Raw genomic sequence first — 57,671 nt, 5'->3', positions numbered from 1 at the left:
TCAATCCGGCAGTCCGGCCGCGAGACCAAATCAACAGCTGTGGCGGCGAGGATCACAACTGAGCACAACATTGACTTGGGTCAATACCTTCAACATCACCAAGCCTATCTAGGCCGATAGATCATCTTCGGTGATGGTAAGGATGCAGCTTGTCCATCGGTTGACGCGGCTATTTCGAAGAACGCTGGGTGTAACGCTATTTGCATTATCACTCGCTGAACTGCATTGCGCTGTCGCCGCGGAAGAAGTCGTAAAGCTCACGCCAGCGCAAGCCCAAAACCTCGGTGTTCGCGTGACGCATCCGGTCTCGAGCCGGACCGATCAGACACTGCCCTACCCGGCCCAGATCGTGATCCCGACCCCGCAATTGTGGGTAGTCAGCGCGCCGGTCGCTGGCATGGTCACCAATCTGGCAGTGGCGCGTGGCGATCGGATCGATGCGGGCCAGACGCTCGTCACCTTGCAAAGCCCAAGCTTCGTCACCTTGCAGCGCGACTATCTGCAGGCCGTCGCGCAGGAGGTTCTGGCCAATCAGCAGCTCAAGCGGAACGCCGATCTGTTCGAGGGCAAGGCAGTTCCGCAGCGCGTCCTCGAAGCCAGCCAGACCGAAGCCCGTCAGGCCGGCATCATGGTCGCCGAGCGCCGCCAGATGCTCCGCCTGAGCGGGCTGTCGGATGACGCCATTGCCCGGTTGACGAACGAGGCGGCGATCAGTGCAACCTTGACCGTCAGCGCACCCCAATCGGCAACGGTCGTCGACGTCGCGGTGCAACCCGGGCAGCGACTCGAGCAGGCCGCGCCCTTGGTCAAGCTCGCACGGCTGTCGCCGCTCTGGGTCGAGATCGCAATTCCGGCTTCGAGCATCCGCGCGATCAAGGCCGGAGCAAAGGTCGAGGTCGAGGGTTACGACGAGCCGGGTCGGGTCATCCTGGTGTCCGAGACGACCGACGCGGCAACGCAGACCATTCTAGTGCGTGCGGAAATCACGAACAACGGCGAGCTCCATGCCGGGCAGACGACGGCTGCGCGCATCAGCTTTCTGTCGGCGGGCGAAAGCGCTTGGGAGATCCCCTACAGCGGCCTGATCCGCCGCGGCGAGCAGAGTTCGATTTTCATGGCCATTGATGGCGGATTCCGTTTGTTTCCGGTCACGCTTCTCGCCGAGGACCAGGATCACGTCGTGGTCTCCGGGCCTCTCAACGAAAAGGATGAGATCGCGATCGGGGGAATCTCGGCGCTTCGGGGCATTCTCTCGCGCCTCGGGGCCGGTCAATAATGCTTCGGCGTCTCGTCGCATTCGCGTTATCACAGCGTCTATTCGTCGCTTTAGGCGTATTGCTGCTGATCGGCGCTGGCGCGGCTCTCCTTCCGAGCCTGCCGATCGACGCCTTTCCCGACGTCTCTCCGGTCCAGGTGAAGATCATCATGAAGGCGCCGGGCCTGACCCCAGAGGAGGTCGAGCAGCGCATAACGGTTCCGGTCGAACTGGAGCTGCTCGGGCTGCCCAACAAGAAGATCCTTCGCTCGACAACCAAATATGCGCTCGCCGACATCACCGTCGACTTCGAGGACGGCACCGACATCTACTGGGCCCGCAATCAGGTCTCCGAACGCCTTTCCAACATCGCGCGCGATTTTCCCGACGGGGTCAGCGGCGGTCTTGCCCCGATTACCAGCCCGCTCGGCGAAATGTTCATGTTCACCATCGATAGCCCCGAACTCTCGCTCGCCGAGCGGCGTACTCTGCTCGATTGGGTGATCCGCCCGGCGCTGCGCACCGTACCCGGCGTTGCCGACGTGAACGCGCTCGGCGGCTACGTGCGCGCCTTCGAGATCGTACCGCTCAATGACGCGCTTTCCGCGCGCGGCATCTCCTCCGAGATGTTTCGCCGCGCCATCGAGGCAAACAGCCGCAATGACGGCGCCGGACGCGTGAACCAGGGCGAGGACAGCGCGCTGGTGCGCATCGAGGGCAGCATCCGGACCATCGATGATATCCGCGCAATTGTCGTCGACACTCGCGACGGTGTCCCGATTCGGGTCAAAGACGTCGCCCGCGTCCAGATCGGCGCATTAACTCGCTACGGCGCCGTCACGACCGACGGTCGCGGCGAAACGGTCCAGGGCCTTGTGCTTGGCCTGCGCGGCGCCAATGCCGGGCAGCTCGTCGGCGACGTCCGCGCGCGCCTTGAGGAGCTGAAGCCGTCGCTGCCGGCGAGCGTCTCGATCAACGTGTTCTATGATCGCAGCCGGCTGGTCGGACGTGCCGTCGGGACCGTGGTGCGCGCGCTCGGCGAAGCTACCGTGCTCGTCGTGATCCTCTTGCTGCTGTTCCTCGGCAACTGGCGCGCCTCCCTGGTGATCGCGCTCAGTCTGCCGCTCGCGATCGTCATTGCGCTCCTCGTCATGCGCGCGGTCGGAATGTCCGCCAACCTGATGAGCCTCGGTGGGCTCGCCATCGCCATCGGCATGCTGATCGACGCGCTCGTGGTCGTGGTCGAGAACATCGTCGGCAATCTCGGCCGGCACGAGCCGGGTAAGGGAGCACCACTGGTCCACGTCGTCTTTCGCTCTGTCTGCGAGGTGCTGCAGCCCGTCGCCTCCGGCGTGTTGATCATCATCATCGTCTTCGTTCCGAAGCTGACCTTGCAGGGGCTGGAAGGCAAGCTCTTCATCCCCGTGGCGCTGGCCATCATCTTTGCGCTTGCGGGATCGCTGCTGCTGGCGCTGACCGTCATTCCGGTCGCAACCTCCTTCCTGCTCAAATCGGCGGATCACGGCGATCCCTGGCTGATCCGCGTCGCGCTGCGCGTCTATGCGCCGGCGCTGGACTGGTCCTTACGGAACGAACGCAAGGTCATCGCCGCCGCGCTGATCGCGCTGATCGCGGCGGGCTATGCCTATACGCAGCTTGGCAAGACCTTCATGCCGACCATGGATGAAGGCGATGTCATCGTGAGCGTGGAGACCCTGCCCTCCGTCAACCTTGACGAATCCCTTGCCATCAATGCGAGGCTGCAGGCAGCGTTGATGAAGGTGCCCGACGTCGCCGGCATCGTCGCGCGAACCGGCTCGGACGAACTCGGCCTCGATCCCATGGGACCCAACCAGACCGATACCTTCCTGGTGCTCAAGCCGGTCGAGGAGAGGAAAACTCGCGACCGCGAGGAGCTCCTGCAACGGCTCCGCGAGGTGCTGACCGAGTTTCCCGGCCTGTCGCTGAGCTTCACCCAGCCGATCGACATGCGCGTGCAGGAGATGATCAGCGGCGTGCGCGGCGACGTCGCGGTCAAGATCTTCGGCACCGACATCGGCCAGCTCAACGAAATTGCGGCGAAGCTCTCCGCCATTCTCTCCAGCATCGACGGCGCCGAGGACGTCTACACGACCTTGAACGAGGGCGCCCAATATTACACGGTCGCGGTGAACCGGATGGAAGCCGGCCGTCTCGGCCTGACCGTCGATGCCATCGCCAACGCGCTGCGTACCCAGATCGAAGGCCGCACCATCGGCACGGCGCTCGAGGACGGCCGCCGCACGCCGATCCTGGTCCGCGGCAGCGAGATGACGCGCGAGGCGCCGACGCTGCTTGCGAGCCTGCCGCTGACACTGCCGTCCGGGCAGCACGTCGCGCTGTCGCAGGTCGCCCGCATCCAGCGGGTCGACGGCCCCGTCAAGATCGACCGTGAGGACGGCAACCGCATGAGCGTCGTCCGCACCAACGTCCGCGGCCGCGACATGGTCGGCTTCGTGCAGGCGGCGCAAGCGAAGGTCGCAGCCGAGCTCCCCTTGCCGAAGGGCTATCGCCTCACCTGGGGCGGCCAGTTCGAGAACCAGCAGCGCGCCGCCGCGCGCCTGTCGGTCGTCGTCCCCGTCGCGATCGGCCTCATCTTCGTGCTGCTCTTCACCACCTTCGGCTCCGTGCGCCAGGCGCTCCTGGTGCTCGTCAACATTCCCTTCGCCCTGATTGGCGGCGTCTTTGCGCTGGTCTCGACGGGTGAATATCTGTCGGTGCCGGCGTCGGTCGGCTTCATTGCGCTGCTCGGCATCGCGGTCCTCAACGGTGTCGTGCTGGTCTCCTATTTCAACCAGCTCCGCGCCCACGGCCTCGCCGAGGACCGCATCGTCGTCGATGGCGCGAGGCGACGGCTGCGGCCGGTCCTGATGACCGCCAGCATCACCGCACTCGGGCTGATCCCGCTGTTGTTCGCCACAGGGCCGGGCTCAGAGATCCAGCGTCCGCTCGCCATCGTGGTGATCGGAGGCTTGCTGTCGTCGACGCTCCTGACCCTGATCCTGCTGCCGATCCTGTATCGCCGGTTCGGCGGCGCCGCAAAGGCCGTGAAATGACGAGCGAGTCGGTCTGTCTCACCCTGATTGCGGCGCATCAGTTTCGCGACGAGCTGTTCGACTTCCTCAGCGAGCAGGCCGACCTCGTCCCCGGCTTCACGGCGTCCGACGTCGCCGGGCACGGCGCTGGGGTTCATCTGCACACGGCCGCCGAGCGCGTGAAGGGACATGCAGACCAGGTGCTGGTTCGGGTCGTGCTGCCAAGGGCCGCGGCCGATCGCCTGCTCGAGCGGTTGCGAACATCATTTGCCGGAACGAACCTCGTCTACTGGATCACCCCGGTAACGGACTTCGGGACGCTCGGCTGAGCGCCAACTTCAAGGAATCCCGAGGCCGGTCCGGACTGCATTGAGATCGCAGGTCTCTTGCACTGTGAATCCAGCGTCGCGCAGATGCTGAACCCAGCCGACGCAGCAGCCGCAGTCCGGATCCTTATGCATCGATGTTGTCGTCCAATATCTAACTCAAGCTGCCTCGGGCACGTCTGACGAGGCGCGGTTCGATATTGCGCCGGCCTCCTCACCGTCGCGGGGAATGCTGCGCTCCTTGGCCAGTCCGAAAATCGCAGGGATCACGATGAGCGTCAGCAGCGTCGATGAAATCATCCCGCCGATCATCGGCACTGCAATGCGCTGCATGATCTCCGATCCGGTACCTGTGCTCCACATGATGGGCAGCAGTCCCGCCATGATGGCGACCACCGTCATCATCTTGGGCCGCACGCGCTCGACCGCGCCCACCATGATGGCATCGTGGAGATCGCGGCGCGTGAGAGGCTTCCCTTCGGCATCGCGCCTCGCCCTCGTCTCGGCCAATGCGTGATCGAGATAGATCAGCATCACGACGCCCGTCTCGGCAGCGACGCCAGCGAGCGCGATAAATCCGACGGCGACGGCGACAGACAGGTTGAAGCCGAGCCACCACATCATCCAGATGCCGCCGACCAACGCGAACGGCAGCGACAGCATCACGATCAAGGTCTCGGTCATCGTCCTGAAGTTCAGGTAGAGCAGCAGGAAGATGATCGTGAGCGTCACGGGCACGACGATCTTAAGACGGGCGGCGGCCCGCTGCAAATATTCATACTGGCCGCTCCAGACGACGTAAGTGCCGGCGGGAAACTGGATGCTCTCCGCCACGGCGCGTTGCGCATCAGTGACGTAGCTTCCGATGTCGCGATCCCGGATGTCGACGTAGACGTAGGTCGCAAGCTGGCCGTTCTCTGTCCGGATGGACGTCGGCCCCCGCGCCGGCTCGACCTTGGCGACCTCGCCAAGGGGCACGGCGCCTCCCGCCGGCATCGGCACCAGGATGTCGCTGGCGATGGCCTTGGGATTGTCTCTGAGGTCGCGCGGATAGCGCATGTTCACCGTGAACCGCTGCCGGCCTTCCACTGTCGTCGTGACCGTCTGACCGCCGAGGGCGGCCGCGATGGTATCCTGAACGTCCTGCATCAGGATGCCGTAACGGGCGAGCGCCTCGCGGTCCGGCACGATCTCGAGATAGTACCCGCCGATGCCGCGCTCCGCGTAGGCCGACGAGGTGCCGGGGACGGTCTTGATGACGCGCTCGACCTGCTTCGCGAGCCGGTCGATCTCCGCGAGATCGGTGCCCATGACCTTGACCCCGACCGGCGTGCGGATGCCGGTGGACAGCATGTCAATGCGCGCCTTGATCGGCATGGTCCAGGCGTTGGAGACGCCCGGAAACTGCAGCGCCCGGTCCATCTCGGCGATGAGACTGTCGACGGTGACGCCCGGGCGCCACTGCTCCCCAGGCTTCAGGTTAACGACCGTTTCAAACATCTCCGTCGGAGCGGGGTCGGTCGCAGTCGCGGCTCGTCCCGCCTTGCCGTAGACGGAAGCAACCTCCGGGAACGACTTGATGATGCGGTCCTGCGTCTGCATCAGCTCAGTCGCCTTGGTGACCGAGATGCCGGGCAGCGTCGTCGGCATGTAGAGCAACGTCCCCTCGTTCAAGGTCGGCATGAATTCGCTGCCGAGCTGACGCGCAGGCCAAACTGTCACCGCAAGCACGACGAGCGACGCCAGAATCACCAGCGTCTTGGCGCGGAGCACGCCCTTGATCACAGGACGGTAGATCCAGATCAGGAAACGGTTGACGACGTTCCTGCTCTCCGGGACGATCCTGCCGCGGACGAAGATCACCATCAGCGCCGGCACCAGGGTTACGGACAGAAGCGCCGCTGCGGCCATCGAAAAGGTCTTCGTGAACGCCAGCGGGCTAAATAGTCGCCCCTCCTGCGATTCCAGCGTGAAGATCGGCATGAACGACACGGTGATGATCAGCAGGCTGAAGAACAGCGCTGGCCCGACCTCGGATGCGGCGTCGATCAGGATCCGCACGCGCGATTGATCCGGCCCGGCGCGTTCGAGGTGTTTGTGCGCGTTCTCGATCATGACGATTGCAGCGTCCACCATGGCACCGATCGCGATCGCGATGCCGCCGAGGCTCATGATGTTCGATCCCAGCCCGAGCAGCTTCATGGCGCCGAACGCCATCAGCACGCCGACCGGCAACATCAGGATCGCGACGAGCGCGCTGCGGACGTGCAGCAGGAACACGATGCAGACGAGTGCGACGACGACGCTCTCCTCGAACAATGTATGCTTGAGCGTGTCGATTGCCGCGTAGATCAAGTTCGAGCGGTCGTAGACCGGCACGATCTCGACCGACTTCGGCAGGCTGCTCGCGATCTCCTTGAACCGCTTCTTGACGTTTTCGATGACGTCGAGGGCGTTGACCCCGAACCGCTGCAGCACGATGCCGCTTGCGACCTCGCCTTCGCCATTCAATTCAGCGATCCCCCTCCGCTCGTCCGGCCCGAGCTCGACGCTGGCGACGTCCCGCAGCAACACCGGCGTGCCGTTGCTCGTCTTCAGGACGATGTTGCCGAGATCGTTGATGCCCTTGATGTAGCCCTTGCCGCGGATGACGTATTCGAACTCGGAGAGCTCGACGGTACGCCCGCCGACGTCGGCATTGCTGGCGCGGATCGCGTCCCGGATCTTCTGCATGCTGATGCCGCGGTCGCGCATCCGCTGCGGGTCGAGGACCACGTTGTACTGCTTGACGAAGCCGCCGATGCTGGCGACCTCGGCGACGCCTTCGGCCTTGGCCAGCGCGAACTTCAGGTTCCAGTCCTGGATCGTGCGGGTGTCCGCCAGGTTCAACTCCCTGGACATGACGGCGTACTGATAGACCCAGCCGACGCCAGTCGCGTCGGGCCCGATGGTCGGGGTGACGCCGGAGGGAAGCCTGGACGACGCGCCATTAAGAAACTCCAGGACGCGCGAGCGCGCCCAGTAAATGTCGGTGCCGTCCTCGAAGATCACGTAGACGAACGACACGCCAAAGAAGGAGAAGCCGCGCACGACCTTCGATTTCGGCACGGTCAGCATCGCCATCGTCAGCGGATAGGTGACCTGATCCTCGATCACCTGCGGCGCCTGACCGGAATACTCGGTGTAGACGATGACCTGCGTATCCGAGAGGTCGGGGATCGCATCCAGCGGAAGGTGAACCAGCGCATAGAGGCCGGCAGCAACGGCAAAGCCGGTGCCGAACAGCACGAGCAGCAGATTGCGCGCCGACCAGGCGATGACGCGGGCGATCATTTCTGATCTCCCATCGCATGGCCGGGGCCGCCGTCGGTGGATCGAGGCGCCGCCTCGGCGAAGCCCTTGAGCGCCGCTTTGAGGTTGCTTTCCGCATCGATCAGGAAGTTGGCGGAGGTGACCACCGCCTCGCCATCGGCAAGTCCATCGCGCACCTCGATGTAGCCGCCGCCACGACGGCCGAGCTTCACCTCTCTCGGCTCGAAGCGCCCCTCCCCCTTGTCGACGAGGACGGCCTGCCGGCTGCCGGTGTCGAGCACCGAACTATCGGGCACCGCGAGGACGGGTGCGGCATCGGCCGTGTCGATGTCGGCGTCGACATACATGTCCGGCAGCAGCACCGCGTCCAGATTGGCGAGTTCGATCCGGACGCGAACCGTCCTTGTATCGCGGTTCACCTGCGGATAAACGATCGTGATCTTCCCGGTGAAGGTCCGGCCGGGAAAGCTCCGCGCGCGCACCGCCACGGACTGCCCGACCGCGATGTTGCCGAGGTCGCGCTCGGCCACGTCAACCAGCGCCCAAACGACCGAGGTGTCGGCGATGCGGAACAGCACATCGCCGGGATTGGCCCGCATGCCTTCGATCGCGTTGCGCTCAAGAACGATCCCGTCGCGCGGCGCCGACCAGCGTATGGTGACGGGCGCGCTGTGCGTCTTTTCCATCTCCGCGATAACAGGCTCGGGAACGTCGAGATTGACCAGCCGCTGCCGCGAACCGCGGCCATACGTCTCGACGCCGCCGACCGTTTTGGAGGTGATCGTCGCGAGATATTCCGCCGCCGCGGAAGCGACCGCCGAGCTGTAGATTTCCATCAGCGGCTGGCCGGCCGTCACGCGCGCGCCGGTGGTCACGTCCGCGACCTTCTGCACAAAGCTTTCGGCGCGCATCGCAATCACCGACACGCGGCGCTCGTCCAGTTGAATCGTACCGGGCGCCTTCACCCGGACCCGGATCGATCGCCGCTCGGCGCGCTCGGACTTCACGCCCGTGCGCTGGATCTTGCCGGGCGACAGCTTCACCACACCGTCGTCGGTGTCGCCGCCTTCATAGACGGGGACATAGTTCATCCCCATCGAATCCTTCTTTGGCACAGGCGAAGTGTCGGGCAGACCCATGGGATTGCGGTAGTAGAGGATCTTGCGCGCTGACCCCACCTGCTGCTGTGGCTTCGTCTCCGCCGGCACCGCTTGATCATCGTCGTAGACCGGCAGGTAGTCGTGCCCGCGGTCGTCCTGCTTCGGACCTGCGGACCAGAGCGGCGCGCCGCTTGGATCGCGGTAGTAGAGCGGAGTTCGGTCCGCCGCCGCAGCAGCCGAGACTAGCTCGATATCAGCAGGCCGGCGCGCACCGTTTGAAGACCAGTAGCCGCCCAGGACCAGGCCACCGCCCAGCGCAAGAGCCGTCAGGAGACGCAGTGTTTTCATGGCGGGTATCGCGCGCCCGCGAGCGCGCGTCCGTGGGAATGGAAGGGAATATCGGGCGCCGTCGGGCGGCGCCCGAACACTCACTTGATCGCCGTGACGATCACCTTGCCGGTGACGGTCTCCGGTTCGCCCTGCACTTTCACGGACAGCGTCATCTGGTAGCGGCCGGCCATCGGCAGGTCCGTCCTGAAGGCATATACGCCCGGCTCCTTGGAGGGCAGCGGCGCGACCGCCGATTCCATCTCGGCCATCCCATCCGGGGCCATGTCGACGCGGGTCTTGAAAATGACTGCGTCCGCGACCGGCTTGCCGGTTTGCTTGTTGGTCAAGCGAACGGAGAGCGTGACGTCGTCGCCCTTCTTCATCTGCGGATTGACCGCCTCGAAGGCGTAGTCGCCGGCGCCCGCCACAGCGGCCGACGCGGCTAGCGAAAGGGTCGCGGCAAGAGCCGCGGTGCTGAATTTGGAAAGCATTGTCCAGTCCTCATGAATTGATCTCGGCGGTGGCGCATGGGGCGCACACGTCAGTCGTCGTCGCGAGCAGCCGTGCTGCGCGCGTCTCAGGCTTGCGAGATCAGATTCGAGGAGGTCGGAAGGGAGGACTGCCGCCGCGGAACGAGACGACCTGATCCTCAGGGATGGCGATCTTGCTCGCCGCAGCGGCGACAAACGCGAAAGCAAGGGGCCTGACGTCGCCGAGCGCGATGGTCCCGCCGACGCAGCAGAAGCCCATCCCGCATTTGTAACCGCCAGTGTGGGAGCCGGTCCCCTTCATGTCGTCCGGACAGCAATCATCCATCGACATATCGGCATCGCCGCTCATGTGCATCGTCGTCTGCATGTCATCCGACGACATTGCCAAGCCCACAGCCGACGCGCCAACCGGCAGCATCGCCAAGGATATGGCGATTGCCAGTGCCAGGATGGTACGGACGAGCCGCATCGATATCGACTTACCTTTCGGGCCGGAGCAACGGCCTCAGTAGCATATTCCGGCGCCGAGAACAGTCCTTGATCCCACTCAAGCATTCGTGACCGACGCCCCTGGCACACAGCCGCCTTGGGCTCGCGAAGATCGACCGTCATAAGCGCAGGCCGGTTCATACGCTCGAGCCATTCACCGCCACGACCGCGATGTCCAGGACATGGGAATGGAATTCCGGAGAACGGGAATGGTCGCGGCGAACGAGGCGGCACTGAATCACTGTTGCTGATTGGCCCAATCCAGGATGGCAACCGCCTCGGGGCCAACTTTCGTCTGCCAAGCAGCGATAGGACCGCTTCCGGCTTTCTTGAGGGCGGCAACGACAGCGGGCGGCGCGGGCTCGTCGATGCTTACCCCGTTGGCGCGCATCCGCTGGTAGTTCTCGACGGTGCGATTGGCTAATAGTTCGATCTGGCTTTTTTCCGTCTCGGCGGCAGCCACTTCAACCTTGTTTTGCGTCTCCTTGGATAGCGCGTCGAAGCTGTCCCGGCGTACGAACGCTATCGAGATCGGCATGGCGTAATTTATTGGCGTAAAGTGGTGCAGGTCGTCCCAAAGCTTCCGGCCAGCTCCGCCATCGCCGGAAGTCAGGATCGCATTCAATTTGTGCTCCTTGACCTTAGCAATAGCCTCGTTGAACGGAAGATATTCCGCCGTCGCCCCTGCCGAGCGCAACACATCGGCCGAATTGTTGTCATAGGCTCTCACCGCGAGCGTCCGCAAGTCTTCCGGGGTTTTGATCGGCTGGTCGGACCAAATTCCGGTCGCTGGCCAAACGGTTATGTAAAGAAGTTTCAGGCCCCGCGCTGCGAGCGCGCGCTCATAAAGCGGGCGGGCTCTCGCAGCCACCACTTTCGCTACATCGACCGACTGGACGACAAATGGCAGCGAAGACAGGCCGAAGATTGGGTCGGACGACTCCAGCGATCCAGCGAACGCATCGCCTCCATCGATACGATGTTCCTGCGCTGCTCGGAGCATTTCACCCGAGCTGATTTTCAACTGATTGTCGAAGGCGTTCGACGTCGTGACAGAGCCCTGTGTGCTCGACGACAGGAGTCTTCCAAATGTTGCCAGCCCAATCCCAGAGATGTTGCGCTCTGGATATTCTGTAGCCATCTTCCACTGGGCCTGTGCAAAAGCCGGCACAGATGGCCCGCCCACAGCCAAAGCAATCGCACAGACTGTCGCAAGGACGATACGGTCAATCCACGCCAGGCGCGCGTCGCGCCTCGTCCAACCACGCATGTTTGATGCTCCTACTGAAGGGACGAACCGAATCAAAGATTGAGACAAGATCCATACACTACGCCGTCGCCGCAGACGAAAGGCGCCAGCATCTGGGCGAGCATCCGCCGACCAGTCTAAATAATGGGTTCACGACCTAACAACGAGCTATCCGAGTAGTCCCTTCAGGCCCGCGTAGATGGAGCCGACAGCCGTCGCGGCAACGCCGGCCAGCGGGCCGACAGTCTGCATCAGATCCTGAATCAAGCGGGCGCGGCGGCGAAGCTGTTCCTCACCGACATGCTGCCCGAGCAGGCGCGCCACCTTGAAGGCAAATGCGTTCGGCTTGCCTCCCTGGCTCAGCACGCGCGGTAGGACCCGGAAGATCACGACGCCCAGAATGTTCCCGGAAATGAAGGCGAGCAGGATGCTCGCTCCGTATTCGAACACTTCGCGCCATTCGACCCACACCGTCGGCAGGATCGGAACGTGATCGTGGATGCCGGTGACCGTCAGCATTGCCTGGATGCTGACGCTCGCAAGCAAGAACGCCAGCACGAACGCCCCCAGCGCGGAGACCCTGTGCAGGGGATAGGCCAGGAGCCCGAACAGGAGCGGGATGACGATCGAGGCGATCCGGAGCGGGATCGGAGAGAGATTGAAGGTGATGGTCACGAGAATATGCGCCACTGTCAGCAGCAGCGACGGAATGAGCACGTAGAGAACGGCATGCGTCCCAAAATAGCGCAGCGGATTCTTGTATCGCTCGAGCCGGACGTTGACCCGGTCGAGATCACGCCTAAGCTTGTCAAGATCGGCAACGATCTCGTCGATCTCGAGCAGTGTCGGCCGCACGACGCGCAGATCGCGCGAGCAGTGCTTGCACGCGATGGCTTCGTCCTTGATCGTCTCGGCGCAGAATGGGCACTCCATCGCTAGTGCGGCTTTCTGCGCCGCATGATGGCCTCGACCTCGTCCCTGGCCCGCCTCAACTCCTCGCGCAAGTCCTCCCGCTTGCGCAGAAGATCGTCCCGCTCAGCGATCAACGTTGAGGGAACGGCGATGTCTCTCGCACACGACGCGCAAACCAGCGCATCCCCCGCGTTCTCGGATTGGCAGTAAGGGCACCTCATTTCACAGACACTTCATTTGGGCGCGACCTTCAGGGTGAAGATGGTTGTGCCCGGCCGGCCGTCACTGTCCTTGATGTCGACGCGGACGGTGTATTCGCCCGGCGGCAGTTCGGCATCCTGCATGTTGATGCCGTCGGCCTGGACGAACGGCTTGACCCGCGGCGTCAAATCAACATTCGGCGTCCGGAGGAAGATCACCTTGACCGACCCCGGATCTATCTTGGCGCCGCCGAACGACTCGAACTTCAATTGCAGATGCAGAGGTGAGCTGACAGAATCGCCGGGCGAGACGAACTCCACCTTCGGCCCGCGCATGATCCCGCGCCGGTCCGCCGCGACCGCGCCCTTCGGCGGTGGCAGCCGGGCTTCCTCGTCCGTGATCAATTGCGTGGCCCGTGACGGTCCCGAGAACAGCAGACCGGCGACAACGAGGCCCGGCAAGATAGTCCGCTTCATTTTCCGTACACCCTCTCCTCACCCGATCTTCAACGCACGCCACCGTCACCGATAATCGTGTACGGTGCCCAGAACAGCGGATGCGCATAGGCGAACTCGGTCTTGCCTTCGCTGTTGAGATAGCCGGGACCATCCACAAGGGCCATCATCGCCTGGCGCAGCGCTTCGCTGCGCGAGAGTTTTGGATCGTCCGCCTGTCGCTTGAACAGATCAGTCACCAGCTGCCGCGCCGATTGGGAATGCACCGACCAATTCGTAACCAGCAAGGCGCGCGTTCCGGCGTAGAAAAATGCGCGGCCAAGGCCGGATGCGGCCTCTGCTCCAGCACCAGCTCCTGCGCCGGTGTTGCAGGCGGACAGAATGACCCAATCCGCATCGAGCTTGAGGCCGAGAATCTCCTCCATGGTCAGGAGGCCATCGCCGCCCTCGCCCGTCACCGTTGGCGCCGACAGAGCGAGCGCCGGCTGCGTCAATCCGTTGAGCTCGCCGGGGACGAGACCATGGGTCGCGAACGCCAGGATCTTGAAGCCGGAGAGGTTCATCGTCTTGACCGTGCTCTCGGCCGCGTTCTTGCCGAGGAACAGCACCTTCGAAGGATCCGCCTGCAGCGCCAGCGCGATTGATTTCAACTCGTCCGCAGTGTCGGGAAGCCGGGGCAACAGACCGATCTCGGCGCTGTCGACCCCCTCGAGCTTCGGGCTGTTGCGCCGCTTCAGCGGCCCGCCGCGGGTCGCGTTACCGCCGGCGGCGGCGACCTGAACCTTCTCCCCTCCGCCTTCCGCTTCATCCTGCTGATCCCTGTTGAAATAGGGATCGCCGAACGCCACGAGGTCGCCGCGGCCGGGCTTGCCCGGCGGCAGCTGCCGCAGCGTGCGCAGGGCCGCCGCCGAGGGCACAGTCGACACGGCATGGGTTCGCGCGAGCCATGGCACGTTGCGATAGCCGATGAAGAGCGGATCCTCATCCGCGGCCACTTCGGCCGGTGCCGTCGGCAACAGCGACAGAGGCAACAGACCGAGCGCGCCGTTGGTCACAACGATGAGATTCTTGGCCGGCCTCCATCCGCTCTCGATCGGCTTCAGCAGCAGCTCATAGAGCTCGTAGCCGAGCTTGAGATCGAACGGCGGAATGTCCGAGATCATCGCAGCCTGCGGCTCCAACGCCTCGCGCAGCTTGCGGATCTTGGTCTCGATGTCGCCGATCTTCGCCTTGACAGCGGCGAACGCAACCGGGCCCGACTTGGGCACGGCCCAGACGAAGCTACCGTTCTGGCCGAAATAGAAGGACAGCATGGCCTCGTTGTCGCCAAGCGTCGCGCGGATCTCGGCAACGCTCGGCGGTTTGGGCGAGACGAGGTCGGCGTAGGTCGGGAATTTCTGCTTGATCTCCTGGCGCGCCTTGTCGCGTTCGCCGCGCAATGCCGCGATCGATGCCTGGATCTGCTGAGCCCCCTTCTCGTCGCGTTCCGTCGAGGGAATGGCGAGGACGTTGTTGAGCGTACCGAGCTGGGCATTGACCTGCTTGGTCAGATCCTGCTCCTTGCGCACGAGCTCGGCGAGCGCGGGATCCTTGGCTGCCGCGCGCGCGCTCGAGGCGGCCAGTGCTTGCTGCACCGAGCGGCCGCGAACGGCATCAGCCAGACTGAAGGTCTCCTCGCCGACGCCGCTGCCGGTTCCTTCGGCCCGGGCGAGCAGCAGCAGATAGCTCTCGACGATCGTTTGCAGCCGCTGGCTGCGCGCGGCCACCACGGACGTGTTCTCGTCGTCGGCGTTCTCGTTGGCGTTCGCCATCATGATCGGGATGGCGGCCTTGAATTCCCGGATGGCGTCGGCGTCGCGCTTCGCACGCATCAGGCCGACCGCCAGCGTGCCGCGCGCCGAAGCGGTGTTGAAGTGATTTTCGCCGACCCGCCCGATCTGCTTCTTGACCAGCTGCTCAGCGGCCGCGATGCCGGCCTCCAACTGGCCGGAATTATAGAGCGCGACAATGCGCGCTGGATTGAGCTCGATGACCTGACGTCGCTGCGGCTCCCAATTGGCGATCGCCTTGTCGATCTGCGCGAACATCTCGTTCGCCTCGGCATTTTTGCGCTGCAGATTCAGAATGCCAGCGAGCGTGGACAACATCTGCACCGTGGATTGCGAGTCGTCCGGCACGCCGACCGTCTTGGCGATCTCGAGCGCGACGCGGCCCAGTTGCTCGGCTTCGTCGTAACGGCCCTGGTCGACCAAGATGCCGGCCAATCCCATCACGAAGCGCGGCGTCACGGGATTGTATTTGCCGGTGTCCTTCAAGCGCGACAACAGCGCCCGACGCGCGTCGACCTCGGCTTCGGCGAGACGACCCTGCCTCGCTTTCATGCGCGCCTCATTCAAAATCATGCTGTCGACCGTCTGCAGCAGAACGGTTTCCGCGGGCGGATTGTCCGACTCCAACACGGCCTTGTTGCCGGCGCGCTTGCGCACCTCCGCGGCGCGATAAGCGGCCTCGGCCTCGGCGAACTGGCCTCTCGCCTCAAAAATCTGGCCACGGGTAATCTCGATCTCGCCCTCCCAGGTCTGGCCGAACCTGGCATAGAAGGCACGCCACCTCGGAAGTCCGCTGGTGCGCGGCTCCTGGATCGCGGTCAGACTCCGGCGCAGATAGGCCTCGGCCTGGGCGATGTCACCCATCTGGATGAGAATGGCCGCAACTGTGCGATTGGCGTTGAACTGATATCCCTTTGCGCCGGGCGCGCCGGCCGACTCGCGCAAGAGTCTCTGCATGACCTCGAGCGCACGCTTGGGATCACCGGCAAGAGCATACTGCTGCGACTGGAGCTGCATCATCCGCCCCATCATGTTCGGGCTGACGGCACCACGTCCTACCTCTACGGCCTTGTTGGCATCGGCGAGAGCCTCGGCGAGCCGGCCGAGCTGCGAGCGCGCATTGGCGCGATCGAAATAGAACTGCGCGAGATCCTCACGCGACTCCTTCCCCGTCGGAGCGGCATCGGCGTCCGACTTCAGTTCCGCTATCATCTTCTCGTCAGGCTTCTCGCCATCGAGGATGGCCGTGATGTCGGAGATAGTACGAGGCGGCGCGATGAAATCCTTCGGCAGCGCAGCACCCGGATCCAGCTTGGGCGCCACCTCCTTCGGGAGCTCGACCGCAACGTTGGCGCGGCCGTTCGCGGCGTTGAGCGCGGCAAGCACGCAGGCCTTCACCTGAGGCGAGGCCTTGGCGCGGCAGGCTTCGAGATTGGCTCCGCCCTTGGGTCCGCCGCCGGCACGCATGCAGGCCTGCACGATGGGTTTGCCGACGGTCATCCGGCAGTTCTCGATCGCCGCCTCCTTGGTCAGCGCGGCGGCCGAACCGCTCGATCCCAGCAGAACGGCAAGAGCCAGCAGCTTTGGGGGTAGAGTGAAGTCCAGACGGCTCTTAAACGGACTCGTGGCGTCTAAGCTCATCTTGAAAGACCTTTGGAAAAATGACTTGAAGAAACGGAATTATCCTATCCTTATCGCTTGGGAGGACAAGCGCCAATCAATGCGGTCGCGGGAGATGGGCGAAAGGGTTAGCGGTGGCCGGCAGCTCCCCAGGGGCCGGTGGATGCTGCGTGCGTTGATCTCGCTGTTCGTCGCATTGGTCGCGGGCCTGAATGCCGGCGAAGCGCTGGACGTACCACAATTATAGGTTGTGATCAGCCCTTCACGACGACCGCGCGGCCGTAGGGCGGCTGTGCCGCGACCGGCGGGTTGGCGGTCTGGGCTGCGAGCTCGCCGATCAGGCGGTCGGCATCGGCGGCCATGCCGTCGGGCGCCTGGATCACCAGCCGCTCGAGCGCCCAGCGATAGGACGAGACGCGCTGCTCCAGGCATTGCTGCACCCACTGAACGATCAGCGAGTTCTCCTGCATGCGGGCGACGGCGTCGTCCCTCTCTCTCGGCGAGAGATCGGAGACGCGCGCCATGCTGGCATTGCGCTTCCTGTCGAGGTCGATGACGCGGATCGCGGAGGCGAAGAACGGCTCGAAACGGGTGATGTCGTTGCGCACGTCCTCGATCAGCTGCGCATAACGCGAGGAATGCGAGCGGTGCGGCTCGTCGATCAGTGTGCGTCCGTACATGGTACGGTCGAACACGATCTGCTGCCGCCAGGGCGAGGGCAACGGCTTGTAGTCGCCGAACACGCTCTTCCAGGCCGGCCGCGACAGCGGCGGTTCGATCATGGGATAAGCGAGATCGCGAAGCTGGCGCTCCTCGTCGGTGAGCTGGAACTGCGACGCTCTGAGACCAACGCTGGAGGTGACTTCAGCTCCCAGCCAGCGATGCATGTCGTCGCTGCGCATGTCGGCGCGGGTGCGGCCAAAATCGCCGCCACTGCAGGCACCGAGCGTCGCGCCTAGCAGTGCGAGCAGGACGACCGATACGATGGGTCGGATCTGGGGGGTGGTTTCCGGCATGACACCAAGCCGGATATCAGCGGCGACGACGACGGCGCCCCGGCGCTGTGCCCTGCTCTGGCCCACGATCGCCACTGGTTTCGTCGCTCTGGCGCTCGATGCGGATCACGGGGAGGATCAGAACCGTTCCCGTTTCCGTGCGCGGTGTGGCATCGCCCGACGAGCCTGCCCGGCGACCGGCCGGAAATTCGATGATGGTCCCCATGTCAGCTCTCTATCAATTGCCGCGCGACCAAACGCGCTGATGCAACATGCAGTCATTAAGATCAGTTCATGGTTAACGAGATGTAAACGTGCTGGCCTGCCCGTAACCGCACGGGCGGTCCACCCGCGTCCCGTTGCGGCACGAACACCTCAAATGCATGCGGTCGGCTTCACGCCTCGTTTTCCTTAACGAGCCTTTAAAAGAACCTGCGATAGGTTCGCGGCGAGTATGTTTTCCAGGTCGCGTATCTCTCCATGACCAAGTCGCTGTTCCCCGGATTCGACGGGCTGATGACCCTCTCCCGTCGCGAAGGCGTCGACATCCGTCCGACGCTCTTGCGCGTGCTGACCGACCTCTATGTCCAGGCGAGCAGCCACAACGAGGATGAACAGCGCCAGTTCGTCGAGCTTGCGACACGGCTGATCGACCAGGTCGACGATGCGACGCGCGCCGTCGTCAAGGCGCGGCTTGCGATCTATCCCTCGACGCCCGCCCCGATCATGCAGAAGCTCGGGCTCTCGGCCGCCCAGGAAGGCCGCCGCGTTCCGCTCGCACGCGAATTACCCTCCCCGTCCCCGGCCCCCTCGCCGGTCCGCGCGCCGACAGACGCCGAGCTGCGTATGGCCTCGAACATGGCGATGCAGCCGAAGGACGCCGCCGAGATCCACGACATGTTCTTCCGCGCCGGCGCATCCGAGCGCGCGCTGATCCTGCACAATCTGGCGCAGACCCCGCTCAAGGCCGCGCCGCGCATTCCGACCGCGCGCGCCAAGCGTGCGATCCAGATCCTTGAGATGGCGGCGATCGCCAATGATGTCGAGAATTTCGCTCTCGAGCTCGGCGACAGCCTGATCCTGCCCTCGCGCGTCGCGGCCCAAATCGTCGACGATCCCGGCGGCGAAGCGCTTGCGGTCGCCGCCCGCGCGCTTGACATGCCAAGCCCGAACTTCCAGCGCATTCTGCTGTTCTTCAAGCCGGAGATCGGCACGTCGGTGAACAACGTGTACCGGCTGTCGCGGCTCTACGACCGCCTCAGCGACCGCTCCGCGCTGGTGATGCTGGCGGCCTGGCGCGACTCCACGCTCGCAGTCACGCGCGCAAAATACCAGTCGTCGCTACATGACAGCGAACGCCAGCGCGCGCGCGCTGGCGCAAGCCAGACGCGGCCGGGCGTGCAGCCTGGCTCTGCGCCTGCGGTGCGGACAGGCTCCGGCGGATCATCAGATCGCTAGGCTGAGCAACCGCAAAATCGGGGAGCGACGAAGGGGCAACGCAGCTGGTTGCCCCACCGCTGCTTCAGCCCTCCTGCAGTGCCCGCCTGATCGCCATCTCGACCGGCGAATATGCTTCGTCCGCGCGATCTAGCCGGAATGCCTCTCTTGGATGGAGCGGCGGCTGGGCCAGGAAACGCGGCTCTCTGCCCCGATGCATCTGCGCCGCATGCACGAGGAATGGATGGCAGAGATAGACATCGCCCGCACACCCCGTCGCCAGTGCTTCCAGGCTCTGCAATTCCGCACCGAATTTACCCAACTCGTGATGAGACAGCCCATCGTCGCCGGCCGGATGGAGCAATCTTGCGACATCCCGATGGGATCCAACCTTGATACGCGTTGGTGCGTCGTTCTCTCCAACGTCAGAGAAGAGAAACAGCATCAGGAGCGCGCGCCCGTGCGACGTGAGGTTGGCGCGCCAATCCGAGAAGTCTTTTCTCTCCTCCCAACTACTCGTTGGCCCAGGAAAGCTTACATCGACGTGCCATCCTGTATCCCGAGGATCATCGGAATGAGGAAAGCGCACCGGAAAAGTCCCGAGACTCCGGCGTGGCCACCAGCGCCCTGTTCCGACAAGTTGGTCAAAAGCTACGTGGAGAACAGGGCTGTTGACTGCCCGTTCGAACGGCTCGTCATGATATTCGCCGAGCCGGACAACAGGATGCGTCCATGAGGCAGGATCGTCAGGCTTGCAAGGCAAGTTGCGCCAGAGAATGGCGCGGCCCGCCGCCGCGAGTTCAGGAGAAAAAGCTCGCTCAACTCTGACGAAGCCATCACGGACGAAGCGTTCGATCTGCGCACGCGAAAGCGCGCGCGGCTGTGCATCAGCAGACATGGGAAATCCTCGTATCGCTTGGCCAGACCATCTCCCGCTCGCAGCAGGACTATTGGCCGGTTCTGATCCTGGAAGGAGTGGCAAAACGCCACTTGCCGTAGCTTACCCGCTTGGTGCGCGCCGCATCAGCGGTTCAGGAAAAAGATCGAATCGATATTGAGGATGGTCATCATGGAGGAAACGTATCAGACGCTCCCAGGGTGTTCAACGATTAGCTGTTGCCGCGACCGGCGCCGCGACCAAGGCAAGCTCTAGGTCTTGCGTGCGGTGACGTTTTCACGGATCCGCTCGAGCCAACTCGAGACGGCGTCGAGCAATTGATTGCCTTTGCCAAAAAATCCTGTCAGCTCGCCCTCGGCCATCTCGCGCCTGGCGCCCTCGGGCTCGGGTAGCGGCGGCAGGATGTGAGCATAATAGGTTTTGTCCAATAGCCGGTGCAGCAAGCGTTCGCCCGGGAAAGGCTCGCCATTGTTCAGCGCGCGGGCGGCCTTCAGGATGTTGCGAACATCGTATTGCGTCGGGCTGACGTCCGGAACCTGCTTCGGCAGGTTCATCAACGTGTACACCGCTACGCGCGCCGTACGAATCGAACTATCCATCGTGAAGATGACGTCGTTCGACGTTTCCACGAATTGACCCATCAGGCCGAGATTGGTGCAGCCGGCGGGGACAACGTGCGGCCGATCGCCCGCCGCGCGCGGCATGAACATCGCGGTGATGTAAGGCATCAGAGCGAGCCTCACCTTCGTATTCGCCACCACATCGTCAAGTTGCCCCTCGATGCCGAGATGATAGCAGAGCTCGGCAAGGATCTCGCGCCCGGTGCAGGCGGGCATCGGCTTTTTCACGAAGTTGCCCTCCTTGTCCATGAGCAGGGCATAAACCCAGACCACCAGAACGTCGTTGGGCTGGGTCGGGAAGTGCGGTTGACGATTACAGGTGAAGCTCATCACCCAGTTCGAGTCGGTGAAGGTGATGACGCCGCCAGTCACAGTCTTGCCCGAATAGGGATCGTTGACCGAAAGCTCTTTCAGCTTTTCGACGAAGGGCGACGGCTTGCAGGTCAGCGTCACCGATTCCCACATCGAGCGATCGACATTGCCGTAAAATTTCTCAGGCTTGCCGAAGACCGGAGACTTTTTTGCAAGGTTCTTCCACAGCGCCCAGTCGCTGTCGTCGCCCGGTTCGTGCTTGCCGCGTTTCAGCACCGGGGCATGGTCCATGTCGCCGTAGGCGGTGCCCTCGGTCATCGACCCTGTCAGTGCGTAGACCCTGTCCTGCGGACCGACGGCAATGGTCGCATCCACGCCACCCACCTTCGCCCTGATTGCAGTCACGGTGCGCGTATCGCCTTCGACGTTCATGTCGAGATCGTAGACACGCGTGTCGAATTGCAGCTTTACGTCCCGCTCGCGCAGATGTTTCGCAAGTGGGCGAACAAAACTGTCGTACTGATTGTACTTCGGGAAAACGAGGGCAGACAGGTCCGTCAACCCGTCGATCGCGTCGAGAAAGCGATGCATGTAGAGCTTCATTTCCAGGAGGCTCTGCCAGTTCTCGAATGCGAACATTGATCGCCAGAGATACCAGAAATTGGTCTCGAGGAAGCCCGCGCTGAAATATTGCTCGATGGTGACGTCGTCGAGGTCCTCCTTGCGTTTCAGCAGCAGCCTGATCAATTCCCACTGTTGCGGCTTTGAAAGCCCGAGCGTCGAAAAATCACGGATCTGACCCCGCTTGTGCATCAGCCGCGATTTGGAGAAGTTTGGATCGTTGTCGTTGACGAGACGATATTCATCGAGGACGCTGTAACCTGCGGGCAGTTCGAGCGCCTGCACATCCTGGAACATGTCCCACAGGTTGTCGTAGTTCCAGTTCATTTCGCGGCCGCCGCGAATGATGTAGCCGTTCTCGGGATCGCCCGCGCCGTCGAGCGACCCGCCCTCGACATGCAACGCATCCAGGATGGTGATGTCCTCACCGGCCATGCCGGCATCGCGGATCATGTAGAACGCAGCCGCGAGGCCCGCGATGCCACTGCCGATGATCCAGGCCTTGCAACCCTTCACGGGATGGGCCGGAACCGGACGATTGCGCATGTAAGCGCCCATCATGTCGGGAGGCGGCAGCGTGTTGTGAGCGCTATTGTGCCAAAATGCACCGGTGGTGTCGTTTTCCACCTTGAACGTTTTGCCGGGCGTGCTTCGCGTTGCGTTGGCCATGGCGGCGTTCTCTCGAACCAAGTTGAAGATTTCGGCTTGGTGAGTATACCGGATTATTGTGTCTGTTGGTACTCGCGCCAGTGTTCAAATCTGACGGCTGAATCACGCGAGAGATTCCGTCTGGTTTCAATTGTATGCGAATTTGCCGCACGCGCGTCGGCAGCTTCATCACGATTGCGCCACATTGAGATTCCCGCTCGATCCGATCAGGCAGGAAAATGCTTCGGTGCTCAAACCCGCGCCAGCTCGAGGAAGTGCCGCCCCGCGCGGTCTTCGGTCTCAACGATCCAGGCATCCGGATCGAAGCGGATCTCCTTGGTCAGCCGCTCCTCGACGGCCTGCTCCGGCATCGGCTGCGGGGCGGCCGGCACGAAGAAGCGATCGATCGGTCGGCCGTCTTCGTAGACGGTCTGCGGCGCCGGCACGTAGAGCATCGCGTTACCGTCGAGCAGCGATACCTTCACGAACACCGCGCCCGCCTCCTCGGCGCCGCGACGGCGCACCGCGCCGAACACGCCCTCGGTGTGGCACCGGCGCAGATAGGCTGAGACCCAGATGTTTGATTTCAAACGCATGAAACGCACGATAGGCCAGTGCCGGGTTGAGCACCAGCCTCCGCGCAAGCGTGACAACTATTCGACCGGATGGCCGATCGCGGCCCCGAGTTCGCGCAGCAGGCGATCGGACACCAGCCCGGTGACCTGCATCTTGTGCTCGCGCTCAAACTTCTGGATCGCGGCCTGAGTCTCGCCGCTCATCGCGCCCGTGACCTTCAAATTCCCGTAGCCATATTCGGACAGCGCGCGCTGCACGCCGGCGATACGCCGCGCGGCCGGGCTCTGCTGCACCGGAACAGGTGCTGGCGGACGCGCGATGGCGGCGGAGGGCGGCGTCGAAGCCGTTGCCTTGACCAGATTGGTCAGAGGATCGCTTGAGCGCGGCGTCGATGCGGGCGCCTCGACCGGCTTCTCCGGCGGCCTCTCGGCGGGCTTCGGCTCGGCACGAAACTCAGTCGCCTTCGGCTCGAGCGGCGACGTGTCGGCGCCGACGGGACGCGGACGCGGCATCGGGTTCGACAGCGCGGATGGTGCTGGAAGATTGATCACGGTACCGAACATCGGCGCCGGGTGCCGGCCGGTCTGGAGGAACAGCGCATTTGCAACGATGGCGCTGATGGCGGCGACCGCGACGAGGCCGGCCAGCGTATCCTTGGGGCTGTGCAAGAGAACGCGCATCACGAGATTGCGCTCGGTCTCGATGTCGACGACAACGGCCTTGGCGCCACGGCGGCGCGGAGCGGCTCCATCCTTTGCAGACTTCTTAGGCACTTTTCTTCACCAGAGCGGGTTGGTCCTGAAGCTCGTCGAGTTGATCGTGATGTTGGTCTTTAAGTTGGTCTTGCAGTTGGTTTTGCAGTTCCTGGCGCAGCACCGGCACCAAGGTCGCGATCTTGTTCTCGGACAGCTTTTTGTCGGGCGTCCTGGCCTGCTGCGGCGCGTAGGCGAGCGGCAGCTTGACGGTGACGGCAGTGCCCTCGCCGAGCCTGCTTTGTACCGTCAATTCGCCGAGATGCAATGCCACGAGACTCTTCACGATCGAAAGTCCGAGGCCCGTGCCTTCGTGACGGCGCTGATAGGTCTTGCCTGCCTGGAAGAACGGCGCGCCGACGCGCTTGAGATCGTCCGGCGCGATGCCGACGCCGGTGTCGCTGATGCACAGCGTGAGCTGCGAGCCCGACACCGCGGCCGCGACGGTGACCTGGCCGCCGCGCTCAGTGAACTTGATGGCGTTGGCGACGAGATTGAGCACGATCTGCTTGAAGGCGCGCGGATCGCCGGTCATCATCGGCAAGTCCTGCGGCGCGTCGGTGATCAGATCGATGCCGTTCTCCCGCGCCTTCAGCGCAAGCAGATTGCAGCAATGCAGCAGCGAGGCGCGCGGCGCGAACGGCTCCGACGCAATCTCGAAATTGCCCGATTCCATCTTGGACATATCGAGGATGCCGTTGACGACCGACAACAGATGCTGGCCGGAATCATTGATGAGTTGGGCGTATTCCTTGCGCTGGGCTGCACCCAGCATCAGGGTCTGCTCCTGCGCGATCATCTCGGAGAAGCCGATGATGGCGTTGAGCGGCGTGCGCAGCTCATGGCTCATGGTGGCGAGGAAGCGCGTCTTGGCGGCATCGGCCGTCTCGGCTGCGCTGCGGGCCTGATCGAGCGCCTGTTCTCCAAGCTTGCGGTCGGTGATGTCGCGCATCACGCCGACGACTTCCGCCTCCTCGGTAACGTCTCGTCCCAGATCCCGGTCGAGCGGCCGGCATCGCATTTCGACCCAAATGAAATTGACCTGGTCGCGCTCCGAACCGATCGGCTCGCGGCGCAACCGGAATTCGACGCTACGCACCTCGCCGCGCGCGGCATCCGACAAAGCGGTGAGATAGGCCGGGCGATCGGCGACATGGACGCGGTCGAACAGGCCATGGCCGAGCAGTTGCGCGACAGGCATGCCGAGCATGGCTTCCACCGCCGGCGAGATGAACTGCACCGCGCCGTTGCGCTGATGCCGCGAGATCACGTCGCTCATGTTGCGCGCCAGGAGGCGGTAGCGCTCCTCCTCGCGCGACAGCAGCGCGACACTGGTGCGCGCGAGCGACTCCGCGCCGAAGGCAAGACCCGTGGCATAGAGCGTCGCCGAGGCGACGCCGAACGCCATCAGCACGCCGCGTTCTGCGGCGCTGGTGTCTGCGGACGGCAGCCAGCCGAGCTGGCTGATGAGGATCAGGATCCCGGCGCAAGAGAGCGCAAGCACGGAGGCGAAGGCTGCGACCCGGCGCGAGGCCGACAGCGCGGCCTCGAGGGGAACCACGACCAGCCAGATCGCGGCGAATGATTCGATACCGCCGGTCGTACCCGCGATCGCCATGACCAGGCCGGCGAGCGCCAGCGACGACAGCACATGCGCGCCTTCATAGCGGCCGGTGCGCGACAGGAACCAGGACAAGAGAATCGGCGCGATCAGCCACGCGAAGGCGGCGACCTCGATCGCGCTCGGCGCGCCGCGCATGGCGAGATAGACGGGAAATGCGGCGAAGGCAGCCAGGCTGCCGAGCAGCCGCGGCGCCATGAAGGCACGATGGCGCGCTCGCGTCAGCGCATCGTAACGCGCGGAGGGATGCAGCAGCGCATCGAGACAATCGCGGATGATACTCAAAACTGTCACGGGTCTCGCGCTTCGGCTCATACGTCAAAAGACGCGCCGGAACGCCTCCTTGTCGTTGAGCCACCGTGTCAGAGCGATCTTAAACGAGTGCTAAGGCGGCGCGGTCCGCCGCCCGACACCGTGTCATCGCGTGGCATTTTAGACGATTTGGCGACGTCTTCCGTCGGGATGGTGAACACAGGGTTTCGCCGTGTCCCTCATGGTTTCGAATTGGTGGATATGCGGGTGGCGGAGTCGCGGGCGCGGAGCGTCAACCAAAAATTTACGAGACCGCGGCTCGCGAAGATTTTTGCGCAAATTTTCCGCAAATTAAGCTCAAGGCAATCACTTGCGATTTATCGAGAGTTGCTAGGTCCGACGCCTGCGGGGGTCGCCGCGGCGGGATCTAACCTACAGGTCGCAAGATGCGCTTTCTGCTTCGCATCACATTCTGGCTCGGGCTGGTGCTGGTGCTCCTGCCGCGGGACAAGACGCCCGAATCGGAGAAGCTGCCGCAGATCGGCGCCGCCGACGCGGTGCAGGCTGCGACCGCGGCCGTCTCCGACATGAGCCAGTTCTGCAAACGCCAGCCGGCGGCCTGCGAGGTCGGCGGACAGGCTGCGACGATCATCGGCCAGCGGGCGCAGGACGGCGCGCGCAAGATCTACCAGATCATCAACGACAAGAAAGAGCCGATCACCAACGACAAGAATGAGAAGAATGAGAAGAAGGCTCCCGACCACACCGGCTCGATTGCGCTGGCCGGCGAAGGCGATGCGGCATCGAGTGAAGCGCCGCACGACACCCTGACCCAGGACGACCTCGCCCTTGAATGGCGCGGGCCGCAGGCTGCGAATTAGCCCCCAAACCCTATCGATTTCACGGCTTCGCGTCCCTATATTGGGCTGAACGGGAACACGGGCCAGCATGACGACGATCGACGAAATCAGGGACAATTTCGAGGTTCTGGACGAGTGGGACGACCGCTACCGGTACGTCATCGAGCTTGGCCGCACCCTGGAACCGATGCCCGAGGCGGAACACTCCGCCGCCAACAAGGTGCAGGGCTGTGTCAGCCAGGTCTGGCTCCAGAAGCTGGTCGATCGCGGCAACGGCGCGCCGATCCTGAAATATCGCGGCGACAGCGACGCGCATATCGTGCGCGGGCTGGTCGCCATTGTGCTCTCGCTCTATTCGGGCCGCACGCCGCAGGAGATTCTTGCGACCGACGCGATCGCGGTATTCGACGAATTCGGCTTCCGCGATCATTTGACGCCGCAGCGCTCCAACGGCCTGCGGTCGATGGTCGAGCGTATCAAGACCGACGCAAAAGAGGCGCTGGCGGACGCCTTGTAGGAATTTACTTCCGCTTCCGCTGCTGCTGTCCCAGACCCATCTGCTTCGCCAGTTGCGAGCGCGCGACCGCATAGTTCGGCGCGACCATCGGATAGTCAGCCGGCAGTCCCCATTTCTCGCGATACTGTTCCGGCGTCATGTTGTACTGGGTGCGCAGATGGCGCTTCAGCGACTTGAAGCGTTTGCCGTCTTCCAGACAAACGAGATAGTCCGGCGCGATCGACTTCTTCAGCGACACCGCCGGCTTTGCGGGCTCGAGCGGCGCCGTCTCGTTACGGCCTGACGAGACCCGCACCAGCGCGCCGTGCACCTGGCTGATCAGATTCGGAATCTCGGCGGCCGGGGTCGGATTGTTGCCGACATAGGCCGAGACAATACTCGCCGTCAGCTCGATGAAATTCTTAGCCCCGGCATCCGACATGGGCCCGACCTTTCCTCAATCTTGCGTCTCAGAGACGACGCCGAAGTATCCATCTCAACAATACGTTCGACTTAAGTAAGACGACTGACGAATATGAACTGATTACTGATCTCGAGACAAGAACGGCGGCGCTTTACCGGAGCCATTTCCGTTCCGATGGAATCGGAACGGGGCTCTAGATTCTTGTTTTGACGCGTTTTCCTGACGCGAACCGGTATCCACTTCGCTCGAAAACGCTCTGGTGCCCGGCACGTCTCAGGATCGCTGGTCCAGATGGGCGCGCAACTCGTCGATCGAGGCAAAGCGCATCATGCCCTCCGGCATCTGCGCTTCGATCGAGCCGTCGGAATAGAGCGAATAGGCCATGCCGTCGACAATGCCGGACTTGAGCACAGTCACGGGCGCCTGCTCGGCCGCAGGCGGCGGCTCGGGTGCGGACGGCGGCGGAGCGGCCTCCGCAAAGGTCGATGGCGAGCGCGGCGGCGGACGGCGCGATGCGGCCGGCGGTTCCGGTGGGCGCATACGGTCCGGCTTTGGCCAGGCATCTTCAAAGCTCGCCGGCGGAGTTTCCGGGGCGCCAGGCGCTGCGGGCTCTTCATACGGCGGCTGCGGCGAGCCCTCGGCGGCCTTCGCCTCGGCGCGCTCTCGCTCCTTCCGGGACGTCGAGGTGAACAGCAGGTTGCGACGGCGCGGTGCTTCCGGAGCCGCAGGCGGCGTTGGAACTTCCGGCTCCGGCGACGCCTCGACGCGCGGACGCTCGCGCGCGGCTGCTTCGCTCTGCCATGGCAGCGCGCCCGCCGCCGGTGGTGGTGGCGCCGGTTCGATTCTCGCCGCTGGAGCAGGCATCGGCTCGGGCACAGCGGCTCCAGGCATCTCAAGGCCCGGCAGCACGGGCCTGACCCGAACCTCGGACGGCGCGACCGATCCGGCCAGCCGGCGGGCCATGCCCCTCAGCTCCGTCGCCACAACGTACAGACCGGCGAGTAACATTCCGGAGCAGACGCCGATCGTGCCGGAGATTATGAGGGTGCTGCCGAGGCTGGCCTCCCTGACGGTAAAGCCAAACAAGATCGTAAGGACGCCCGCCACAACGGCGAAAATCCCCGCGATCAACAATGCCAAGGTCATCGAACTCACCCCCGGCCGCGAATCCACACGCGACACCCGTCACGCCACGATACCGTCATACTGCGTTCCACGCCAACGCCCAATTGTGGGCAGCGTTCCTAAAGAGAAGGAAATCAGGGACTTATTCACATTCCCTTCAGCTGCGGATTGGTACTTCTAGCGTGCTCTCAAGTTCTGGAATTGCTGCGTCGCATCAGGAATTTAGCCATAATGCCCAATTACTTGGTAATGGAACTGCGCTATAGGGATCCGGGGGAGCAGGCCCACGCGCACCAGCAGGGCCAAGAGGGGATTCCGGGTCACCAATAGCCATGACATCCATCACGACCTCGGCGATCGACACGCCGGCGCGGCGCTCGATTGAGCGGACTTGCGACGACCTCGCAATGCTGGTGCTGGCTGCGGTCGCCGTCCTTGCCGGCTTGACCTTCCGCGACTACGGACTCGGGTGGGACGACTACACCCACGCTGAATATGCCGATCTGTTGCTGCGCATGTTCGGTTCCGGCTTCAAGGACACCGCGGCGCTCTCCTTCGCCAACCTCTATATGTACGGCGGCGGTTTCGACATGGTCGCCGCCCTCCTCCACAAAATCATCCCACTCGAGCTGTTCGAGACGCGCCGTCTGGTCGGCGCGATCGTCGGCGTGATCGGACTTGCGGTGACGTGGCGGCTCGGCCGCCGCATCGGCGGCCCGCTCGCAGGCCTTGCGACACTGCTGCTGCTCGCGCTCTGCCCGATATTCTACGGCCACATGTTCATGAACCCGAAGGATGCGCCCTTCGCGGTGGCGATGGTCATCCTGATGCTCGGCCTGGTCCGCCTCGCCGAGGAATATCCGCAGCCGTCGCCGCGCACGATCCTGATCGTCGGCTTAGGTGCGGGCCTCTCGATCGGCTCGCGTATTCTCGGCGGCCTTGCGCTGGTCTACGCCATGATCGGCTTCATCCCGCTGTTCCTGGAGGAACTGCGCAGCGAGGGCCTGCGCGAGTCGGTCCGCCGCTTTGCCCATGTCGTCTATGTGCTGCTGCCCGGCCTCGTGTTCGGCTACCTCGTGATGGGCCTGATCTGGCCGTGGTCGATCATGGAGCCCGGCAATCCCTTCGAGGCGCTGACCTACTTCTCGCATTTCTTCGAGAAGCCCTGGAAGGAGATGTTCGACGGCGCGATCGTGTCCGTGCCCGACATGCCCTGGTCCTATCTGCCGACGCTGTTTGCGCTTCAGCTTCCCGAGGTGATGCTGGTGCTGATGATCGGCGCCATGTTCAGCACCTTTGCCATGCTGCCGCGCCGCGAGGTTCCGGCCCGCCGTAAGACCATCCTGCTGATGCTGACGCTCGCCGCGACCCTGCCGCTGGCGGTCGCGATGGTGAAGCGGCCGGCGCTCTACAACGGCATCCGCCACTTCGTTTTCGTGATCCCGCCGATGGCGGTGCTCGGCGGTGTCGCCTTCGCCTGGACCATGGAGCGCCTGCGCGCCAATCACCGCAGCTGGCAGCCGGCGGTGCTCGCAGCCTTCTGCTTCGGCCTTGCACTGCCGCTCGCCGAGATGATCCGGCTACATCCCTATCAATACACCCACTTCAACTACATCGCCGGCACCGTGCGCGGCGCCGACGACCGCTTCATGCTGGACTATTGGGGACTCGCGCTGAAGCAGGCGTCCGACGAGCTGCGCGAGCAGCTCGTCGAGCGCCAGGAAGCACCGCCGGCCAATCGCAAGTGGAAGGTTGCGGTGTGCGGCCCGCAGCGCCCGGCGCAGGTCGCACTCGGGCCCGACTTCACCATCGGCTGGGATTCCCATGCGGCCGATTTCGCCATGACGCTCGGCGAGTTCTATTGCAAGGGCCTGACCGCGCCTGTCCTGGTCGAGATCAAGCGCGACGACGTGGTGTTCGCCCGGGTCTACGACATCCGCGGCCGCAGCATTTCGAGCCTGCTCTCGATCCCGGCGCCGTAATATTCTTGTCGGATCGGCTGCATTCTCAGCCGGAACGTCATCCCGGCTGCCGTAGCCCGGATAGAGCCAACAGGTCGGCGCGAAGCGCTGCCCGATAGGATCCATGCCGGCTACGCTGAACAGCAGCGCTTTGCGCGCCTTGCTGTCGGCCAACACCGAGAATAGGCTCCCTCCCCGCAACAACGTTCGGAGAAATTGCCATGTCGCCAGCGGAAGCGCGCCGGAGGGAAGTGCCGTCGAACATGACGGAGGCCGAGTGGCAGCAGCGGGTCAATCTCGCCGCCTGTTATCGCCTCGTCGCGCTGTACGGCTGGGATGACCTGGTCGACACTCACATCTCCGCGCGCGTGCCCGGCCCCGAGCATCACTTCCTCATCAACCCCTACGGGCTAATGTTCGATGAGATCACTGCGTCGAGCCTCGTCAAGGTCGACCTGCACGGCAACCAGCTCTCCGAGAGCGAATACAGCATCAACCCCGCCGGCTTCACCATCCATTCGGCGATCCATGAGGTGCGCGCGGACGCGATCTGCGTGCTGCATCTCCACACCCTCGATGGCACCGCGGTGTCGAGCAGCGCCGAGGGCCTCTTGCCGCTGAACCAGACCGCCCAGCTCGTCACCCACGACCTCGCCTATCACGACTATGAAGGCATCGCACTCGACCACGACGAACGCCCGCGGCTCCAGAAGGATCTCGGCGACCACAACCACATGCTCCTGCGCAACCACGGCACGCTGACCGTCGGCCGCTCGGTCGCCTCCGCCTTCGAGCGCATGTATCACCTCGAGCGCGCCTGCTCGATGCAGGTGCGCACGCGCGCGCTGGGAACGCCGGTCTATCCGGTGGACGACGTGGCGATCGACAAGAACACCGAGTTGCTCTCCAACCGCGACCGCGCTGAGCTTCGCGCGACCAACCTGGTGTGGCCGCCGCTGCTGCGCAAGCTCGACCGGGTCAATCCCGGCTACCGGTCTTGAGAGTTTCGGGATTTGGTGTAAGGTAGAGGTCAACTACCTCTGCACGTTTTGCAATGAAACGCCGCCCAATTCCGGGCGGCGTTTTTATTTGGTGCGGCCGTTGCGCCCGTCATTCCGGGGCGCGCGAGAGCGCGAACTTAGGTGCGCAATTGCGCACCTAAGAATCTCGCAACAACCTCCAGATTCCGGGTTCGCCTCTTCGAGGCGCCCCGGAATGACCGCTACGCGGTCACTTCACCTCCGCCAGCGCGGCGAGGATGCGGGCCCAGGAGCGGATGCCCTTCTGGAAGCTTCGGAGGTCGTACTTCTCGTTCGGCGAATGGATGTTGTCGTCATCCAGGCCGAAGCCGACGAGCAGCGAGTCCAGGCCAAGCGTACGCTTGAAATCAGCGACGATCGGGATCGAGGCGCCCGATCCCATCAGCACCGTCTCCTTGCCCCATTCGTCGGCCAGCGCCTTGCTGGCCGCTGCAAGCGGCTTCATATTCCAGTCGAGCGCGACGGCGGGCGCTGCGGAATGGTCGCCGAACTCGACCTTGCAGTCGCCCGGAAGCCGCGCCGTCACGTAGTCGCGGAAGGCCTTGCGGATCCTGGCGGGGTCCTGCCCCTCGACCAGACGGAACGACACCTTTGCCGATGCATGCGACGGGATCACCGTCTTGGAGCCCTCGCCGATATAGCCGCCCCAGATGCCGTTGACATCGCATGTCGGGCGCGAGGAGGCCTGCTCGATCAGGAGCCGCCCCTTCTCGCCCGCGGGAATCGACAGGCCGATCGGCTTGAGGAACATCTCCGGCGTGAGATTGAGCTTCTTCCACTGCTCCAGGATATCAGGCGGCAGATCCTTCACCCCGTCATAGAAGCCGGGGATGGTGATGCGGTTGTCGTCGTCGAACAGGCCGCCGAGAATTTTCGTCAGCACCCGGATCGGGTTCATCGCGCTGCCGCCGAACACGCCGGAATGCAAATCGCGATTGGCGGCGGTGATCTTCAGCTCTTCGTAAAGCAGGCCGCGCAGCGAGGTCGTGATCGCCGGCGTGTTGCGATCCCACATGCCGGTGTCGCAGACCAGCACGTAGTCCGCCTTGAACTCATCCTTGTTGGCCTCGATGAAGGGGACGAAGTTTTTGGAGCCGACCTCCTCCTCGCCTTCGATCAGGAAAGTGATGTCGATCGGCAGCGAGCCCGTCACCTTCTTCCAGGCGCGGCAGGCCTCGACGAAGGTCATCACCTGGCCCTTGTCGTCCTCGGCGCCGCGCGCGACGATGATCTTGCGGCCGTCGGCGTGGTCGGTGACAACAGGCTCGAACGGCGGACGGTGCCAGAGATCAAGCGGATCGACCGGCTGCACGTCATAATGCCCGTAGAACAGCACGTGCGGCCGTCCGCCCGCTTTGCTCTTGCCGACGATGGCCGGATGGCCGGCGGTGGGCCTCACTTCGGTCGCGACACCGAGGCTCGCGATATCCCTGGCGAGATGCTCGGCCGCCGCCTTGCAATCCCCGGCGAAGGCTGGATCCGCGGAGATCGACTTGATCCGCAACAGCGAGAACAGACGCTCAAGGCAGTTGTCGAAGTCCTTGTCGATGTGGTCGAGCACGGATTGAAGCTGCGCATTGGCCATGGTCGTATTTCCTACTTTCGAGTCTGAAGAAATCGGCGGCTCAGGATGTCTTCTTAGGTTGTCTTGGCTTTTAGCCCCACTGCTGCGCCGGAGCCAGCCGCAAGCGGCGGATGCCGAATGTGCCATGCGAGCGCACCGGCGAGGACACCGGTCGCGACGAGGTTGTTGCCCCAGGCCTGGAGGACATTGGGAAACCACGGCAGCGCCAGCAGCATGAGGAAGCCGGCAGCGCCCAGCGCGAGCCAGGTTCCCAGCCGCACATTCGCTCGCTCGTCGAAGGCGGCACGATGCATCAGCACCGCCATCGGGAAAAACAGCCACATGAAGTAGTATTGCCGCGCCAGGGGCGATGCCACCGTCATCAGGCAGAACAGGATGCCGAGCTCCTCAGCATCCGAGCGCGCCGTTCGCCGCGCTTGCTGTGGCATGACCGCGATGAAGCCGAGGCCGAGCAACGCCGACAGTGCAAGCACGATCCAGTTCGCCGTCCTGTAGTCGACATCGATGACATTCATCGTGCGCGGCGGCTTGTTGGGATCTTCCTGATTGTAGTTGATCGGCCGGACCAGGCGGTGCGTCACCGCAATGAGGGACTGGTTGACCCACGACCAGTTCTGCTCGTCGCGCTGGCCAAAGCCCTTTTCCGAGCTCGACCCGACCATGCCCTGATACCAGGTCACGATCTCGGCCGCGTTGCGCTCGAAGCCGCGGATCGGCGCCGGCACGACATAGAGAAGGATGCCGGTGAAGGCGATCATGCTGACGGCGGCCGCCCATTTCCGCCGCCAGACCAGATAGGGCAGCACTGCGATCGGAAACACCTTGATGGCGGCAGCGAGCGCGAACATGAAGCCCGCGAGCCACGACCGCTCATGCTGCAAGCACCAGAAGCCCCAGAGCATCATCGCCAGCAGGACGAGGTTGGGCTGGCCGAGGTCGAACATGTCGAAAACGAAGGTCACCGTGACAAAGGCCGGCAGCGCCTCCAGCCACGGACCGAGTTTTCGTTCCGCCCCCGTCATGACATTGGAGAGCGTCCCCGTGTACCACCACGCCACCACGTTCAGGAGCGACAGGAGGGTGTAGAGCGCGATCTTGCCGAACCCGCTCGGGATCGCCAGCAGGAGCGCCGGCAGCGGGGGATAGATGAACTCGAACTGTTGATTGAGATCGCTGGGATAGAGCGGCCCGCCGTGGAGCACCTGCTGCCCGGCCCAGTACCACAGCGCATAGTCCTTGGTCTTGCCGTGGCCGAAGATCTCGGGACCGAGAACGTCCGCCGTCAGGATGAAGCAGCAGAGCAGGAAAAGCAGGTCGAGCGGCGCACGCAGCGACAGGCGTCTCGGCGCATCAGGTTTGGCGATCGGGTCGGTCGAGGTCACGGTGCGATCCTGTGCGGCAGCGAAACAGGACGTAGCAGACCGGCGGGGGCTTGGAGAGCCCCTCACCTGAATTTGTGACGTTCCCATGCGGGGAGAGATCAGTCCGTCCGGCAGACGAATTGCCTCAAACCGGGCAATCTGCCTACCGACGCAGCAACCCGCCGAGCGCGCCGCGGACCAGGGTGCGGCCAATCGAGCCGCCGAGCTGGCCGCCGACCGACTTGCCGACATTGGCCGCCATCCCCCCAATCACCTCGTTGGTCACCGATCGCGTCACGCTGCGCGCGATGACCTGGCCCGTCGACAGCCGGCCGCGCTTGACGTTGGTGCCGAAGATAGTGCCGACGATCGAGCCGATCTGGCCGAGGATGCCGCCGCCGCTTGCGCCAGCCGAATCATCCGCCGTCGCCGCGGTGCCGGCAATGCGCTTCTGAAGGATCTCGTAGGCGGACTCGGAATCGATAGCGGTGTCGTATTTGCCCTTCACCGGGCTTGCATCCATGATCGCCTTGCGCTCTTCCGGCGTGATCGGTCCGATGCGAGCCGATGGCGGCCGGATCATCACCCGCTCAACCATCGCCGGCGTGCCGTTGCCTTCGAGGAAGGACACCAGCGCCTCGCCCTTGCCAAGCTCCATGATCACCTTGGCGGTATCGAGCTTCGGGTTGGGGCGGAAGGTCTGGGCTGCGGCGGCGACCGCCTTCTGGTCGCGCGGGGTGAAGGCGCGCAGCGCGTGCTGCACGCGGTTACCCAACTGCCCGAGCACGCGGTCGGGCACGTCGATCGGGTTTTGCGTCACGAAATAGACGCCAACGCCCTTGGAGCGGATCAGTCGCACCACCTGCTCGATCTTGTCCATCAGCGCCTTCGGCGCGTCGTTGAACAACAGATGCGCCTCGTCGAAGAAGAACACGAGCTTCGGTTTGGGCAGGTCGCCCGCCTCGGGCAGCTCCTCGAACAGTTCTGACAGCATCCACAGCAGGAATGTCGCATAAAGCCGTGGACTCTGGAGCAGCTTGTCGGCGACGAGGATGTTGACCATGCCGCGGCCGTCGCGGTCGGTCTTCATGAAGTCCCTCAGCGTCAGCGCCGGCTCGCCAAAGAATTTAGTGCCGCCCTGGTTCTCCAGCACCAGGAGCTGGCGCTGGATGGTGCCGACGGTGGCCTTGGTGACGTTGCCGAAGCCCTGCGCCTCCTTCTTGAGATCGGCAAGCGGACTTTCCTCGGCATCTGCCCCCTTCTTGCCGGCATCCGGCACGATGGCATCGAGCAGCGCGCGCAGATCCTTCATATCGATCAGGGCCAGCCCGTTGTCGTCGGCAACGCGGAAGGCGACGTTGAGCACGCCCTCTTGCACGTCGTTCAGGTCAAGCATTCGCGCAAGCAGAAGCGGCCCCATTTCGGTGACGGTCGCGCGCACCGGATGGCCCTGCTCGCCAAAGACATCCCAGAACACCGTCGAGAACTGGTCGGGCTGGAACGTCAGCCCCATCTCCGTGGCGCGCTTGACGATGAAATCCTTGGCTTCGCCGACCTCGGAGATGCCGGAGAGGTCGCCCTTGATGTCGGCAGCGAACACCGGAACACCGGCGCGTGCAAATCCTTCCGCCATGACTTGCAGCGACACCGTCTTGCCGGTCCCGGTTGCACCCGTGACGAGGCCGTGGCGATTGGCGAGCGCCAGTGTCAGCCATGCTTGCTCGTCTCCCTTGCCGACGAATATCTTGTCGTCGGTGTCGCCGAGCTTGCTGTCCTGTGCGGTCATCGTTCTCTCTGATTTCTCTGCCGTGTTTCGGGTATTGAAACCCAAATGCACCAATTCGGCAGTTTAACGCATGTCGTGCGCCGATTGAAACCGTTCAACGCGCCTTGGACATGCGACATTGTCGGAGACGAAGCGCATGAGATCAGCCGAAAGTAGGAACTACGCGTTCGCACCGCGGCAATTTTTCGCGGATTCCATCTCCGCTCTTGCTTCGCTGCAACACTTTTCAAGCGTTCGAGCGTGAATCGGAACCTTGAGTGCGTTCATCACTTGTATTTCACATCACACCGGCTCAAGATCATTCTCGAAAAGAATACTCCGGCATGTGAACCGGCTGAGGGGCAGGCCATATGGATGAGTTGATCGGACGGCTGGCAACAAACGCCAGCATAGATAGTGCTGTGGCTGAAAAGACCGTCGGCATTATCCTGGGCTTCCTCCGCAACGAGGGGCCTTCCGACAGTGTCCAGGCTCTGATCGATCAGATTCCAGGTGCAGAAGCAGCGATCGAGGCGTCCAGGAGCGGCGGCGGACTGTCGCGGCTCATGGGTGGCGGCCTGATGGCGGTCGGCACGCGCCTGATGGGCCTGGGACTTGGCATGTCCGAGATTCAGAACGTCGCCCGTGAACTTTTCCGCTACGGCCGAGACAAAATCGGAGCGGATCAGATGGGCAAGATCATCGCGGGGACACCGGGCCTCAGCCAGTTCGCCTGAGAGCCACGCATTTCATATCGAGTATCATGACATATCCGATCTCCGAGATTGAGGGCCTGCCGGCCTTTGCCGCCAACAAGTTGAAGGCGCAGGGTATCCGCACCACCGATGCGCTGCTCGAAGCGGCCAGCACCGTCAAGGGCCGCAAGGCGCTCTCCGCCAAGACTGGCATCAGCGAGCAGCAGTTGCTGGAATGGGCCAACGTCTCCGACTACATGCGCATTCCCGGCATGGGCAGGGCCAAGGTTGGCCTGGTCCGCGCCGCCGGCGTCGCCACCGTGCGCGAACTCGCCTATCGGAATCCGGCGAGGCTCGCCCAGAGCATGCGGGACGCCAACGAGAAGAAGAAGCTCGTGCGAATCCTGCCGTCGGAGAAGTCGGTCGGCGACATCATCGCCAAGGCGAAGAAGTTGCCGCCGAAGATCACGTATTAGGGCCGCGTCTGCAGCACGCGCTTCCAGCATCCATCCAGAGTCCGTAGCTGACAATGCCGGGACAAATCGGAATAGCGGGACCGCCCCCCTTCCGTCTTGACTCCCCCTCCCCGACCGCGCAAAGCGGGCCGCATGAATGCCTCGCCCTCCCCATCCGTCCCGCCGGCCGGCTCGGCCGGGCCTAACGTACTGCGGGCGCTGCTGGAACGGCCGATTCCAGCGGTGATGGGCGTGCTCAACGTGACGCCGGATTCATTTTCCGACGGCGGCGAGTTCATCTCGCCCGATCACGCGCTTGAGCGGGCCCGGGCGATGATTTCGGCCGGTGTCGACATCATCGATATCGGCGCCGAATCCACCCGCCCCTACACAGGCGCCCGGCCGGTCACGGCTGACGACGAGCTCACCCGCTTGAGGCCGGTGCTGGCCGGCGTGGTGGCGCTCGGCACGCCGGTGTCGATCGACAGCATGAAGGCTGAAGTCGTAGCTTTCGCGCTCGACCAGGGCGTTGCGATCGCCAACGACGTCTGGGGCCTGCAGCGCGACGCCGCCATGGCGCCGCTGGTCGCTGCCAAAGGCGTCCCCGTCATCGTCATGCACAACCGCGACAGCGCCGATCCCGCCATCGACATCATCGCGGACATGAAGGCATTCTTCCAGCGCTCGCTCGACATTGCGACACAGGCCGGCATCGCACGGGACAAGATCGTGCTCGACCCCGGCATCGGCTTCGGCAAGACCGCCGAGCAGAGCATGGCCGCGCTGGCACGGCTGCATGAATTCGAAATGTTCGGCCTGCCTATCCTGGTCGGCGCCTCGCGCAAGCGCTTCATCGCCTCGGTCTCACCGTCGGAGCCGAAGGAGCGGCTCGCCGGCTCGATCGCCGCGCATCTCATCGCTGCGCAGCGTGGCGCGAAGATCATCCGTACCCATGACGTCGCCGAAACCCTGCAGGCCCTGCGGGTCGCGCACGCTATCGAAAGCAAGCAATGACCGATACGATCTTCGTCACCGGCCTGTCGATCCACGCTCGCCACGGCGTGATGGATCACGAAACCGAAGTCGGCCAGCGTTTTGTCATCGATCTCGAACTCTATACCGACCTGTCAGAGCCTTCGCGCTCCGACCGCCTCGCCGATACGGTGTCCTATGCCGAAGTCGTGGCGACCACGACGGCCGCGTTCAAGAACACCAATTACAAGCTGCTGGAGCGCGCGGCCGGCGCGGTCGCTGACGCCATCCTGTCGCACTTCCCGCGCATCCGCGCGGTGAAGATCACCGTGCACAAGCCGCATGCGCCGATCGCCGCGATCTTCGACGACGTCGGCATCATGCTGACGCGCTCGCGGCATCCGTGACATGGGAAACGTGCTGATCGCACTCGGCGGCAATGTCGGCGATGTCCGCGCGACATTCCGGAAGGCGATCGCCCACCTCTGCGGCATGGCGCAAGGCGTGCTGATCGCGCGCTCGTCTGATTATGCGACGCCGCCCTGGGGCGACGAGGACCAGGCCCCCTTCATCAACGCCTGCATCGAGATCGAGACCGGCCTCGATCCGCATGCGCTGCTGTTCGTGATGCAGAAGGTCGAGCAGAAATTCGGTCGCACGCGGGACAAGGAACGGCGCTGGGGCCCGCGTACGCTCGATCTCGACATGATCGCCTATGACGATGTCAGCCTGCAGAAGCCAGATCTGACGCTGCCGCATCCGCGCCTGTTCGAACGCGCCTTCGTGCTGGTGCCTCTCGCCGAAATCGCGCCCGACCGCGTGATCAGCGGCATTCGTGTGCGTGACTGGCTCGCCAGCGTCTCGACGCAAGGCATTGAGCGGCTTCCGGATACCGGTTAACCAAAAACTACCGTTTGCAGGAACGGCCGGCCGTGGCAATTTCGCCGCCGAATAACGAAGATTTTGGGAGCCCCTCGCCGCATGACCTCCGTGACTGACGACCTGCCGCTGGCGGCCGACTTTCCCAAGGCGACCGCCGAAGACTGGCGCAAGCTGGTTGACGGCGTGTTGAAGGGCGCGCCGTTCGAGAAGCTGGTCGGCAAGACCTATGACGGCCTGAAGATCGATCCGCTCTATCCGCGCGCCAAGGGCGTTGCGCCTGTGGTGGGACGGCCGGCCGCGGCGCCGTGGCAGATCATGCAGCGGATCGACCATCCCGATGCAACTGCGGCAAATGCGCAGGCGCTGACCGATCTCGAGAACGGCGCGACGGGGCTCGCGCTGGTGTTCGCCGGCGGCAATGGCGCTTACGGCTTCGGCCTGGAACCGACGGCCGATGCGGTCGCGAAAGTCTTGAAGGACATCCATCTCGATGCCGGCATCGGCATCGAACTCCAGATCGGTCCGCAATCGCGGATGGCTGCGATCCATGTCGCGGAACATGTGAAGAGCAAGGGCCTCGATCCCGCCGCCTGCGACATTCGCTTCGGACTCGATCCGCTCGCGGCCTGCGCGGTGTGGGGCCATAGCCCTTATACTTGGCAAGAGATCGTTCCGGCCGTCACCGGCGGGATCAAGGGTCTCGCTGCGCTCGGCTTCAGGGGGCCGTTCGCGTCCGCCGACGGACGCGTGATCCATGATGCGGGTGGCTCCGAGGTGCAGGAGCTCGCCTTCGTGCTCGCCTGCGGGATCGCCTATTTGCGCGCGATCGAAGGCGCCGGCGTTCCGCTGGAGCAGGCGCAGGGCATGGTCTATGCGCGGCTTGCCGCCGATGCCGATCAATTCTTGACCATGGCAAAGTTCCGCGCGTTGCGGCTGCTCTGGGCGCGCGTTGAGGCGGCGTGCGGACTGACGCCGAAGCCGCTGCTCATCGCCGCCGATACCGCCTGGCGCATGCTGACGCAGCGCGACCCCTATGTGAACATGCTGCGCGCGACCATCGCCACGTTTGCTGCGGGCCTGGCCGGTGCCAACTCGGTCACGGTGCTTCCACATACGCTGGCGCTCGGGCTGCCCGATCCATTCGCGCGGCGCGTGGCGCGCAACACGCAGCTTCTGCTGCTGGAAGAAAGCAACCTCGCCAAGGTCAGCGATCCCGCGGCTGGCTCCGGCGGCATCGAGACGCTGACGGCGCAGCTCTGCGACGCGGCCTGGACGTTGTTCCGGGAGAGCGAGAAAGCCGGCGGCGCCTTTGCCGCGCTTCAGCAGGGCGTGTTCCAGAGCAAGGTCGCAGCCGCGCGAAAAGCGCGTGACGCGAACATCGCAAAGCGCCGCGACGTGCTGACCGGTGCGAGCGAGTTTCCAAATCTTCATGAGCGCGAAACGGCGGTGCTGAAGGCGACGCCGGTCGCGCTGGCACCATACGGCGAGCAGAAGTACAAGTTCGATGCGCTGCCGCCAATCCGGCTGGCGGAACCGTTCGAAGCACTGCGCGACAAATCCGACGCGGCGCTGAAGGCGCGCGGCGCACGGCCAAAAGTGTTCCTGGCCAATCTCGGCACGCCCGCCGATTTCACGGCGCGCGCGACCTTCGCCAAGAGCTTCTTCGAGGCCGGCGGCATCGAGGCCGTCGACAGCGAAGGCTTTGCCGATCCGGCCAAGCTAGCTGCCGCCTTCACGGCCTCCGGCGCCGAGCTCGCCTGCCTCTGTTCCAGCGACAAGGTCTATGCGGAACACGCCGAAGCCGCAGCGAAGGCCCTGCAAACGGCCGGCGCGCGACATATCTATCTGGCAGGCCGTCCGACTGATGGCGAGACGGCACTCCGTGCGGCCGGCGTCACGGGCTTCGTCTTCGCCGGGGGCGATGCGCTAGCCACACTGCAGGACGCCTATCGACGGATGGAGCAGGCATGACCGACGCAAGCAAAACCGTTCTGACCGGCGGCTGCCAATGCGGCGCGGTGCGCTTTGCCGTGACGGCGACACCAAACCGGGTCTCGATCTGCCACTGCCGGATGTGCCAGAAGGCGAGCGGCGCTCCGTTCGCTTCCTTTGCCGACATCAACCGGACGGATTTCGCCTGGACCAAGGGGCAGCCGTCGTTCTTCCGCTCCTCCTCGATCGCCGATCGCGGCTATTGCGCCGCTTGCGGCACGCCACTGAGTTTCGGCCGCATCGACGGCGACCGGATCGAGATCATGACCGGCGCCTTCGACCGCCCCGACCGCGTGGTGCCGACCCGACAATACGGAACCGAGTCCCGCCTTGGCTGGGTTGTCGGAATCTCCAACCTGCCGAGCCAGACCACGCAGCAGAATTACGGACCGGAGAAGATGGCGACCATCGTCAGCCACCAGCACCCGGACCATGATTGAGCGCCTATTGATATGGTTGAAACCATGAGCCGCATTCCCAATTTCGCCGATGTCGCCTTCGAGAGGACAACTACCGCCGCGCCGGCCGGCAGCGCCGAGCCGTGGCTGACGCCCGAGGGCATTCTGGTGAAGCCTGCCTATGGCGAGGCCGATCTCGCAGGGCTCGATTTCCTCGATACCTATCCGGGCATCGCGCCTTACCTGCGCGGCCCCTATCCGACCATGTATGTCAACCAGCCCTGGACCGTCAGGCAATATGCCGGTTTCTCCACGGCGGAGGATTCCAACGCGTTTTACCGCCGCAACCTCGCGGCCGGACAGAAAGGCCTTTCGGTCGCCTTCGATCTCGCCACCCATCGCGGCTATGACAGTGATCATCCGCGCGTCGGCGGTGACGTCGGCATGGCCGGCGTTGCGATCGATTCCATCTACGACATGCGCACGCTGTTCGCGGGGATTCCGCTCGACCAGATGAGCGTGTCCATGACCATGAACGGCGCGGTGCTGCCGATCCTCGCGCTCTACGTCGCCGCCGCAGGCGAACAGGGCGTGGCGCCGGAAAAACTCTCGGGCACCATTCAGAACGACATTCTGAAAGAGTTCATGGTGCGCAACACCTATATCTATCCGCCTGCGCCCTCGATGCGGATCATCTCGGACATCTTCGCCTACACCTCGCAGAAGATGCCGAAATACAATTCGATCTCGATCTCCGGCTATCACATGCAGGAGGCCGGCGCGACGCAGGACCTCGAGCTCGCCTATACGCTCGCCGACGGCGTCGAATACTTACGCGCCGGTCTCGCCGCCGGTCTCGACGTCGACCGCTTCGCGCCGCGCCTGTCGTTCTTCTGGGCGATCGGCATGAACTTCTTCATGGAAGTCGCCAAGCTGCGCGCCGCGCGCCTGCTCTGGGCGAAGCTCTTGAAGCCCTTCAATCCGAAGGATCCCCGCTCGCTCTCGCTTCGCACGCATTCCCAGACGTCGGGCTGGTCGCTGACCGCGCAGGACGTCTTCAACAACGTGATGCGCACGACGGTCGAGGCGATGGCGGCGACGCAAGGCCACACCCAGTCGCTGCACACCAACGCGCTCGACGAGGCGCTGGCACTGCCGACCGATTTCTCGGCGCGCATCGCCCGCAATACGCAGCTATTCCTGCAGCAGGAGAGCGGCACCACCCGCATCATCGATCCCTGGGGCGGCTCCTATTATGTCGAGCGGCTGACGCGCGATCTCGCGGCCAAGGCCTGGAGCCACATCCAGGAGGTCGAGGAGCTCGGCGGCATGGCCAAGGCCATCGAGGCCGGCGTGCCCAAGCTGCGCATCGAGGAGGCCTCGGCCAAGACCCAGGCCCGTATCGATGCCGGCAAGCAGGCGGTGATCGGCGTCAACAAGTACAAGCCATCAGACGAAACTCCCATCGACATCCTCAAGGTCGACAACACCAACGTCCGCCGGCTCCAGATCGACAAGCTGACGCGGCTGAAGTCCGAGCGCAACCAGAAGGACGTCGATGCCGCGCTCGCGGCGCTGACGCGCTCGGCCAGCGAAGGCAACGGCAATCTGCTCGCACTCGCGATCGACGCGGCGCGGGCCAAGGCGACCGTCGGCGAAATTTCGGATGCGATGGAAAAGGTGTTTGGCCGGCACCGCGCTGAGATCAAGTCCATCACCGGCGTCTACAAGCGGGAGGCGTCCAGCATGGGTAACCAGGTCGAGAAGGTTCAGGCGCTGATCGACGCCTTCGAGGAGGCTGAAGGCCGCCGGCCGCGCATCCTGGTCGCCAAGATCGGCCAGGACGGCCACGACCGCGGCCAGAAGGTGATCGCCTCGGCGTTTGCCGATATCGGTTTCGACGTCGATATCGGGCCGCTGTTTGCCACCGCCGACGAAGCCGCCCGCCAGGCGGTCGAGAACGACGTGCACATCCTCGGCGTCTCCTCGCTCGCCGCCGCCCATCTCACCGCAGTGCCTGAACTGAAAGCCGCGCTGAAGAAGCAGGGCCGCGACGACATCATGATCATCGTCGGCGGCGTGGTGCCGCCGCAGGATTATGACGCGCTCTACGCAGCCGGCGCCGAGGCGATCTTCCCGCCCGGCACCGTGATCGCGGATGCGGCCGAGGAGCTGATCCGCAAGCTGAATGCCCGGCTCGGGCATAGCGAGGCGGCGGAGTAGATGATAGACTGGCCGTGTAACCGGCCAGGTTGTGTCATGACGCGCGACGAAATCATCGCGGCGATACGCGAGAACGCCGATGCCATCAAAGGCAAGGGCGTGTCGAAGCTTGCCATCTTCGGCTCGCAGGCCCGCGACGATTATCGCCCGGACAGCGACATCGATGTCCTGGTCGAGATCGAGCCGGAGACCTCTTTTTCGCTGCTCAACCTGATCGATGTCGAGCACATCATCGAGGAGGCGACCGGATTGCAGGCTCAGGCAACCGTCCGAAGCACCATCTCGCCCCACTTTGCGCAGCGCATCGAAGACGACATTCTCGAAGTATTTTGACGTGCGCCCGACACTTGCCGTGCATATCGCGCCATATCTCTGACCTTCATTCGAACAATCGCTGAGGAGCCGAAGCCTTGAAGCTCGTCTTGAAACTAAGCGTCGCGCTGTTGCTGAGTACGATTGGTCTCTCTCCCTCCCATTCCGCCGACTCCAAGCCCGACGCCGTCGTCAAGAACAAGAGCATCGAGGCGCGAATCTTCCTCGACGACAAGCTCAAGGCCGATACGGCGCTGGCGGCCGATTGCCTCGCCGAAGGCAGGAAGTGGCTCGACAAGAACGCTGCGGAAGCCGCCGCCTCGCGCAAGCAGGACCCGCAATTCTTCAAGGACGGCGGCTGGGATTTCGAGCGCAAATATTCCATCCGCTCGGTGGTTGCCGATCGCTATGTCAGCGTCATGCGCAACGACTACATGGATACCCATGGCGCCCATCCGAACTCGGACGTGAACACGATCCTCTGGGACAAGACAGACGGCAAGCGCATCTCGATCCGTCCGTTCTTCACCGAAACCGCCGACAACGGCCCGACCATGAAGGCGATGGTGAAGGCCGTGATCGGCTCGCTCAGGAGCGAGAAGAAGAAGCGCGATACCAGTGAGACCGCGACCGAGGAGTGGTTCAAGAGCGTAGAGCCGAGCCTGCTCAAGATCGGCGCGGTGACGCTCGCGCCCTCAACCGAAGCCGGCAAGAGCTCCGGCCTCACCTTCCATTACCCGCCCTACGCGGTCGGCCCCTATGCCGAGGGCGAATATGTCGCATTCGTGCCGTGGGACGCGCTGAAGCCCTATCTCACCGCCGAAGGTGCACGCATCTTCGGCGGCGCGCGGCCGAAGGGCGACGCAGACGAGTCGCAATGATGTTGTTCTGAGCAGCGCAACGCGTTGCTCACAGCGCATTGGTAGCGCTACCTTGCAGCGGCGCAGCAAAGCCGACTAGAATGCCGCCATTGACAAGAAGCGCCCGACATCACGGGCGCGGCTGGGAGGCATTGATGTCAAAGATTACGCGCCGCAGCTTTGCGGCATCGAGCGCCGCAGTTGCGGCATCCGCCGCATTCGGCTTCAAGCCCGCAATTGCGCAAGCCTATCCGGCGCGGCCGGTCACCGTGATCGTGCCCTGGGGCGCGGGCGGCGGCACCGACGCCACCGCGCGCATCGTCGCAGCACTTCTGGAAAAGGACCTCGGCCAGCCCTTCAACGTGGTCAACCGCACCGGCGGCTCCGGTGTCGTCGGCCATACCGCGATCGCGACCGCACAGCCGGACGGCTACACGATCGGCATGCTCACGGTCGAAATCTCGATGATGCACTGGCAAGGCCTCACCGACCTGACGCCGAAAAGCTACACCCCGCTGGCGCTGATGAACGAGGACCCGCCGGGCATTCAGGTCTCCTCCTCTTCGTCCTACAAAACGGTGAAGGACCTCGCGGAGGCGATCAAGGCTGCGCCTCCCGGCAAGTTCAAGGCTTCGGGCACCGGCCAGGGCGGCATCTGGCATCTCGCGCTGGTCGGCTGGATGCAGGCGATGGGCCTGCCCGCGAACCAGGTGGCCTGGGTGCCGTCGAATGGCGCAGCACCTGCGATGCAGGATCTCGCCGCCGGCGGCCTCGACCTCACCACCTGCTCAGTACCGGAGGCGCGCGCGATCATCGAAGCCGGCAAGGCCAAAAGCCTCGCGATCATGGCGCCTGCACGCAACCCGATCTTCCCCGATGTGCCGACGCTGAAGGAGTCGATGGGCGTCGACTATGCGACCGGCGCCTGGCGCGGCATCGGCGCGCCGAAGAACCTGCCGCCCGAAATCGCCGCAAAGCTCACCGCGGCGTTGAAGAAGGCCTACGACTCCGCCGAGTTCAAGGATTTCATGGCCAATCGCGGCTTCGGCACGGTGTGGGGCGATGGCGGCCAGTTCGGCAGCTTCATGGACAAGGGCGACGCCCAGATGGGCACCGCGATGAAGGCTGCCGGCTTGACCAAGACGTGATCCGGCGCTGCTCTCGCGTGAGATGAAAGTGGTTGGAGTGACTGGATCGCGGACTTCCTCACCTCTCCCCGCTTGCGGGGAGAGGTCGGATCGCATCGCAGATGCGATCCGGGTGAGGGGGAGTCTCCGCGAAGCCAATTCTCACCTTCCCCGCGGAGAGCCCCCCTCCACCCCGACCCTCCTCCCCGCGCGCGGGGAGAGGGAGAACACCGTTCATAGGACTTCTTCCATGCGCCTTCCCGACTCCGTCACGGGATCGTTTCTCGTCGTGCTCGGCGTTGCGGCCGCCTATGGCGGCTGGATCTTGCCGCCGGTGCCGGGCCAGCCGGTCGGCCCCAACGTGTTTCCGCTCGTGATCGGCACGGGGCTCGCGCTCTGCGGGCTCGCGATCGTGTTCGGCATCGGCCATTCCTTCGAGGAGGAGGAAGAGCTGATCCCGCTCGAGGACGGCCAGGCAGCAGCTGCGCCACCCCCGCCGGGCAAACTCTACGGCCTTCGCGCCTTGCTCCCGCCGGCGCTCCTGCTGTTCTACGTCTTCGCCGCCGACCGGCTCGGCTTCATCATCACCGCGGCGATCATGGTCTACATCACCACCACCGCGCTTGGCGCGAAGTGGAAGCTCGCGCTGCCGCTCGCCGCACTCTCGCCCTTCGCCATCCACCTCATCTTCGGCAAGCTCCTGCGCGTGCCGCTTCCTGCCGGCCTGCTGCCGACGCCCTGGTGATCCATGCTGAAAACCCTGATTGATGCCTTCGCGCTGATCTCCACCTGGGAGGTCATCATCGCGATGTGCGCAGCCTCCGTGTACGGGCTCGTCATCGGCTCGCTGCCGGGACTGTCGGCGACGATGGCGACCGCCCTGCTCGTGCCCGTCACCTTCTACCTCTCGCCGATCGCGGCGATCGCGACCATCGTCGCGGCCTCCTCGATGGCGATCTTCTCCGGCGACATCCCCGGCGCGCTGCTGCGCATCCCCGGCACGCCCGCTTCGGCAGCCTATGCCGACGAGGCCTATGCCATGACCCGCAAGGGCCAGGCCGAGCTCGCGTTAGGTGCCGGCGTGTGGTTCTCTGCCGTCGGCGGCATCGCCGGCGTTCTGTCGCTGATGATCCTGGCGCCGCCGCTCGCCGAGATCGCGCTGTCATTCTCGACCTTCGAATATTTCTGGCTGGCGCTGCTGGGCCTGATGTGCGCGACGCTGGTGGCCCGCTCCTCGCCGGTGAAGGCAATCGCGGGCATGTTCATCGGCCTGCTGGTCTCCTGCATCGGCATCGAGAACCCCGGCGGCGTGCCGCGCTTCACCTTCGGCATCACCGACCTGTTCGGCGGCATCGAGCCGATCCCGGCGCTGGTCGGCGTGTTCGCGGTGGCCCAGGTGATGCGCGCGATGCTGACGCCCGAGCCGCCGCCGCTGCCGCGGCGCAAGTTCGGAAGCATCATGGCCGGCCAGTGGAAGCTGACGAGGAAATACCACTGGCAGATGACGCGCGGAAATATCGTCGGCATCATCATCGGCGTGCTGCCCGGCGCCGGCGCCGACATGGCTGCCTGGGTCTCCTACGCAATGTCGAAACGATTCTCCAAGGAGCCGGAGAAATTCGGCACCGGCCATGTCGAGGGCCTGGTCGAGGCCGGCGCCAGCAACAACGCCAGCATCGCCTCGGGCTGGGTGCCCTCGCTGCTGTTCGGCATCCCCGGCGACACCATCGCCGCGATCGCCATCGGCGTGCTCTACATGAAGGGCCTCAACCCCGGCCCGACGCTGTTCACCGAGAAGGCGTCGAGCATGTATGCGATCTATCTGATGTTCATCATCGCGAACATTCTGATGATCCCGCTCGGCATCGCCATGATTCGCGTCGCCGCCTACATCCTGCTGGCGCCGCGTTCCACCGTGATGCCGATCATCATGCTGTGCTGCGCGGTCGGCTCGTTCGCGATCGGCAACAACATGTTCGGCGTCGTCACCGTCGCGGCCTTCGGCATCATCGGCTATGTGATGGAAGCGAACGGCTATCCGGTGGCCGCGATGGTGCTGGGCATCGTCATGGGCACCATGGTCGAGCAAGCTTTCGTCACCTCGCTGATCAAGTCGGACGGCAGCATCCTGCCGTTCTTCGAGCGCCCGGTCGCGGCAATCCTCGCCGCCATGGCAATCGGCGCCCTGCTCTGGCCCGTAATGGTATGGATCTGGCGCAAGGTGAAACCGGTCCAGACCGCGGCGGCAACATCCCGGTGATTCCAGGCGAGCGGCCCTCGCCTGCCCCGCCGGGGCGTTGTAAAGCAGGGCATGGTTGAGAAGAAAGCTTCGCTGGACATCACATCCCTCGCCCGTGACTTGCGCGCTGGCAGTCGCGCGGCGCTGGCGCGGACCATTACACTCATTGAGAGCCGGCGCGGCGACCATCAGGCGCTGGCGCGCGAGCTGGTGCAGATGCTGCTGCCCTACACAGGCACGGCGGTTCGCGTCGGCATCACCGGCTCGCCCGGCGTCGGCAAATCCACCACCATCGATGCGCTCGGGACATATCTGATCGAACAGGGCAACAAAGTCGCGGTGCTCGCGGTCGATCCGTCCTCGGCGCGCAGCGGCGGCTCGATCCTTGGCGACAAGACTCGGATGGCGCGGCTGTCGGCATCCGCCGACGCCTTCATCCGCCCCTCGCCGTCCTCGGGCACGCTCGGCGGCGTGGCCGCGAAAACGCGCGAGGCCATGCTCTTGTGCGAGGCGGCCGGCTTCGACGTCGTTCTGGTGGAGACCGTCGGCATCGGCCAGTCCGAGACCGCCGTGTGCGACATGACCGATTTCTTTCTCGCCCTGATGCTGCCGGGCGGCGGCGACGAGCTCCAGGGCATCAAGAAGGGCCTGGTCGAGCTCGCCGACATGATCGCGATCAACAAGTCCGACGGCGACAATCTCAAGCGCGCCAACATCACCGCCGCCGACTATCGCGGCGCGCTGCACATCCTGGCACCGCGCTCCGAGCATTGGCATCCGCCGGTCGAGACCTATTCGGCACTGACCGGCGACGGCATCGCAAAGATCTGGCAAAAGGTCCTTGATCACCGCAAGGCGATGAAGGCATCCGGCGATTTCGCCGCGCGCCGGCGCGAGCAGCAGGTGAAATGGATGTGGTCGATGCTGGAGCAGCGCATGCTGGCGCGGCTGCGCAGCGAGGCATCGGTGCGGACCAAGGTCCGGAAGATCGAGGCCGAGGTGGCCGAAGGCCATCTCACACCAGCGCTCGCCGCCGAGCAGATTTTGGTGCTGCTGCAATGAGCGACAAGCTCCGCATCCTCCTCACCGGCTTCGGATCGTTTCCCGGCGCGCCCTATAATCCGACCCAGCCGCTGGTCGCGCGGCTGACGCAGCTGCGCCGTCCGGCGCTCGATGATGTCGAGATGTCGAGCCACATCTTCCCGGTCACCTATGCCGCGGTCGACCGGCAATTGCCGGAAGTGCTCGCAAAGGTGAAGCCACATGCGCTGCTGATGTTCGGCCTCGCCGCACGTACGCCTTACCTGCGTATCGAGACCCGCGCGCGCAACGCCGTCACCATGCTGTGGCCTGACGCTGCCAACACCCGCTCGAGCAAGCGCGGCATCACCGCCAATGCGGACGCGATGACGTTCGGTCCGCACACGGCAAGGCTGCTGCGTGCCGCGCGTCTCACCGGCATCGATGCCCGGCCCTCTCGTGATGCCGGCGCCTATCTCTGCAACTATCTGAGCTGGCGCGCGATCGAGAACGTGAAGGCCGGCGGGCCGCAGCTTGCGGCGTTCATCCACATCCCCCTGCTCGCGCGCAGCGGCGCGGTGCGACGCAAGGGTGCCCCGCGCATCACGCTGGAGGACCTGGTGGATGCGAGCGAGGCGATGCTGATGGAGATGGTGGCGCTGGCGCGGACGGCGCGCGCTTCCTTTGCGTAAACATTTAACCCTACCGCGAACAATCCTGCCACCGCCGACCGCCCTGCCGCATTTTTGCGCTACGTAGTCCATCGCGGACACCTCCCGCGTCCGCCGAAGGACGCGTCATGGACCTCAATCGCCGTCATCTCATCGGAGCTTCGACCGCCGGCATCGCCGGCGCGCTGGCCATGCCCGCCGACGCCGCACGCGCGGCGCCACTGACATCCCTGCTTGGCCGCGATGCGACCCAATACGGCGTGCGGCCCGGCAGCAGCGAGGACCAGACGCGTGCGATCCAGCGCGCGATCGATGAGGCCGCGCGCGCGCAAATGCCGCTGGCCCTGCCGCCTGGAGTCTACGGCAGCGGGCTGTTGCGGCTGCCGAAGGGAGCACAACTGATCGGCGTACGCGGCGCAACGAAATTCGTCTTCACCGGCGGGGCCTCGGCGATCCAGAGCGACGGCTCGGATGCGATCGGCCTCACCGGCATCACCTTCGACGGCGGCGGCGTTCCACTGCCGACGCGGCGCGGATTGATCCACGTCCTCGGCGGGCGCGACGTCCGCATCACCGATTGCGAGATCACGGGCTCCGGCGGCAGTGGCATCTGGCTCGAGCAGGTGTCAGGCGACATCGCCGGCAACATCTTCACTGACATCGCGGTGACGGCGGTGGTCTCGTTCGACGCCAGGGGGCTCAGCGTCTCGCGCAACACCATCACCGGCACGAATGACAACGGCATCGAGATCCTGCGCGCCGCGATCGGCGACGACGGCACGCTGGTCGCCGACAACCGCATCGAGAACATCAAGGCCGGCCCCGGCGGCTCCGGCCAGTACGGCAACGCCATCAACGCCTTCCGCGCCAGCAATGTCATCGTGCGCGGCAACCGCATCAGGAATTGCGACTATTCCGCGGTGCGCGGCAACTCGGCCTCGAACATCCACATCACCGGCAACAGCGTCAGCGACGTGCGCGAGGTCGCGCTCTATTCGGAGTTTTCGTTCGAGGCCGCAGTGATCGCCAACAACACGGTCGATGGCGCCGCCGTCGGCGTCTCCGTCTGCAATTTCAACGAGGGCGGCCGTATCGCGGTGGTCCAGGGCAACATCATCCGCAACCTGATCCCGAAACGACCGATCGGCACCGCGCCCGACGACGATGCCGGCGTCGGCATCTACGTCGAGGCGGATTCCTCCGTGACCGGCAACGTGATCGAGAACGCGCCGTCCTACGGCATCGTCGCCGGCTGGGGCAAATATCTGCGTGACGTCGCGATTACGGGCAACGTGATCCGCAAGGCGCTAGCCGGCGTCGGCGTCTCAGTCGTGCCGGGCGCCGGCACTGCGCTCGTCAACAACAACATGATCTCGGAGACCCCGCGCGGCGCCGTGGTCGGACTCGATCACGCACGGGCGGTAACGGCGGATCTGTCGGCGGACGGCGCCCAGCGCTTTGCGCAGGTGCTGGTCGGCGGAAATGCGGTGCGGCGGTAGTTGCGGCCCCTCGCCTCCCGCTTCCAAACGTTAGAACGCGTTCCTCAGCAGCGGGTACTTCGCTTGGAGGCCGTCGAGGCTGAAGGTGAATTCGACGACGCGCTCGGGGGCCGCGACGATTTCGGCGGCGGGCGGGGCGAACTGAGGCAGGAGCGCTGCCATTGCGGCTGGCGTGGTCAGCGGTGCTCTCGCGGCGGGCGCGGTGAGCGGCGCCCTCGTAGCGGGCGCCTTGAGCGGTGCCACGGCAGCAGGCGCCTTGGGCGGTGTCATCGCAACAGGCGCGGTGAGCGGTGCCGTCGCGGCAGGAGCGGCCAGCGGTGCCCTCGCAGTGGGCGCCTTGAAGGGTGCCAAGGCAGCAGGCGCCTTGGGCGGTGTCATCGCCGCAGTCGCAGTGAGCGGTGCCATCGCGGCAGGCGCGGCCAGCGGTGCCCTCGCAGCGGGCGCCTTGAACGCTGCCGCGGCAGCAGACGCCTTAGGCGACGCCTTCGCGACAGGAGCGGCCAGCGGTGCGATTGGGGCTTCGGTGATTTCGGCGAGTACGTACGGCTTGGGATTGAGCCTGACCGGCACAGCGGTCTCGGGGGCGATGCGGACGGCCTTCGGCTGCACGGTCTGGACCTGCTCGCGCGGAAACACGCGGGGCATCGTCGCCGGCGACCAGCCGAATGCGGGTGTGACACTTGCGGCTGCCGCGGCAACATCCGCACCGGTCGCGAGTGCGCGCCAGGTCTGGACGGCCCGCTTGGCTTCCTGAATATTTTCGAGGAATGCGATCTCGGAGTGATAGCGGCGCCAGCGCCCAGTCTCGAACATTTCGGAGAGATGTTCCAGCCGCTGCTCGGCGAGAGCGCACCAGCGTGCCGCAATCTCGCGGCAACCAGCCACGTCGCGAAAGGCCTCTTGGCGATGTGTCATGAAACAGCCCGTCAGGAGAAAAACACGGACGCGACGCAACGCACACGAATCAATTTAGACGCGACGTGAATATTTTGTGGAAAAGTTTTGACTTGTCCAGCAACGACACGGCCCCCGTCAGAAAATTCCGTAGTCATGCGGAGTTTTCAGATGCTTACGAGTCAAGCTTCGCACAAGCATGACCGACTTGTGCCACGTCGAGTCGACTAGGGGTGATGAACGCAAGCGCGATCTTTCAACCGGAAGCTGAGCGAGCCGAGACTTCAAGAAAAACAGACTGCCCAAAAGAAAAGACCCGTCCGGGGGGACAACCGGACGGGTCGAGCCATATGGGCGCTTGGGGTGGATGGGCGCTCGCGCCTGATATGACTTATGGGGAGGGATGACCGCTCCCACATATTTTGGTCGTGGCAGGGCGCTGAACGTTCAATGCGGCGTTCGATTTTTTAACCTTTGGCCGGCGTGCATCTTTGTCGCAGCCGCTATCGCGAGGCCGGCCTATCCGCCTGAGAAATCGCGGATTTATCGTCAGCGCTCGACAGCGAGGGTTGCTCGATGGCGCGGATGCCGGGCTCGTCGCGACGCTTCTCGGCGTCTTCACGTTTTGTTGTACCGGACGCGGCCGCAACCGGCGTCGCACTGTCGGCGGGAACAGCCATGACCGCCGCAAACGCATCGGCCTCGCCGTCGCCAAAGAGATCATCACGCCCGGGTGAGCCGAGGTCGCGCGCGGTCTTCGCCAGCGTCATGCGCAGCGCTTCCGGCTTCAAGGCGTAGTTGCGCTCAAGCAGCAGCGCCGCGACGCCGGAGACATAGGCGGCCGAGAACGAGGTGCCCGAGGTTATCTGGTACTTGCCGTCCGGGGCCGGCAGGAAGATGTCGACGCCGGGCGCCGCCAGCGCGATGTAGTTGCCGCGGTTGGACGCGGAGAAGAGCTTGTCCTGCTGATCGGTCGCGCTGACCGCGATCACGTTGGGATTGGCGGCGGGATAAAGCGGCGGTGATTTCGCACCTGCGTTGCCGGCGGCGGCGATCAGCACCAGCCCGCGTGCCGCGGTCGCCGCGATGGCGCGCTCGATCACGGCATCCTTCGGACCGGCAAAGCTCATATTGACGATCTGCGCGCCATGCTCGGCGGCATAGTTCAGGGAGCGCAGGATGATGTAAGACGAACTCTGGGCCCCGCCGGTGGTGCCGCCGAAGGCGCGGATGGCAATGATGCGCGCTTCCGGCGCGCTGCCCATCAGCCGGGCATGCGCCACGATGGCGCCAGCGATGCCGGTGCCGTGGACGTGCGGGCCGTCAGTGCTGCCAAGCGCATCGAAATTGTCGGCGATGGAATTGGCGAGCTCGGGATGCCTGGCGTCGATGCCGGAATCGATCACGGCAACCGTGACGTTGGCGCCATGCGCCAGCGTGTGCGCTTGCGGCAGGCGGAGCTTCGCCAGCACGTATTGCGCGGGATCGCCCTCGGTCGGCACGGACGATTTCTGGTCCTGGAGCACATAGCGGAAGTTCGGCTGAACCGAGCGCACGCCGCCGTCGGCAGCGAATTCGCGCCGCACCGTCTCGAACGGGCGGCCGTCGGTGATGCGGAACAGGCCGATCGTGGCCCCGATCAGCGGGAAATTCTCGGAGGAGACGCGCGTCAAGCCGTGGCGGCGCGCAAGCTCGTCGGCTTCGGTCGCCGACAGCGCACTGTCGATCTCGGCGACGAATTCGTTGGCGAAGGTGCGCAGATTTGCGGCGACCGGCGTGCTGTCGCCGCGGCCCTTGTTCGCGCTCTTCTTGCCCGACTTGCCGGCACCGTTGCCATCAGCGTTCGGCTGCGCCAGGCATTCCCCGTCGGCGTCGCGATAGGGCGCAGTGCAGGCCGGATAGAGGTTCGGCGAGTAGCGCGCATAAGGCAGCACCGGCTTCGGCACTGTCCGCGCCGAGATCCGTGCGGTGGTGATCGCTCGCGGGCCACGGCCAACGCTAACTGCCCGCGCGGTAACACCGGGGCTGACGCGCGCCGCGATGCTCGGAGAGATGGTCGGCGTGCGCGAGGGGACGCTGATCGTGGGCGTGCGCATGATCGCCTGCGCATGGGCGACCTCGACGCCGAGGCAGGCGGCAAGCAGGAGTGCGGCTCCGACCGAGGAAGCGTAGGCCCCCGCTCTTACCCCATTCTCGGACTTACGCGTCATCGGTTCAGCGGCGCGTTTACGGCGCCGCGACGGCGAGACTGACGAACTTCTCGCGCTCCATCTTGCCGAGCAGCGAGGCGAGCTCGTCCTGGCTCATCGCCTTGTCGAACTGGAGGCGGAACATGCCGCCCTTGGCATCACCGATGATCGAAGCCTGGTAGCTATCGAGCAGCGCGGTGATGTCGGCGACGCGCGCCTCGGGCGTGAAGCGCACCAGCGCGCGCGCCGGTGCGGCAGCGCCGAGCTCGCGCGTGACCGGCGCGCCAATCGAGAGCGAGGCAGTCTCGAAGGTCGCGGTCTGGGTCTTCATCAGCACGATGCCGATGATGCCGGCCTGCAGCAGCAGCGCGATGGCGCCGAGGCTCGCCGACCAGGCGAGCGTGCGCGGGGACAGGCTCGAGAAGAAGGTCGTGATGCGCGCCGAGAGCGGCAGCGAACGGGCCGCTTGCGCGGGCTCCGCATCGATCGCGGCGAACAGCTTCTGCATCGCGCGCGCCGAGGGAGCACCCAGGCTCTCGTTCAGATGGATGGTCTCTTCGTACTCGCCGCGGATCGCGGCATATTGCTTCGCAAGCTCCGGATCACGCGCCAGCGCCTCCTCGACGCGGCGGGCGTCGCGCGCGTTCAGCGTGCCGGCGGCGTGCCACGGCAACAGCATTTCAATTTCACTGGGCTCGTGCTCCAGCATCTTCTTGCTCAAAGCCATCATGGCCAGCCTCGCTCAACGCCGGCTGCCTTCAGCAGTTCGGCCAGTTTCTTGCGCGCATAGAACAAGCGCGTCTTCACGGTGTTCTCCGGTATCCCGACGATTTCGGCCACCTCTTCCACGGACTTCTCGTGGTAGTAGACGAGATCGACGATCTCCCGGTGTTCCGGCGAGAGGCCCGTCAGACACTCCCGCAACGCTTCACTGGTATCCTTTTTCTGCACCACCGTTTCCGGATCGTCGGACTGGTCCTCGATCGCGTTCGCGGCGTCTTCGTCCAACTCAAAATCCTTCCTGCGTCGGAGCGCAGACAGGGCCTTGAATCGGGTGATTGCCAGCAGCCAGGTGGAAACGGCGGATCGGCCCTCGAACTTGCCGGCTTGACGCCAGACGTCGAGAAACACCTCGCTGATGAGGTCTTCCGCCGCCTGCTCGTCCCGCACGAGCCTGAGTCCGAACCGATACACCCTCACATGGTGCCGCCCGTACAGCACCTGCATGGCGAGCCGGTCACCTTGAGCGATCCTGGCGATCAGGATCTCGTCCGAAGCCGCCTGTGTCACGCTCAAAGCCCGTCTCGCAAAGTTGGTCGGGTCGATGCAGCCGACGGTTCGACGGGAGGTGCAAAATTGTTCAAGCTACCGCAATCGTACGGGGGCCAGTGTGATCTACCCCACATACGCGTATTTTTCTCGTCCCACCCGCGGTGGTTGGCCGCCTCGATCCAGATCGGTAACATAATACTGAAATACTTTCCTGAGGAATGCCCGCCCGGCCCGGGCGGGCCGACCAAGTTCGGTTCCATAGCAGCCCTGCACGACGTATGTCTCACGAAGCCCTGCTTTGGCTCGACGGCATCGCAAGCGATGCCTAATCACCAGCAAAATTCCCCCGCCGGCCGATATCCCCTGGTTCTGTTCTGCGCTGCACGGTTCGGATTCGGTTTCAAAGGATACCAAACCTAAAGGCTTGCCGCGTAGATTTCTGGGCTGACATCCACCAGTGGCAGGACCATGAGCACGGCCGCGACGTCCTTACCGGAGAGGAGTGCCGTTGAGGCCGCGGATCTCGTCCCCGAGCTGAAGGCCGCCTATCAACGCATTGAAGAGCTGGCCGAGCTCGACGAGCTCGCCGGCTCCTGCAACCGCCGCTGCATCATGCGGTTGCTCGACGCCAAGATCGCGCGCGCCGACGGCGCGCTCTATTCCGCCAAGGCGCATGGGCGCAATCGAATTACGACGAGCTGACCAATCCATTTTCTCCCGGCGCGCGAGAATGCGTCGCCGGATCAAACGCTCCAGGACAGGGCAATGATATCCAGATCCGATAAACCATCCGAGAACCTGCTCGAGGAACTGCAGACGGCGCTGTCGCACGGCACCGTTGCACGCCGGGTCGAGACGCTGCGCCGCGTCACCGACCTCTTCGTCAACAACGCGGTGGATTATTCCGACGAACACACGCAGGTATACGACGACGTTTTCCAGTGCCTGATCGACCAGATCGAGACGTCGGCCAAGGCCCAGCTCGCCGACCGCCTCGCACCGATCGCGGCCGCACCGCCCAAGATCATCCGAACGCTCGCGCTCGACGAGGTCATCGAGGTCGCAGGCCCCGTGCTGTCGAAATCGGAGCGGCTGGACGAGGCAACCCTGATCGAGATCGCGCGCAGCCGGGGCCAGGCGCATCTGAAGGCGATCTCGCTGCGGCGGGTGCTGTCGGAAGCGCTGACCGATGTGCTGGTGATGCGCGGCAACGAAGACGTGGTGCAATCGACTGTCACCAATCCGGGCGCGCAGCTCTCCGAGGGAAGTCTCACCGACCTCGTCACGCGCGCCGAACGCGACGACGACCTCGCCACCTGCATCGGCCTGCGGCCCGACCTGCCGCGCCATCATTACCTGAAGCTGGTGGCGAAGGCGTCCCTGAGCGTGCGCAGGAAGTTAGAGGCCGCGCATCCGGAACTCGCGGACGAAGTGTCGAGCGTGGTCCAGGAAGCGGCCCGGCGAGTCCGCGCGGCCGCCACGACCAGGCAGACCGAGATGGCGCGCGCGCTGGTCAAGTCGCTGCACGAGGACGGCCGTCTCAACGAGCTCCAGGTCACCGCCTTCGCCGAGCAGGGCAAGTTCGACGAGACCAATGCGGGGCTCGCGGCGCTGGCGGGTGTCCCGGTCGAGACCGCCGAGAACGTGATGATCGAGAGCCGCAACGAGGGCGTGATGATCCTCGCCAAGGTCGCGGGCATGCAGTGGTCAAGCGTGCGCGCGATCATCGCCATGCGCGAAAAGCTCTCCGGCGGCTCGCAAATGGACATGCTAACGCTGCGCGACACCTACGAGGCCCTGCGCAGCGCGACCGCGCAGCAGGTGCTGCGCTTCCATCGCATGCAGAGCGTGACGCCGGCGGCCTGAGCCCTGCGGAGCTAGAGCCATTTCCGTTCCGATGGAATCGGAACGGGGCTCTAGATTCTTGTTTTGACGCGTTTTCTTTACGCGAACCGGTATCCACTTCGCTCGAAAACGCT

Annotated in this window: 49 protein-coding genes and 1 pseudogene; 26 read left to right on the top strand and 24 right to left on the bottom strand. The window is 64.3% G+C overall.

Features of this window, described 5'->3' with window-relative positions; all coding sequences use genetic code 11:
- The first annotated feature begins 142 nt into the window (after positions 1-142).
- From AC629_RS04780 to AC629_RS04770, 3 genes are read left to right on the top strand one after another with little or no spacing between them, the layout of a single operon-like run.
- Positions 143-1,276, top strand: coding sequence for an efflux RND transporter periplasmic adaptor subunit (locus AC629_RS04780; RefSeq protein WP_084803628.1), 1,134 nt, complete (start codon positions 143-145; stop codon positions 1,274-1,276).
- Positions 1,276-4,350: an efflux RND transporter permease subunit gene (locus tag AC629_RS04775; RefSeq protein WP_084803627.1), complete on the top strand. Its 3,075-nt coding sequence runs from the start codon at positions 1,276-1,278 to the stop codon at positions 4,348-4,350. The genes AC629_RS04780 and AC629_RS04775 overlap by 1 nt, the downstream gene beginning before the upstream one ends.
- On the top strand, positions 4,347-4,658 hold the full coding sequence (locus AC629_RS04770; protein ID WP_084803626.1) for a DUF3240 family protein: 312 nt from the start codon (positions 4,347-4,349) through the stop codon (positions 4,656-4,658). Before AC629_RS04775 ends, AC629_RS04770 begins: the two co-directional genes overlap by 4 nt.
- A 156-nt stretch (positions 4,659-4,814) precedes the next feature.
- On the opposite strand, the gene AC629_RS04765 is transcribed toward AC629_RS04770, so the two are convergent.
- From AC629_RS04765 to AC629_RS04710, 10 genes are all read right to left on the bottom strand, one after another.
- The gene (locus tag AC629_RS04765) at positions 4,815-7,988 is read right to left on the bottom strand and encodes an efflux RND transporter permease subunit (RefSeq protein WP_084803625.1); all 3,174 of its coding nucleotides are present in this window, start codon (positions 7,986-7,988) and stop codon (positions 4,815-4,817) included.
- Positions 7,985-9,415, bottom strand: coding sequence for an efflux RND transporter periplasmic adaptor subunit (locus AC629_RS04760; RefSeq protein ID WP_084803624.1), 1,431 nt, complete (start codon positions 9,413-9,415; stop codon positions 7,985-7,987). Before AC629_RS04760 ends, AC629_RS04765 begins: the two co-directional genes overlap by 4 nt.
- An 80-nt stretch (positions 9,416-9,495) precedes the next feature.
- Complete coding sequence (locus AC629_RS04755; RefSeq protein WP_084803623.1) at positions 9,496-9,888, bottom strand: FixH family protein; 393 nt, start codon at positions 9,886-9,888, stop codon at positions 9,496-9,498.
- Positions 9,889-9,988: 100 nt separating this feature from the next.
- Positions 9,989-10,357 carry a hypothetical protein gene (locus tag AC629_RS04750; protein ID WP_084803622.1) on the bottom strand — a complete coding sequence of 123 codons (369 nt, stop codon included), beginning with the start codon at positions 10,355-10,357 and terminating at the stop codon, positions 9,989-9,991.
- A 258-nt stretch (positions 10,358-10,615) separates the two neighbouring features.
- Positions 10,616-11,647, bottom strand: a complete 1,032-nt coding sequence (locus tag AC629_RS04745; protein ID WP_084803621.1) for a TRAP transporter substrate-binding protein — start codon at positions 11,645-11,647, stop codon at positions 10,616-10,618.
- Positions 11,648-11,794: 147 nt separating this feature from the next.
- Positions 11,795-12,559 carry a hypothetical protein gene (locus AC629_RS04740; protein ID WP_084803620.1) on the bottom strand — a complete coding sequence of 255 codons (765 nt, stop codon included), beginning with the start codon at positions 12,557-12,559 and terminating at the stop codon, positions 11,795-11,797.
- A 212-nt stretch (positions 12,560-12,771) separates the two neighbouring features.
- Positions 12,772-13,215, bottom strand: a complete 444-nt coding sequence (locus AC629_RS04730) for a hypothetical protein (RefSeq protein ID WP_084803618.1) — start codon at positions 13,213-13,215, stop codon at positions 12,772-12,774.
- A 29-nt stretch (positions 13,216-13,244) separates the two neighbouring features.
- Positions 13,245-16,664 (bottom strand): CHAT domain-containing tetratricopeptide repeat protein, encoded by a 3,420-nt coding sequence (locus tag AC629_RS04725; protein ID WP_084803617.1) that lies wholly within the window; start codon positions 16,662-16,664, stop codon positions 13,245-13,247.
- Between the two features lie 233 nt (positions 16,665-16,897).
- Positions 16,898-17,659 carry a hypothetical protein gene (locus tag AC629_RS04715; protein WP_084803615.1) on the bottom strand — a complete coding sequence of 254 codons (762 nt, stop codon included), beginning with the start codon at positions 17,657-17,659 and terminating at the stop codon, positions 16,898-16,900.
- Between the two features lie 16 nt (positions 17,660-17,675).
- Positions 17,676-17,864: a hypothetical protein gene (locus AC629_RS04710; protein WP_084803614.1), complete on the bottom strand. Its 189-nt coding sequence runs from the start codon at positions 17,862-17,864 to the stop codon at positions 17,676-17,678.
- A gap of 254 nt (positions 17,865-18,118) precedes the next feature.
- Between AC629_RS04710 and AC629_RS04705 the strand changes: the two genes are divergently transcribed.
- Entirely contained in the window at positions 18,119-19,096 is a 978-nt protein-coding gene (locus AC629_RS04705) for a DUF2336 domain-containing protein (RefSeq protein WP_084803613.1), read from the top strand.
- Positions 19,097-19,160: 64 nt separating this feature from the next.
- Here AC629_RS04705 and AC629_RS04700 read toward each other — a convergent pair whose 3' ends face one another.
- From AC629_RS04700 to AC629_RS04680, 5 genes are all read right to left on the bottom strand, one after another.
- Complete coding sequence (locus tag AC629_RS04700) at positions 19,161-19,973, bottom strand: phytanoyl-CoA dioxygenase family protein (protein WP_084803612.1); 813 nt, start codon at positions 19,971-19,973, stop codon at positions 19,161-19,163.
- Between the two features lie 251 nt (positions 19,974-20,224).
- Complete coding sequence (locus AC629_RS04695) at positions 20,225-22,195, bottom strand: oleate hydratase (protein WP_084803611.1); 1,971 nt, start codon at positions 22,193-22,195, stop codon at positions 20,225-20,227.
- 230 nt (positions 22,196-22,425) lie between these two features.
- Positions 22,426-22,770, bottom strand: a complete 345-nt coding sequence (locus AC629_RS04690) for a DUF1491 family protein (RefSeq protein ID WP_084803610.1) — start codon at positions 22,768-22,770, stop codon at positions 22,426-22,428.
- Positions 22,771-22,827: 57 nt separating this feature from the next.
- The gene (locus AC629_RS04685) at positions 22,828-23,523 is read right to left on the bottom strand and encodes a peptidoglycan-binding domain-containing protein (protein ID WP_084803609.1); all 696 of its coding nucleotides are present in this window, start codon (positions 23,521-23,523) and stop codon (positions 22,828-22,830) included.
- A complete protein-coding gene (locus AC629_RS04680; protein ID WP_143198908.1) occupies positions 23,516-25,438 on the bottom strand; it encodes an ATP-binding protein in 1,923 nt (640 codons plus the stop codon). The genes AC629_RS04685 and AC629_RS04680 overlap by 8 nt, the downstream gene beginning before the upstream one ends.
- A 383-nt stretch (positions 25,439-25,821) precedes the next feature.
- On the opposite strand from AC629_RS04680, the gene AC629_RS04675 reads away from it, so the two are divergent.
- Both AC629_RS04675 and AC629_RS04670 read left to right on the top strand, forming a co-directional pair.
- Positions 25,822-26,256, top strand: a complete 435-nt coding sequence (locus AC629_RS04675) for a DUF5330 domain-containing protein (protein ID WP_084803608.1) — start codon at positions 25,822-25,824, stop codon at positions 26,254-26,256.
- Positions 26,257-26,323: 67 nt separating this feature from the next.
- Complete coding sequence (locus tag AC629_RS04670; RefSeq protein ID WP_084803607.1) at positions 26,324-26,752, top strand: SufE family protein; 429 nt, start codon at positions 26,324-26,326, stop codon at positions 26,750-26,752.
- Positions 26,753-26,756: 4 nt separating this feature from the next.
- On the opposite strand, the gene AC629_RS04665 is transcribed toward AC629_RS04670, so the two are convergent.
- Together AC629_RS04665 and AC629_RS04660 are read right to left on the bottom strand one after the other, a co-directional pair.
- The gene (locus AC629_RS04665; RefSeq protein ID WP_084803606.1) at positions 26,757-27,173 is read right to left on the bottom strand and encodes a Ros/MucR family transcriptional regulator; all 417 of its coding nucleotides are present in this window, start codon (positions 27,171-27,173) and stop codon (positions 26,757-26,759) included.
- Positions 27,174-27,428: 255 nt separating this feature from the next.
- Complete coding sequence (locus tag AC629_RS04660) at positions 27,429-28,301, bottom strand: hypothetical protein (RefSeq protein ID WP_084803605.1); 873 nt, start codon at positions 28,299-28,301, stop codon at positions 27,429-27,431.
- A 311-nt stretch (positions 28,302-28,612) separates the two neighbouring features.
- On the opposite strand from AC629_RS04660, the gene AC629_RS04655 reads away from it, so the two are divergent.
- Positions 28,613-30,262, top strand: coding sequence for a glycosyltransferase family 39 protein (locus AC629_RS04655; protein WP_084803604.1), 1,650 nt, complete (start codon positions 28,613-28,615; stop codon positions 30,260-30,262).
- Positions 30,263-30,462: 200 nt separating this feature from the next.
- The gene (locus AC629_RS04650) at positions 30,463-31,242 is read left to right on the top strand and encodes a class II aldolase/adducin family protein (RefSeq protein ID WP_084803603.1); all 780 of its coding nucleotides are present in this window, start codon (positions 30,463-30,465) and stop codon (positions 31,240-31,242) included.
- A gap of 229 nt (positions 31,243-31,471) precedes the next feature.
- Here AC629_RS04650 and AC629_RS04645 read toward each other — a convergent pair whose 3' ends face one another.
- The 3 genes from AC629_RS04645 to AC629_RS04635 all read right to left on the bottom strand — a co-directional run bounded on the left by AC629_RS04645 (position 31,472) and on the right by AC629_RS04635 (position 36,013).
- A complete protein-coding gene (locus AC629_RS04645) occupies positions 31,472-32,866 on the bottom strand; it encodes a M20/M25/M40 family metallo-hydrolase (RefSeq protein ID WP_084803602.1) in 1,395 nt (464 codons plus the stop codon).
- A 53-nt stretch (positions 32,867-32,919) separates the two neighbouring features.
- Positions 32,920-34,248 (bottom strand): glycosyltransferase family 87 protein, encoded by a 1,329-nt coding sequence (locus AC629_RS04640; protein ID WP_245331716.1) that lies wholly within the window; start codon positions 34,246-34,248, stop codon positions 32,920-32,922.
- Between the two features lie 142 nt (positions 34,249-34,390).
- On the bottom strand, positions 34,391-36,013 hold the full coding sequence (locus tag AC629_RS04635) for a helicase HerA-like domain-containing protein (RefSeq protein ID WP_084803600.1): 1,623 nt from the start codon (positions 36,011-36,013) through the stop codon (positions 34,391-34,393).
- Between the two features lie 350 nt (positions 36,014-36,363).
- Here AC629_RS04635 and AC629_RS04630 point away from each other — a divergent pair, with 350 nt between their 5' ends.
- The 16 genes from AC629_RS04630 (at position 36,364) to AC629_RS04555 (ending at position 51,337) form a co-directional block, all read left to right on the top strand.
- Complete coding sequence (locus AC629_RS04630; protein WP_084803599.1) at positions 36,364-36,729, top strand: hypothetical protein; 366 nt, start codon at positions 36,364-36,366, stop codon at positions 36,727-36,729.
- 26 nt (positions 36,730-36,755) lie between these two features.
- Positions 36,756-37,163 (top strand): DUF4332 domain-containing protein, encoded by a 408-nt coding sequence (locus tag AC629_RS04625; protein WP_084803598.1) that lies wholly within the window; start codon positions 36,756-36,758, stop codon positions 37,161-37,163.
- Positions 37,164-37,295: 132 nt separating this feature from the next.
- Entirely contained in the window at positions 37,296-38,156 is an 861-nt protein-coding gene (gene folP / locus AC629_RS04620; RefSeq protein WP_084803597.1) for a dihydropteroate synthase, read from the top strand.
- On the top strand, positions 38,153-38,521 hold the full coding sequence (gene folB, locus AC629_RS04615; protein WP_008553485.1) for a dihydroneopterin aldolase: 369 nt from the start codon (positions 38,153-38,155) through the stop codon (positions 38,519-38,521). Before folP ends, folB begins: the two co-directional genes overlap by 4 nt.
- Position 38,522: 1 nt before the next feature.
- Positions 38,523-39,014 carry a 2-amino-4-hydroxy-6-hydroxymethyldihydropteridine diphosphokinase gene (gene folK / locus AC629_RS04610; RefSeq protein ID WP_084803596.1) on the top strand — a complete coding sequence of 164 codons (492 nt, stop codon included), beginning with the start codon at positions 38,523-38,525 and terminating at the stop codon, positions 39,012-39,014.
- An 81-nt stretch (positions 39,015-39,095) separates the two neighbouring features.
- Positions 39,096-40,967, top strand: coding sequence for a methylmalonyl-CoA mutase family protein (locus tag AC629_RS04605; RefSeq protein WP_084803595.1), 1,872 nt, complete (start codon positions 39,096-39,098; stop codon positions 40,965-40,967).
- A complete protein-coding gene (locus AC629_RS04600; RefSeq protein ID WP_084803594.1) occupies positions 40,964-41,428 on the top strand; it encodes a GFA family protein in 465 nt (154 codons plus the stop codon). The genes AC629_RS04605 and AC629_RS04600 overlap by 4 nt, the downstream gene beginning before the upstream one ends.
- Before the next feature lie 24 nt (positions 41,429-41,452).
- Complete coding sequence (gene scpA, locus AC629_RS04595) at positions 41,453-43,609, top strand: methylmalonyl-CoA mutase (RefSeq protein ID WP_084803643.1); 2,157 nt, start codon at positions 41,453-41,455, stop codon at positions 43,607-43,609.
- A gap of 36 nt (positions 43,610-43,645) precedes the next feature.
- Positions 43,646-43,942 carry a nucleotidyltransferase family protein gene (locus AC629_RS04590; RefSeq protein WP_084803593.1) on the top strand — a complete coding sequence of 99 codons (297 nt, stop codon included), beginning with the start codon at positions 43,646-43,648 and terminating at the stop codon, positions 43,940-43,942.
- 77 nt (positions 43,943-44,019) lie between these two features.
- Positions 44,020-44,802, top strand: a complete 783-nt coding sequence (locus AC629_RS04585; protein WP_084803592.1) for an RsiV family protein — start codon at positions 44,020-44,022, stop codon at positions 44,800-44,802.
- A gap of 134 nt (positions 44,803-44,936) precedes the next feature.
- Positions 44,937-45,929, top strand: a complete 993-nt coding sequence (locus AC629_RS04580; RefSeq protein ID WP_084803591.1) for a tripartite tricarboxylate transporter substrate binding protein — start codon at positions 44,937-44,939, stop codon at positions 45,927-45,929.
- Between the two features lie 229 nt (positions 45,930-46,158).
- A complete protein-coding gene (locus AC629_RS04575) occupies positions 46,159-46,653 on the top strand; it encodes a tripartite tricarboxylate transporter TctB family protein (protein WP_084803590.1) in 495 nt (164 codons plus the stop codon).
- Between the two features lie 3 nt (positions 46,654-46,656).
- The gene (locus AC629_RS04570) at positions 46,657-48,168 is read left to right on the top strand and encodes a tripartite tricarboxylate transporter permease (RefSeq protein WP_084803589.1); all 1,512 of its coding nucleotides are present in this window, start codon (positions 46,657-46,659) and stop codon (positions 48,166-48,168) included.
- Positions 48,169-48,219: 51 nt separating this feature from the next.
- Entirely contained in the window at positions 48,220-49,209 is a 990-nt protein-coding gene (gene meaB, locus AC629_RS04565) for a methylmalonyl Co-A mutase-associated GTPase MeaB (RefSeq protein WP_084803588.1), read from the top strand.
- Positions 49,206-49,859, top strand: coding sequence for a pyroglutamyl-peptidase I (locus AC629_RS04560; RefSeq protein WP_084803587.1), 654 nt, complete (start codon positions 49,206-49,208; stop codon positions 49,857-49,859). The genes meaB and AC629_RS04560 overlap by 4 nt, the downstream gene beginning before the upstream one ends.
- Positions 49,860-49,966: 107 nt before the next feature.
- The gene (locus tag AC629_RS04555; protein WP_084803586.1) at positions 49,967-51,337 is read left to right on the top strand and encodes a TIGR03808 family TAT-translocated repetitive protein; all 1,371 of its coding nucleotides are present in this window, start codon (positions 49,967-49,969) and stop codon (positions 51,335-51,337) included.
- A gap of 30 nt (positions 51,338-51,367) precedes the next feature.
- Here AC629_RS04555 and AC629_RS04550 read toward each other — a convergent pair whose 3' ends face one another.
- From AC629_RS04550 to AC629_RS04535, 4 genes are all read right to left on the bottom strand, one after another.
- Entirely contained in the window at positions 51,368-52,222 is an 855-nt protein-coding gene (locus AC629_RS04550) for a TIGR03809 family protein (RefSeq protein ID WP_084803642.1), read from the bottom strand.
- Positions 52,223-52,734: 512 nt separating this feature from the next.
- Positions 52,735-54,441, bottom strand: coding sequence for a S8 family serine peptidase (locus AC629_RS04545; protein WP_084803585.1), 1,707 nt, complete (start codon positions 54,439-54,441; stop codon positions 52,735-52,737).
- A 16-nt stretch (positions 54,442-54,457) separates the two neighbouring features.
- The gene (locus tag AC629_RS04540) at positions 54,458-55,150 is read right to left on the bottom strand and encodes a hypothetical protein (RefSeq protein WP_084803584.1); all 693 of its coding nucleotides are present in this window, start codon (positions 55,148-55,150) and stop codon (positions 54,458-54,460) included.
- A complete protein-coding gene (locus tag AC629_RS04535; RefSeq protein ID WP_074119470.1) occupies positions 55,147-55,716 on the bottom strand; it encodes a sigma-70 family RNA polymerase sigma factor in 570 nt (189 codons plus the stop codon). Before AC629_RS04535 ends, AC629_RS04540 begins: the two co-directional genes overlap by 4 nt.
- Before the next feature lie 507 nt (positions 55,717-56,223).
- Between AC629_RS04535 and AC629_RS44895 the strand changes: the two are divergent.
- Both AC629_RS44895 and AC629_RS04525 read left to right on the top strand, forming a co-directional pair.
- A pseudogene (locus AC629_RS44895) lies at positions 56,224-56,337 on the top strand (GGDEF domain-containing protein); the annotation flags it as partial.
- 120 nt (positions 56,338-56,457) lie between these two features.
- Positions 56,458-57,558, top strand: a complete 1,101-nt coding sequence (locus tag AC629_RS04525; RefSeq protein WP_084803582.1) for a DUF2336 domain-containing protein — start codon at positions 56,458-56,460, stop codon at positions 57,556-57,558.
- The last annotated feature ends 113 nt before the right edge of the window (positions 57,559-57,671 follow it).

This window comes from Bradyrhizobium sp. NAS80.1 (assembly GCF_001908205.1).
Taxonomy (GTDB): Bacteria; Pseudomonadota; Alphaproteobacteria; order Rhizobiales; family Xanthobacteraceae; genus Bradyrhizobium.
This window is presented reverse-complemented; position numbering and strand designations above follow the sequence as displayed.

Excerpts from the sequence above, each read along its gene's own strand:
- AC629_RS04780 (WP_084803628.1), top strand. The coding sequence starts at position 143 with ATGCAGCTTGTCCATCGGTTGACGCGGCTATTTCGAAGAACGCTGGGT.
- AC629_RS04775 (WP_084803627.1), top strand. The coding sequence starts at position 1,276 with ATGCTTCGGCGTCTCGTCGCATTCGCGTTATCACAGCGTCTATTCGTC.
- AC629_RS04770 (WP_084803626.1), top strand. The coding sequence starts at position 4,347 with ATGACGAGCGAGTCGGTCTGTCTCACCCTGATTGCGGCGCATCAGTTT.
- AC629_RS04765 (WP_084803625.1), bottom strand. The coding sequence starts at position 7,988 with ATGATCGCCCGCGTCATCGCCTGGTCGGCGCGCAATCTGCTGCTCGTG.
- AC629_RS04760 (WP_084803624.1), bottom strand. The coding sequence starts at position 9,415 with ATGAAAACACTGCGTCTCCTGACGGCTCTTGCGCTGGGCGGTGGCCTG.
- AC629_RS04755 (WP_084803623.1), bottom strand. The coding sequence starts at position 9,888 with ATGCTTTCCAAATTCAGCACCGCGGCTCTTGCCGCGACCCTTTCGCTA.
- AC629_RS04750 (WP_084803622.1), bottom strand. The coding sequence starts at position 10,357 with ATGCGGCTCGTCCGTACCATCCTGGCACTGGCAATCGCCATATCCTTG.
- AC629_RS04745 (WP_084803621.1), bottom strand. The coding sequence starts at position 11,647 with ATGCGTGGTTGGACGAGGCGCGACGCGCGCCTGGCGTGGATTGACCGT.
- AC629_RS04740 (WP_084803620.1), bottom strand. The coding sequence starts at position 12,559 with ATGGAGTGCCCATTCTGCGCCGAGACGATCAAGGACGAAGCCATCGCG.
- AC629_RS04730 (WP_084803618.1), bottom strand. The coding sequence starts at position 13,215 with ATGAAGCGGACTATCTTGCCGGGCCTCGTTGTCGCCGGTCTGCTGTTC.
- AC629_RS04725 (WP_084803617.1), bottom strand. The coding sequence starts at position 16,664 with ATGAGCTTAGACGCCACGAGTCCGTTTAAGAGCCGTCTGGACTTCACT.
- AC629_RS04715 (WP_084803615.1), bottom strand. The coding sequence starts at position 17,659 with ATGCCGGAAACCACCCCCCAGATCCGACCCATCGTATCGGTCGTCCTG.
- AC629_RS04710 (WP_084803614.1), bottom strand. The coding sequence starts at position 17,864 with ATGGGGACCATCATCGAATTTCCGGCCGGTCGCCGGGCAGGCTCGTCG.
- AC629_RS04705 (WP_084803613.1), top strand. The coding sequence starts at position 18,119 with ATGACCAAGTCGCTGTTCCCCGGATTCGACGGGCTGATGACCCTCTCC.
- AC629_RS04700 (WP_084803612.1), bottom strand. The coding sequence starts at position 19,973 with ATGTCTGCTGATGCACAGCCGCGCGCGCTTTCGCGTGCGCAGATCGAA.
- AC629_RS04695 (WP_084803611.1), bottom strand. The coding sequence starts at position 22,195 with ATGGCCAACGCAACGCGAAGCACGCCCGGCAAAACGTTCAAGGTGGAA.
- AC629_RS04690 (WP_084803610.1), bottom strand. The coding sequence starts at position 22,770 with ATGCGTTTGAAATCAAACATCTGGGTCTCAGCCTATCTGCGCCGGTGC.
- AC629_RS04680 (WP_143198908.1), bottom strand. The coding sequence starts at position 25,438 with ATGAGCCGAAGCGCGAGACCCGTGACAGTTTTGAGTATCATCCGCGAT.
- AC629_RS04675 (WP_084803608.1), top strand. The coding sequence starts at position 25,822 with ATGCGCTTTCTGCTTCGCATCACATTCTGGCTCGGGCTGGTGCTGGTG.
- AC629_RS04670 (WP_084803607.1), top strand. The coding sequence starts at position 26,324 with ATGACGACGATCGACGAAATCAGGGACAATTTCGAGGTTCTGGACGAG.
- AC629_RS04665 (WP_084803606.1), bottom strand. The coding sequence starts at position 27,173 with ATGTCGGATGCCGGGGCTAAGAATTTCATCGAGCTGACGGCGAGTATT.
- AC629_RS04660 (WP_084803605.1), bottom strand. The coding sequence starts at position 28,301 with ATGACCTTGGCATTGTTGATCGCGGGGATTTTCGCCGTTGTGGCGGGC.
- AC629_RS04655 (WP_084803604.1), top strand. The coding sequence starts at position 28,613 with ATGACATCCATCACGACCTCGGCGATCGACACGCCGGCGCGGCGCTCG.
- AC629_RS04650 (WP_084803603.1), top strand. The coding sequence starts at position 30,463 with ATGTCGCCAGCGGAAGCGCGCCGGAGGGAAGTGCCGTCGAACATGACG.
- AC629_RS04645 (WP_084803602.1), bottom strand. The coding sequence starts at position 32,866 with ATGGCCAATGCGCAGCTTCAATCCGTGCTCGACCACATCGACAAGGAC.
- AC629_RS04635 (WP_084803600.1), bottom strand. The coding sequence starts at position 36,013 with ATGACCGCACAGGACAGCAAGCTCGGCGACACCGACGACAAGATATTC.
- AC629_RS04630 (WP_084803599.1), top strand. The coding sequence starts at position 36,364 with ATGGATGAGTTGATCGGACGGCTGGCAACAAACGCCAGCATAGATAGT.
- AC629_RS04625 (WP_084803598.1), top strand. The coding sequence starts at position 36,756 with ATGACATATCCGATCTCCGAGATTGAGGGCCTGCCGGCCTTTGCCGCC.
- folP (WP_084803597.1), top strand. The coding sequence starts at position 37,296 with ATGAATGCCTCGCCCTCCCCATCCGTCCCGCCGGCCGGCTCGGCCGGG.
- folB (WP_008553485.1), top strand. The coding sequence starts at position 38,153 with ATGACCGATACGATCTTCGTCACCGGCCTGTCGATCCACGCTCGCCAC.
- folK (WP_084803596.1), top strand. The coding sequence starts at position 38,523 with ATGGGAAACGTGCTGATCGCACTCGGCGGCAATGTCGGCGATGTCCGC.
- AC629_RS04605 (WP_084803595.1), top strand. The coding sequence starts at position 39,096 with ATGACCTCCGTGACTGACGACCTGCCGCTGGCGGCCGACTTTCCCAAG.
- AC629_RS04600 (WP_084803594.1), top strand. The coding sequence starts at position 40,964 with ATGACCGACGCAAGCAAAACCGTTCTGACCGGCGGCTGCCAATGCGGC.
- scpA (WP_084803643.1), top strand. The coding sequence starts at position 41,453 with ATGAGCCGCATTCCCAATTTCGCCGATGTCGCCTTCGAGAGGACAACT.
- AC629_RS04590 (WP_084803593.1), top strand. The coding sequence starts at position 43,646 with ATGACGCGCGACGAAATCATCGCGGCGATACGCGAGAACGCCGATGCC.
- AC629_RS04580 (WP_084803591.1), top strand. The coding sequence starts at position 44,937 with ATGTCAAAGATTACGCGCCGCAGCTTTGCGGCATCGAGCGCCGCAGTT.
- AC629_RS04575 (WP_084803590.1), top strand. The coding sequence starts at position 46,159 with ATGCGCCTTCCCGACTCCGTCACGGGATCGTTTCTCGTCGTGCTCGGC.
- AC629_RS04570 (WP_084803589.1), top strand. The coding sequence starts at position 46,657 with ATGCTGAAAACCCTGATTGATGCCTTCGCGCTGATCTCCACCTGGGAG.
- meaB (WP_084803588.1), top strand. The coding sequence starts at position 48,220 with ATGGTTGAGAAGAAAGCTTCGCTGGACATCACATCCCTCGCCCGTGAC.
- AC629_RS04560 (WP_084803587.1), top strand. The coding sequence starts at position 49,206 with ATGAGCGACAAGCTCCGCATCCTCCTCACCGGCTTCGGATCGTTTCCC.
- AC629_RS04555 (WP_084803586.1), top strand. The coding sequence starts at position 49,967 with ATGGACCTCAATCGCCGTCATCTCATCGGAGCTTCGACCGCCGGCATC.
- AC629_RS04545 (WP_084803585.1), bottom strand. The coding sequence starts at position 54,441 with ATGACGCGTAAGTCCGAGAATGGGGTAAGAGCGGGGGCCTACGCTTCC.
- AC629_RS04540 (WP_084803584.1), bottom strand. The coding sequence starts at position 55,150 with ATGATGGCTTTGAGCAAGAAGATGCTGGAGCACGAGCCCAGTGAAATT.
- AC629_RS04525 (WP_084803582.1), top strand. The coding sequence starts at position 56,458 with ATGATATCCAGATCCGATAAACCATCCGAGAACCTGCTCGAGGAACTG.